The 57,671-nt window shown below is 34.0% G+C and carries 56 protein-coding genes (2 of these 56 cut by a window edge); 50 read left to right on the top strand and 6 right to left on the bottom strand.

Annotated features, from left to right (window positions below; genetic code table 11):
• A protein-coding gene (locus tag MKY70_RS19110) for a trimeric intracellular cation channel family protein (RefSeq protein ID WP_002014478.1) crosses the window boundary here: on the bottom strand, positions 1-51 show its start. The gene continues 573 nt to the left of window position 1, outside the view; the window shows 51 of its 624 coding nt (coding positions 1-51); the start codon lies at positions 49-51; its stop codon lies beyond the left edge, outside the window.
• Positions 52-143: 92 nt separating this feature from the next.
• Between MKY70_RS19110 and hflX the strand changes: the two genes are divergently transcribed.
• The 31 genes from hflX (at position 144) to MKY70_RS18955 (ending at position 34,848) form a co-directional block, all read left to right on the top strand.
• Positions 144-1,415: a GTPase HflX gene (hflX, locus tag MKY70_RS19105; RefSeq protein ID WP_140152409.1), complete on the top strand. Its 1,272-nt coding sequence runs from the start codon at positions 144-146 to the stop codon at positions 1,413-1,415.
• Positions 1,408-2,679: a methionine gamma-lyase family protein gene (locus MKY70_RS19100; protein ID WP_341025541.1), complete on the top strand. Its 1,272-nt coding sequence runs from the start codon at positions 1,408-1,410 to the stop codon at positions 2,677-2,679. The genes hflX and MKY70_RS19100 overlap by 8 nt, the downstream gene beginning before the upstream one ends.
• Before the next feature lie 173 nt (positions 2,680-2,852).
• Positions 2,853-3,242 carry a transcriptional repressor GlnR gene (glnR, locus tag MKY70_RS19095; RefSeq protein ID WP_002014475.1) on the top strand — a complete coding sequence of 130 codons (390 nt, stop codon included), beginning with the start codon at positions 2,853-2,855 and terminating at the stop codon, positions 3,240-3,242.
• A gap of 48 nt (positions 3,243-3,290) precedes the next feature.
• Positions 3,291-4,625 carry a type I glutamate--ammonia ligase gene (glnA, locus tag MKY70_RS19090; RefSeq protein WP_002014472.1) on the top strand — a complete coding sequence of 445 codons (1,335 nt, stop codon included), beginning with the start codon at positions 3,291-3,293 and terminating at the stop codon, positions 4,623-4,625.
• Between the two features lie 269 nt (positions 4,626-4,894).
• Positions 4,895-5,635, top strand: coding sequence for a YveK family protein (locus MKY70_RS19085; RefSeq protein ID WP_341025540.1), 741 nt, complete (start codon positions 4,895-4,897; stop codon positions 5,633-5,635).
• Positions 5,584-6,246, top strand: a complete 663-nt coding sequence (locus MKY70_RS19080; protein ID WP_061689933.1) for a CpsD/CapB family tyrosine-protein kinase — start codon at positions 5,584-5,586, stop codon at positions 6,244-6,246. Before MKY70_RS19085 ends, MKY70_RS19080 begins: the two co-directional genes overlap by 52 nt.
• A gap of 305 nt (positions 6,247-6,551) precedes the next feature.
• The gene (locus MKY70_RS19075; protein WP_341025538.1) at positions 6,552-8,378 is read left to right on the top strand and encodes a polysaccharide biosynthesis protein; all 1,827 of its coding nucleotides are present in this window, start codon (positions 6,552-6,554) and stop codon (positions 8,376-8,378) included.
• Between the two features lie 32 nt (positions 8,379-8,410).
• On the top strand, positions 8,411-9,568 hold the full coding sequence (locus MKY70_RS19070) for a glycosyltransferase family 4 protein (RefSeq protein ID WP_088031110.1): 1,158 nt from the start codon (positions 8,411-8,413) through the stop codon (positions 9,566-9,568).
• Positions 9,553-10,662 (top strand): glycosyltransferase family 1 protein, encoded by a 1,110-nt coding sequence (locus MKY70_RS19065; RefSeq protein WP_341025537.1) that lies wholly within the window; start codon positions 9,553-9,555, stop codon positions 10,660-10,662. The genes MKY70_RS19070 and MKY70_RS19065 overlap by 16 nt, the downstream gene beginning before the upstream one ends.
• A gap of 5 nt (positions 10,663-10,667) precedes the next feature.
• A complete protein-coding gene (locus tag MKY70_RS19060; protein WP_063225691.1) occupies positions 10,668-11,561 on the top strand; it encodes a glycosyltransferase family 2 protein in 894 nt (297 codons plus the stop codon).
• 35 nt (positions 11,562-11,596) lie between these two features.
• Entirely contained in the window at positions 11,597-12,658 is a 1,062-nt protein-coding gene (locus MKY70_RS19055; RefSeq protein WP_002014464.1) for an EpsG family protein, read from the top strand.
• A 35-nt stretch (positions 12,659-12,693) separates the two neighbouring features.
• Positions 12,694-13,866, top strand: a complete 1,173-nt coding sequence (locus MKY70_RS19050) for a glycosyltransferase family 1 protein (protein WP_002128602.1) — start codon at positions 12,694-12,696, stop codon at positions 13,864-13,866.
• Positions 13,867-13,985: 119 nt separating this feature from the next.
• Positions 13,986-15,194: a glycosyltransferase gene (locus MKY70_RS19045; protein WP_289404412.1), complete on the top strand. Its 1,209-nt coding sequence runs from the start codon at positions 13,986-13,988 to the stop codon at positions 15,192-15,194.
• A 63-nt stretch (positions 15,195-15,257) separates the two neighbouring features.
• The gene (locus tag MKY70_RS19040; protein WP_193658919.1) at positions 15,258-16,226 is read left to right on the top strand and encodes a polysaccharide pyruvyl transferase family protein; all 969 of its coding nucleotides are present in this window, start codon (positions 15,258-15,260) and stop codon (positions 16,224-16,226) included.
• 43 nt (positions 16,227-16,269) lie between these two features.
• Positions 16,270-17,538: a hypothetical protein gene (locus MKY70_RS19035; RefSeq protein ID WP_002128600.1), complete on the top strand. Its 1,269-nt coding sequence runs from the start codon at positions 16,270-16,272 to the stop codon at positions 17,536-17,538.
• Between the two features lie 18 nt (positions 17,539-17,556).
• On the top strand, positions 17,557-19,116 hold the full coding sequence (locus tag MKY70_RS19030) for a lipopolysaccharide biosynthesis protein (protein WP_341025535.1): 1,560 nt from the start codon (positions 17,557-17,559) through the stop codon (positions 19,114-19,116).
• Between the two features lie 334 nt (positions 19,117-19,450).
• Positions 19,451-21,685: a right-handed parallel beta-helix repeat-containing protein gene (locus MKY70_RS19025; RefSeq protein WP_341026406.1), complete on the top strand. Its 2,235-nt coding sequence runs from the start codon at positions 19,451-19,453 to the stop codon at positions 21,683-21,685.
• A 616-nt stretch (positions 21,686-22,301) separates the two neighbouring features.
• On the top strand, positions 22,302-22,907 hold the full coding sequence (locus MKY70_RS19020) for a sugar transferase (protein WP_085312159.1): 606 nt from the start codon (positions 22,302-22,304) through the stop codon (positions 22,905-22,907).
• On the top strand, positions 22,894-23,871 hold the full coding sequence (locus MKY70_RS19015; RefSeq protein WP_341025532.1) for an ATP-grasp domain-containing protein: 978 nt from the start codon (positions 22,894-22,896) through the stop codon (positions 23,869-23,871). Before MKY70_RS19020 ends, MKY70_RS19015 begins: the two co-directional genes overlap by 14 nt.
• 1 nt (position 23,872) lies before the next feature.
• Entirely contained in the window at positions 23,873-24,568 is a 696-nt protein-coding gene (locus tag MKY70_RS19010; protein ID WP_289405158.1) for an HAD family hydrolase, read from the top strand.
• 30 nt (positions 24,569-24,598) lie between these two features.
• Positions 24,599-25,762 (top strand): aminotransferase class I/II-fold pyridoxal phosphate-dependent enzyme, encoded by a 1,164-nt coding sequence (locus tag MKY70_RS19005; protein WP_289404408.1) that lies wholly within the window; start codon positions 24,599-24,601, stop codon positions 25,760-25,762.
• Positions 25,763-26,049: 287 nt separating this feature from the next.
• Positions 26,050-27,987 carry a lasso peptide isopeptide bond-forming cyclase gene (locus MKY70_RS19000; RefSeq protein WP_289404407.1) on the top strand — a complete coding sequence of 646 codons (1,938 nt, stop codon included), beginning with the start codon at positions 26,050-26,052 and terminating at the stop codon, positions 27,985-27,987.
• 15 nt (positions 27,988-28,002) lie between these two features.
• Entirely contained in the window at positions 28,003-28,128 is a 126-nt protein-coding gene (locus MKY70_RS18995) for a paeninodin family lasso peptide (RefSeq protein WP_000712621.1), read from the top strand.
• Positions 28,129-28,205: 77 nt separating this feature from the next.
• On the top strand, positions 28,206-29,177 hold the full coding sequence (locus tag MKY70_RS18990; protein ID WP_341025526.1) for an aldolase: 972 nt from the start codon (positions 28,206-28,208) through the stop codon (positions 29,175-29,177).
• The gene (locus MKY70_RS18985; protein ID WP_289404405.1) at positions 29,140-29,448 is read left to right on the top strand and encodes a lasso peptide biosynthesis PqqD family chaperone; all 309 of its coding nucleotides are present in this window, start codon (positions 29,140-29,142) and stop codon (positions 29,446-29,448) included. Before MKY70_RS18990 ends, MKY70_RS18985 begins: the two co-directional genes overlap by 38 nt.
• Before the next feature lie 36 nt (positions 29,449-29,484).
• Complete coding sequence (locus tag MKY70_RS18980; RefSeq protein ID WP_289404404.1) at positions 29,485-29,958, top strand: lasso peptide biosynthesis B2 protein; 474 nt, start codon at positions 29,485-29,487, stop codon at positions 29,956-29,958.
• Position 29,959: 1 nt separating this feature from the next.
• Entirely contained in the window at positions 29,960-31,147 is a 1,188-nt protein-coding gene (locus tag MKY70_RS18975; protein WP_341025525.1) for a nucleotidyltransferase domain-containing protein, read from the top strand.
• An 11-nt stretch (positions 31,148-31,158) separates the two neighbouring features.
• Entirely contained in the window at positions 31,159-32,958 is a 1,800-nt protein-coding gene (locus MKY70_RS18970; protein ID WP_341025523.1) for an ABC transporter ATP-binding protein, read from the top strand.
• A gap of 227 nt (positions 32,959-33,185) precedes the next feature.
• Positions 33,186-33,509 carry a PadR family transcriptional regulator gene (locus tag MKY70_RS18965; protein ID WP_002185126.1) on the top strand — a complete coding sequence of 108 codons (324 nt, stop codon included), beginning with the start codon at positions 33,186-33,188 and terminating at the stop codon, positions 33,507-33,509.
• On the top strand, positions 33,502-34,044 hold the full coding sequence (locus tag MKY70_RS18960; RefSeq protein WP_012261435.1) for a DUF1700 domain-containing protein: 543 nt from the start codon (positions 33,502-33,504) through the stop codon (positions 34,042-34,044). Before MKY70_RS18965 ends, MKY70_RS18960 begins: the two co-directional genes overlap by 8 nt.
• On the top strand, positions 34,045-34,848 hold the full coding sequence (locus MKY70_RS18955) for a DUF4097 family beta strand repeat-containing protein (protein ID WP_341025521.1): 804 nt from the start codon (positions 34,045-34,047) through the stop codon (positions 34,846-34,848). It begins immediately after the preceding gene.
• A 103-nt stretch (positions 34,849-34,951) separates the two neighbouring features.
• Here MKY70_RS18955 and lexA read toward each other — a convergent pair whose 3' ends face one another.
• Complete coding sequence (gene lexA / locus MKY70_RS18950) at positions 34,952-35,566, bottom strand: transcriptional repressor LexA (protein WP_002087894.1); 615 nt, start codon at positions 35,564-35,566, stop codon at positions 34,952-34,954.
• Positions 35,567-35,707: 141 nt separating this feature from the next.
• Between lexA and MKY70_RS18945 the strand changes: the two genes are divergently transcribed.
• Positions 35,708-36,364: a YneB family resolvase-like protein gene (locus tag MKY70_RS18945; protein WP_002014433.1), complete on the top strand. Its 657-nt coding sequence runs from the start codon at positions 35,708-35,710 to the stop codon at positions 36,362-36,364.
• A gap of 45 nt (positions 36,365-36,409) precedes the next feature.
• Positions 36,410-36,649, top strand: coding sequence for a DUF896 domain-containing protein (locus MKY70_RS18940; protein WP_002014431.1), 240 nt, complete (start codon positions 36,410-36,412; stop codon positions 36,647-36,649).
• Between the two features lie 40 nt (positions 36,650-36,689).
• Here the strand turns inward: MKY70_RS18940 and MKY70_RS18935 are convergent, their stop codons facing one another.
• A complete protein-coding gene (locus MKY70_RS18935; protein ID WP_088031093.1) occupies positions 36,690-38,273 on the bottom strand; it encodes a bifunctional metallophosphatase/5'-nucleotidase in 1,584 nt (527 codons plus the stop codon).
• A 185-nt stretch (positions 38,274-38,458) separates the two neighbouring features.
• Here MKY70_RS18935 and MKY70_RS18930 point away from each other — a divergent pair, with 185 nt between their 5' ends.
• The 15 genes from MKY70_RS18930 to MKY70_RS18860 all read left to right on the top strand — a co-directional run bounded on the left by MKY70_RS18930 (position 38,459) and on the right by MKY70_RS18860 (position 54,806).
• Positions 38,459-39,397, top strand: a complete 939-nt coding sequence (locus tag MKY70_RS18930; protein ID WP_002137777.1) for a phosphate/phosphite/phosphonate ABC transporter substrate-binding protein — start codon at positions 38,459-38,461, stop codon at positions 39,395-39,397.
• Between the two features lie 95 nt (positions 39,398-39,492).
• Positions 39,493-40,266 carry a phosphonate ABC transporter ATP-binding protein gene (phnC, locus tag MKY70_RS18925; protein WP_002033479.1) on the top strand — a complete coding sequence of 258 codons (774 nt, stop codon included), beginning with the start codon at positions 39,493-39,495 and terminating at the stop codon, positions 40,264-40,266.
• Positions 40,263-41,057 (top strand): phosphonate ABC transporter, permease protein PhnE, encoded by a 795-nt coding sequence (gene phnE / locus MKY70_RS18920; protein ID WP_088031092.1) that lies wholly within the window; start codon positions 40,263-40,265, stop codon positions 41,055-41,057. Before phnC ends, phnE (MKY70_RS18920) begins: the two co-directional genes overlap by 4 nt.
• Positions 41,057-41,860: a phosphonate ABC transporter, permease protein PhnE gene (phnE, locus tag MKY70_RS18915; RefSeq protein ID WP_088031091.1), complete on the top strand. Its 804-nt coding sequence runs from the start codon at positions 41,057-41,059 to the stop codon at positions 41,858-41,860. The genes phnE (MKY70_RS18920) and phnE (MKY70_RS18915) overlap by 1 nt, the downstream gene beginning before the upstream one ends.
• 301 nt (positions 41,861-42,161) lie before the next feature.
• Complete coding sequence (gene tkt / locus MKY70_RS18910) at positions 42,162-44,162, top strand: transketolase (RefSeq protein WP_033707075.1); 2,001 nt, start codon at positions 42,162-42,164, stop codon at positions 44,160-44,162.
• A 156-nt stretch (positions 44,163-44,318) separates the two neighbouring features.
• A complete protein-coding gene (sirA, locus tag MKY70_RS18905) occupies positions 44,319-44,759 on the top strand; it encodes a sporulation inhibitor of replication protein SirA (RefSeq protein WP_002014415.1) in 441 nt (146 codons plus the stop codon).
• 78 nt (positions 44,760-44,837) lie between these two features.
• Positions 44,838-45,059, top strand: a complete 222-nt coding sequence (locus tag MKY70_RS18900; RefSeq protein ID WP_001132292.1) for a YneF family protein — start codon at positions 44,838-44,840, stop codon at positions 45,057-45,059.
• Positions 45,060-45,183: 124 nt separating this feature from the next.
• Entirely contained in the window at positions 45,184-46,935 is a 1,752-nt protein-coding gene (locus tag MKY70_RS18895; protein WP_088031090.1) for an ABC transporter transmembrane domain-containing protein, read from the top strand.
• A complete protein-coding gene (locus tag MKY70_RS18890) occupies positions 46,935-48,698 on the top strand; it encodes an ABC transporter ATP-binding protein (protein WP_044443688.1) in 1,764 nt (587 codons plus the stop codon). Before MKY70_RS18895 ends, MKY70_RS18890 begins: the two co-directional genes overlap by 1 nt.
• Before the next feature lie 139 nt (positions 48,699-48,837).
• Positions 48,838-49,884, top strand: coding sequence for a GH25 family lysozyme (locus MKY70_RS18885; RefSeq protein WP_341025519.1), 1,047 nt, complete (start codon positions 48,838-48,840; stop codon positions 49,882-49,884).
• A gap of 139 nt (positions 49,885-50,023) precedes the next feature.
• Positions 50,024-51,058: an NERD domain-containing protein gene (locus MKY70_RS18880; protein WP_341025517.1), complete on the top strand. Its 1,035-nt coding sequence runs from the start codon at positions 50,024-50,026 to the stop codon at positions 51,056-51,058.
• Between the two features lie 53 nt (positions 51,059-51,111).
• A complete protein-coding gene (locus MKY70_RS18875; RefSeq protein WP_002128566.1) occupies positions 51,112-51,681 on the top strand; it encodes a hypothetical protein in 570 nt (189 codons plus the stop codon).
• Positions 51,682-51,901: 220 nt separating this feature from the next.
• Entirely contained in the window at positions 51,902-53,629 is a 1,728-nt protein-coding gene (locus MKY70_RS18870) for an S-layer homology domain-containing protein (protein ID WP_341025515.1), read from the top strand.
• Positions 53,630-53,795: 166 nt separating this feature from the next.
• Positions 53,796-53,942: a BC1881 family protein gene (locus MKY70_RS18865; RefSeq protein ID WP_002014405.1), complete on the top strand. Its 147-nt coding sequence runs from the start codon at positions 53,796-53,798 to the stop codon at positions 53,940-53,942.
• A 108-nt stretch (positions 53,943-54,050) separates the two neighbouring features.
• Entirely contained in the window at positions 54,051-54,806 is a 756-nt protein-coding gene (locus tag MKY70_RS18860; protein WP_002128564.1) for a sulfite exporter TauE/SafE family protein, read from the top strand.
• 320 nt (positions 54,807-55,126) lie between these two features.
• Here the strand turns inward: MKY70_RS18860 and MKY70_RS18855 are convergent, their stop codons facing one another.
• Positions 55,127-55,327, bottom strand: coding sequence for a DUF3903 domain-containing protein (locus MKY70_RS18855; RefSeq protein ID WP_002014403.1), 201 nt, complete (start codon positions 55,325-55,327; stop codon positions 55,127-55,129).
• 141 nt (positions 55,328-55,468) lie between these two features.
• Between MKY70_RS18855 and MKY70_RS18850 the strand changes: the two genes are divergently transcribed.
• Positions 55,469-55,882, top strand: a complete 414-nt coding sequence (locus tag MKY70_RS18850) for an NUDIX hydrolase (RefSeq protein WP_002142750.1) — start codon at positions 55,469-55,471, stop codon at positions 55,880-55,882.
• A gap of 12 nt (positions 55,883-55,894) precedes the next feature.
• Here MKY70_RS18850 and MKY70_RS18845 read toward each other — a convergent pair whose 3' ends face one another.
• Together MKY70_RS18845 and MKY70_RS18840 are read right to left on the bottom strand one after the other, a co-directional pair.
• Entirely contained in the window at positions 55,895-56,572 is a 678-nt protein-coding gene (locus MKY70_RS18845; protein ID WP_002087870.1) for an LrgB family protein, read from the bottom strand.
• The gene (locus MKY70_RS18840) at positions 56,569-56,934 is read right to left on the bottom strand and encodes a CidA/LrgA family holin-like protein (protein ID WP_000872360.1); all 366 of its coding nucleotides are present in this window, start codon (positions 56,932-56,934) and stop codon (positions 56,569-56,571) included. Before MKY70_RS18840 ends, MKY70_RS18845 begins: the two co-directional genes overlap by 4 nt.
• A 151-nt stretch (positions 56,935-57,085) precedes the next feature.
• Between MKY70_RS18840 and alsR the strand changes: the two genes are divergently transcribed.
• On the top strand, positions 57,086-57,671 hold the 5' portion of the coding sequence (alsR, locus tag MKY70_RS18835) for an acetoin biosynthesis transcriptional regulator AlsR (RefSeq protein WP_002128558.1). 323 nt of this gene lie beyond the right edge of the window; only the first 586 of its 909 coding nucleotides appear in the window; it begins with the start codon at positions 57,086-57,088; its stop codon lies beyond the right edge, outside the window.

Raw genomic sequence — 57,671 nt, 5'->3', positions numbered from 1 at the left:
GCTTAGTGCGAAAGCGATTGTGCCTATGATGCTAAAAATCTCCCATGCCATGAATTTTCTCCCCCGCTAACTAGATGAAATGTGCTTCCTCTGCTATTATATTAGAAGGTTTAAATTTCGAAAAGGATGAGTGAACATATTTGATGGAAGAAAAAGAAAAAATCATATTAGTTGGTTGTCAATTGCCACAAGATGATGATGAAAAATTTATGCATTCCATGAAAGAGCTTGCATCGCTAGCGAAAACTGCGCGAGCGGAAGTGTTAGTATCAACGACGCAAAAGCGCCCGAAGTTTCATCCGGCGACTTATATAGGAAAAGGTAAACTAGAAGAGCTTGCAGCGTTGACGGAAGAATTAGAATCAGCTGTTATTGTTTTTAATAATGAGTTAACACCAAGTCAAATTCGGAATTTATCTTCAGTATTAGATGCGAGAGTGATTGACCGAACGCAGTTAATACTAGATATTTTTGCGCAACGTGCGAAATCGAGAGAGGGTAAGCTTCAAGTAGAGTTAGCTCAATTGCAATATACAATGCCGCGCCTTATGGGACAAGGTCTTGCTTTATCACGTCTTGGTGGTGGAATTGGTACAAGGGGACCAGGAGAGACGAAGCTTGAGACGGATCGTCGTCATATTCGATCTCGTATTGATGAAATAAAGAGACAACTTGCGGTTGTTGTGGAGCATCGAAAGAGATATCGTGAGAGAAGAAAAGATAATAAAGTGTTTCAAGTTGCGTTAATTGGGTATACAAATGCAGGAAAATCTACGTTGTTTAATAGATTAACGGAAGCTGATACGTTTGAAGAAAACTTATTGTTTGCAACGCTAGATCCGACGACAAGAAAGATGCCGTTACCTTCTGGTTATACAGTGCTTTTGACTGATACGGTTGGTTTTATACAAGATTTACCTACGTCACTAATTGCTGCTTTTCGATCTACGTTAGAAGAAGCTGGGGAAGCGGATGTTATTTTACATGTTGTTGATTCTGCAGATCCTAATTATGTAGGGCATGAGCAGACAGTAAAACAATTATTGTCGGACCTTGAAATTAATCGTATTCCTATTATTACGTTATATAATAAAAAAGATAAATTGCATCAAAACTTCATTCCATTTCCGAAAAGTGATTTCTTAATGACTAGTGCTTTTGAAGAAAGTGATTTATTGCGTATAAAAGAAGCGCTAGAAACGAAGATGAAGGAAGAAATGGATGATTATCAAGTGGAAATCCCTCCGAGTGAAGGTAGGTTATTAACGCTTTTAAAGACAGAAACAATATTAACTAAAATGGAGTTTCTAGAAGATAAATTTGTATATGATTGTACAGGGTATATATTTGCTCATTCATCGCTTAAGGGGCAATTAAAGAGATTTTTAGTGGAAGAAGGAGAAAATAATGTTTGATCGTTTGAAAAATGGAGAAAAAATTGCTCCAATTGTAAAAGAAGTAGAAAGTCAAATTATAGAAGTACATAAACATGTGGATGAAGTGATTGAGAGTAACCAATTTCGTGTATTAGAAAGTTTTCGTAAACACAAAATTAGCGATTCGCATTTTATTCCGACGACAGGTTATGGTTATGATGATATTGGTCGTGACACGTTAGAAAAAGTATATGCTGATGTATTTGGGGCAGAAGCGGGTCTTGTTCGTCCACAAATTATTTCAGGCACTCACGCAATTTCGACAGCTCTATTCGGTATTTTACGTCCAGGAGATGAACTGCTATACATAACAGGAAAACCATATGATACGTTAGAAGAAATCGTTGGTGTACGCGGAAAAGGTGTAGGTTCATTTAAAGAATATAATATTGGCTATAACGCAGTTCCGTTAACTGAAGAGGGATTTGTAGACTTTGAAGCTGTTGCAGCTGCGATCCATAATAATACGAAGATGATTGGTATTCAGCGTTCAAAAGGATATGCTACTCGTCCGTCGTTTACTGTTTCACAAATTAAAGAGATGATTGCGTTTGTGAAAGAGATTAAACCTGATGTTGTTGTATTTGTAGATAACTGCTATGGCGAATTTATTGAAGAAGAAGAGCCATGTCATGTTGGTGCGGACTTAATGGCAGGCTCTCTTATTAAGAATCCTGGCGGTGGAATTGTTAAAACTGGTGGTTACATTGTTGGTAAAGAGCAGTATGTTGAAGCGTGTGCATATCGTCTAACATCTCCAGGAATCGGTGCGGAAGCAGGGGCATCTTTATACAGTTTGCAAGAAATGTATCAAGGTTTCTTCTTAGCGCCGCATGTAGCGGGACAAGCGCTAAAAGGTGCGATTTTTACAGCTGCATTTTTAGAAAAGTTAGGGATGAATACATCACCAGCTTGGAATGCACCAAGAACAGATTTAATTCAGTCTGTTCAATTTGAGGATAGAGATCGTATGATTGCGTTCTGTCAAGCGATTCAATATGCATCTCCAATTAATTCTCATTTCACTCCATATGCAAACTATATGCCGGGTTATGAAGATGATGTAATTATGGCTGCGGGGACGTTTATTCAAGGTGCAAGTATTGAGCTGTCGGCTGATGGTCCGATTCGTCCGCCTTATGTTGCTTACGTGCAAGGTGGGTTAACTTATTCGCATGTAAAGATTGCGATTTGTTCTGCGATTGATGCGTTAATTGAAAAAAAACTATTAACAATTTCTTAAAGGAAAGCTGTCGATTTCGGCAGCTTTTTTCGTGTGAAAGTAATGATTTGTGTCATTAGAAAAAAATGAAAAAATTCACAAAAAAATCATGTAAGAAAAGCTAACATCTATTGACACTAAATATAACATGGTATAAAATGAGAAACAGTTAAGGCGAAGGAGGAACTGAAACAATGAAAGAAGATAGACGTTCTGCTCCGCTGTTTCCAATTGGTATTGTAATGGATTTAACACAATTATCTGCACGTCAAATTCGCTACTATGAAGAGCATAATCTTATTTTTCCAACCCGTACAAAAGGGAATCGTAGATTATTTTCATTTAACGATGTAGATAAATTGTTGGAAATTAAAGATTTGTTAGATCAAGGCTTAAATATGGCCGGAATTAAACAAGTATTGCAAATGAAAGAAAATCAAACAGAAGCAGTGAAAGTAAAAGAAGAAACGAAAGAAATTTCAAAATCCGAGCTTCGCAAAATTCTTCGAGATGAACTACAACATACAGGTAGATTTAATCGGACCTCATTGCGACAAGGTGACATTTCAAGGTTTTTTCACTAAAGATAACTGATTCTGAAGGTGTTTAGAGGGACTAAGGAGGAATTTATAATGGCTAGGTACACAAAAGAAGATATTTTTCGTTTGGCGAAAGAAGAGAATGTAAAGTATATCCGTCTGCAATTTACGGACCTTTTAGGGGTAATTAAAAACGTAGAAATTCCAGTGAGCCAATTAACAAAAGCTCTTGATAACAAAATGATGTTTGATGGATCTTCTATTGAAGGCTTCGTACGTATTGAAGAATCTGATATGTACTTATATCCGGATTTAGATACTTGGGTAATTTTCCCTTGGACAGCTGAAAAAGGTAAAGTAGCTCGTTTAATCTGTGATATTTACAATGCTGATGGTACTCCATTTGATGGCGATCCACGTAACAACTTAAAGCGTGTGTTAAAAGAAATGGAAGCATTAGGATTCTCAGATTTCAATCTTGGACCAGAGCCAGAATTCTTCCTATTTAAAGTTGATGAAAAAGGAAATCCAACACTGGAATTGAACGATAACGGTGGATACTTCGACCTTGCGCCGATGGATCTAGGGGAAAACTGTCGTCGTGATATCGTTCTTGAACTTGAAGAAATGGGCTTTGAAATTGAAGCATCTCACCATGAGGTTGCGCCAGGTCAACATGAAATTGACTTTAAATATGCAAATGCAATTCGCTCATGTGATGACATTCAAACATTCAAGCTTGTTGTAAGAACGATTGCTCGTAAACATGGTTTACACGCAACATTTATGCCGAAACCATTATACGGTGTGAACGGTTCAGGTATGCACTGTAACTTATCACTATTTAAAAATGGTGAGAACGTATTCTTCGATCAAAACGGTGATTTACAATTAAGTGATGATGCTCGTCACTTCATCGCAGGTATTTTAAAACATGCGCCAGCATTTACAGCGGTAGCAAACCCAACTGTAAACTCTTACAAGCGTTTAGTACCTGGATATGAAGCTCCATGTTACGTAGCATGGTCTGCACAAAACCGTAGTCCATTAGTGCGTATTCCTGCATCTCGTGGTATTAGCACACGCGTAGAAGTACGTAGTGTTGACCCAGCTGCAAACCCGTATTTAGTAATGGCAACATTATTAGCAGCAGGTCTTGATGGAATTAAAAATAAATTAACTCCACCAGCTGCAGTAGACCGTAACATCTACGTAATGACAAAAGAAGAGCGTGAAGAAGCAGGTATCGTTGACTTACCAGCAACATTAGCGCAAGCGTTAGTTACTTTACAATCTAATGAAATCGTATGTGGCGCATTAGGTGATCATTTACTTGAGCACTTCATTGAAGCAAAAGAAATTGAGTGGGATATTTTTAGAACTCAAGTTCACCAATGGGAACGCGATCAATATATGTCTCTATACTAAGAGAGAAAAAAGCCCTAATACTACGGTATTAGGGCTTTTTCGTCATTTATCTACAGTGAAAAAACACGAATATTGTCGTTATTTTTTTAGTGTCAGCAGGAAGTAATTTAGTGAAAATAATTTGTATTGACTCGTTCTATATAAAGAACTAAAATGGCATTAACTAGAAATGTTTGTATATTTAAAAGAATAAAAATATTGTTTTTTTCTTAAGTTTTCGATGCCAATTTCAAGTTGAAGCTCATTGGTTTTAAATGAGGAGGGAAGTTATGGATAAGGAAATAAATTTGAAAAATCTATTTACTATTATACGAAAAAGAATTTGGATACTTCTATTATTTACAACTCTCACTACAGTAGCAGGAGCGATGTATACTATATATGTAAAAACACCATTATATGCCTCTTCAGCAAGGGTTATTGTTCAAGCTAATGCTGAAACGATGAATACATTGAAAGCGATGGTAAATGAACCTGTAATATTAGAAAAAGTGGCTGCTGAATTGAATATTAACAGATCTGCAGGTGCATTAAGTGGACAAATAAGTACAGAAAGTGTGCAAGGGTCCCAGATTATGAGAATAAATGTAGTGGATATAGATCCTGTGCTTGCTCATAAAATTGCAAATACTACAGCCGCTGTTTATAAGAAAGAAGTAGCGAATATACTGAATTTTAATAATGTGAGTATATTACCAGAAGACCCAGTTCAAAAAAATTCTATGCCTATAAATATAAATCACTTTAAGACGATACTAATTGCATTCTCTATAGGTATGGTGCTCAGTATTGGATTCATTTTTTTATTGGATTCACTTGATGAGAGAATCCAATCGGAACGGCGAATTGAACAATTGTTAGATGTCCCTGTTTTGGGCGGAATATCTAAAATGAATAGAAAAAATGTGAAAGACAAATTTAGTGAAAAAAACACAGTGGTACTGGGGGAGGGAACGGAGTGGCTTACAAAAATAGACGAAAAACAAATAAAGTTAAAGGAGAAAGTATAATTGTACATACCGCTCCAAGATCGAAAATTTCGGAGCAGTATCGTTCGCTTCGAACAAACCTTCAATTATCTTCATCTATTCATAAAAGCAGAACTATAGTTATTACTTCTCCGAGGTATGGTGAAGGAAAATCAACGATTACAGTTAATTTAGCAGTCTCAATAGCACAAAAAGGTGAAAAAGTATTGGTAATAGATGCAAATTTACGAACACCAACGATTCATGAAATGTTTGGATTAGAAAATACAATTGGATTAATTGATATATTGAACGGAAAAACAACTTTAGAGGGCGCCGTGAAAAAAACAGAGATGGAAAGTCTGGATGTATTAACTAGCGGACCGGTACCATTCAATCCATCCGAAGTACTTAGTTCGAGTGCAATGGATATGTTAGTTCAAAAGGCAATGGAACGATATGATATTATATTATTTGATTCTTCTCCTGTACTAGAAGTAACAGATACAAGTGTATTGGCTGATAAGTGTGAAGGTGTATTATTGGTGATACGTTATAATCGTACTGTGAATGAAGATGCGCTTGAAACGAAAAGGGCGTTAAGTTTTACGAAAAGTAGGATATTAGGTGCGATTTTGAATGGAAAAGTATAAATAACATAAATGTACTTTAGAAAAATAAATTTAATATCCTTATATCAAGATGTTCTTTATAAAGAATTTTTTAAAGGGATACGATGTGGTGATGTCTCCTTACCGCTATCAACGGAGGCACTCGATTATGCTGTGGGTTGTGAAAACAACCTTAGATGCGAGTCATCAAGAGTGTAATGTGAGGCCGGGTTAGATGCCCATGTTTTATTAAAGTTTCTAACTATGTGCTTTTAATAAAGAGAATATAGTTAGAAACTTTAAATTTGAAAGAGTTAAGTATGGAATTGATTAAAGGAGGAAGTTACATGACGTATCGGCGGAGGATATCGTTATTGCTTTTAATGGATTCAATGATTGTGTTAAGTGCTATTTTCTTTAGTTATTTCTTTGTAAATGCTAGCTTTAGTGTTATCACTTTATCATCAATTATTAGCTCTATCACTCTACTAGTCAGTCATCATTTATTTGCTTTAATATATAAGTTGTATAATAAAGCTTGGGAATATGCAAGTATAGGAGAATTACTCATTATATGCAAAGTTGTTACATTTTCTATAATTGCTACAGCAGTTGTGCAGCAACTAATCATGCAAAAAATGTATTTTCGGCTGTTAGTTGTAACTTGGATGATTCATATTTTATTAATTGGTGGTTCACGTTTTATATGGAGAATGTACAGAGATATTTATTATGTAAAAAAGGGTGATAAAAAAAGAACGTTAATTGTTGGTGCGGGATCTGCTGGGACAATGGTTGCAAGGCAGTTGTTAAAGAATAGTGCTGCCGAATTAATGCCAGTCGCATTTATTGATGATAATGTAAAAAAACATAACCTTGATATTTGGGGTATTCCAGTAATTGGTGGTAAGAATCAAATTGAGTATGTTGTTAAAAAACTGAATATTGAAATAATAATTTTAGCAATTCCTTCATTAAACAAAAGAGAGCAAAATGTTATTTTGAAAAGATGTTTAAAAACAGAAGTGAAAACTCAAATTCTTCCGATGTTAGAAGACTTAGTAACGGGTAAAGTATCGGTGAACGAATTCAGAGATGTTCAAGTAGAAGATTTATTAGGGCGCGATCTTGTAGAACTTGATGTGGATGTTATTTCAGATTATATAACTAACAAAGTTATTTTAGTTACTGGTGCAGGAGGTTCAATTGGTTCGGAAATTTGTAGACAAATTGCAAAATTTAGGCCGAAAAAGTTGATTTTACTAGGGCATGGGGAGAATAGTATTTATTCTATAGAAATAGAATTAAACAGAAAATATGGAGATATGAAAGGCACGTTTATTCCTGAAATCGCAGATATACAAGATGAAAAAAAGATGAATTTAATAATGAATAAACATCTTCCAAATGTTGTATATCATGCAGCTGCACATAAACATGTACCACTAATGGAGAATAATCCTGAAGAGGCTGTTAAAAATAATTTGATTGGAACTATGAATGTATCAGAGGCAGCGAGAGCACATGGAGTAGGAACGTTTGTTATGATTTCCTCTGATAAAGCTGTGAACCCGACGAGTGTTATGGGAGCAACAAAGAAATTAGCTGAGATGGTAATTCAACATAAAGATAAAATAAGTCATACAAAGTTTGTTACTGTACGCTTTGGGAATGTCTTAGGAAGTAGAGGGAGTGTTATACCTTTATTTAAGAAGCAAATTCAAAATGGTGGACCAGTTACAGTTACTCATCCTGATATGGTTCGGTATTTTATGACAATCCCGGAAGCATCAAGACTCGTAGTGCAAGCTGGTGCTTTAGCTAAAGGTGGAGAGATTTTTGTATTGGACATGGGAGAACCAGTGAAAATAGTCGACCTTGCCAAAAATCTTATTCGATTATCAGGAAATTCTGTGGATGAAATAGGAATAGAATTTACTGGTATACGCCCAGGGGAGAAACTTTTTGAAGAATTACTAAAAGAAGATGAAATGAATGAAAAGCAAATTCATCCGAGGATTTACGTAGGACAAGAAATGAATGTTCGTATAGAAGAAATTGAAGAGTTTATTTTAAGTTATACAGATTTAAACGAAGTAGAATTAAGAAAACGATTGTTAAAGTTAGTAAATCAGCGTAAAACTTTAAAACTGTTAATACCTGTATCAGGTTAATAGAAAAAATTTATATAAGACGGGTGCGTGGGATGGTGTCTAAAAAAGTTCTGTTTTGTGCAACTGTAGATTATCATTTTAAGGCTTTTCATTTACCGTATTTGAAATGGTTTTCAGAACAAGGATGGGAAGTACATGTTGTAGCGAGTGGGAATATACATCTTCCGTACGTAACTCGAAAATATAATATTCCTATTCAAAGGTCACCTCTTAGTATACAAAACCTCCACGCATATAAAAAACTAAAATCAATTATTGATCAAAATAAATATCATATCATTCATTGTCATACGCCTATGGGAGGAGTAATTGCTCGTTTAGCTGCTCAGAAAGCCAGGCAGCAAGGAACGAAAGTTGTATATACAGCACATGGATTTCACTTTTGTAAAGGATCACCGTATATGAATTGGTTGCTTTATTATCCAATTGAAAGAATTCTAGCTTCTCATACGGATTGTCTAATAACAATTAATCAAGAAGATTATGATTTAGCAGTTAAACATCGCTTTCCAGTGAGAGATATTAAGCTAGTTCACGGTGTAGGAATAGATGTACAACGGTTTACTCCTGTAACTGAAATTGAGAAACGGGAATTAAAGCTACAATGTGGCTATAAATCACAAGATTTTTTAATGTTTTATGCTGCTGAATTTAATAAGAATAAAAATCAAAACTTTTTAATCCATGTATTAGCACAATTGAAAAATGAAATGCCACATGCGAAGCTTTTGCTTGCTGGCGAAGGACCGTTAATGGAAGAGTGTAAAAAAATAGCTACTCAACTAGGAGTGACTAACATGGTTCATTTTCTCGGTTACAGAAATGATATAGCTTCCTTACTACAGATGTCTGATCTTGCAGTTGCATCTAGTTACAGGGAAGGTTTGCCAGTTAATATTATGGAAGCCATGGCTTGTGGGCTTCCGGTTGTAGCTACTGATAACCGGGGACATAGGGAATTGATTATTAATAATAAAAATGGTTGGATTGTAGATCGTGATGATATAAAAGCAATGGCTGACAGGATAAAGGGTATTTCTATAAATCCTAAAGTATTAGCTCAGATGGGGCAGTATGGATGTACTAGTATTAAAAATCAATATTCAGTAAATGAAGTGTTAAAGGAGAAACAAGAAATCTATACAACATTTATGGGTGAAATGGAGGATTTAAATTGGGCACTCCATTAAGAGTATTACATGTAGTCGTAAATATGAATAGAGGCGGAGCGGAAACTTTAATTATGAATTTATATCGCAATATAGATCGTTCCAAAGTTCAATTTGATTTTTTAACATGTAAAGAAGGAGTGTTTGATGAAGAAATAGTAAAGTTAGGCGGGGAAATTCATAGAATTCCATATGTTACGGATGTTGGTCATAGAGGCTATATAAAGGCATTAAATACCTTCTTTAGCTCTCATCCGCAATATAAAATCGTTCATTCACATATGGATAAAATGAGTGGATTGGTACTTCGTTCAGCTAAAAAAGCAAGGGTGCCAGTTAGGATTGCACATAGTCACAATACTAGTAGTGAAGGTGGTGCTACTGCAAAAATCTATAAATGGTATGCAGGAAAATCTATAGGTACATGTGCAACGCATTTGTTAGCATGCTCAAATGCAGCTGCGAGATGGTTATTTGCAGATAAAGCTGATACAGCTAGAATCTTAAAAAATGGAATTGATTGTGATAGATTTTTGTTCATTCCAGAAATGAGAAAACATGTAAGAGAAGAATTACAGCTTGAGCAAGACGCTCTTGTTATTGGCCATGTTGGAAGATTTGCTCATCAAAAAAATCATGCTTACCTTATAGAAGTATTTGCGCAGTTAACTCGATTTAGGCCGAATTCAATTCTTTTATTAGCTGGCGAAGGGCCACTTCGTATGGAAATTGAAAATCAAGTGAGGGAATTAAATTTGGAGAAGCATATAAGGTTTCTTGGGATACGAGCTGATATAGAAAGGATACTTCAAGCATTTGATGTATTTGTTTTTCCATCCATACATGAGGGATTGCCACTTACTCTCATAGAGGCGCAAGGAGTTGGTTTGCCTTGTATTATATCGGATGCTATTACGAAAGAAGTGGATTTGGGAATGAATCTAGTTGAACATGTTCCTCTAGCAGATAAAATGGTTTGGATAGAAAAAATGAAAAATATAGAAATTAGTAATTTTCCGAGGGAAATACCAGCTCAAGTATTTTTGGAGAAAGGCTACGATATAAAACATACGGCAGAATTAACTCAAGACTATTATTCCGTACTTTCGAGGTGAGTAATTTGGAGAATTTAACGATTTTCACCCCTACTTATAATAGAGCATATTGTCTTACAAATTGTTATGAGAGTTTAAAACGTCAAACATGTAAGAATTTTATTTGGTTAATAATAGATGATGGATCTAGTGATAACACAAAAGAATTGGTGGATAGCTGGATTGCTGAAAAATATATAAAAATTATGTATCATTGGCAACAAAATCAAGGGATGCATGGTGCTCATAATACAGCATACGAAATGATTGATACGGAGTTAAATATTTGTATTGATTCTGATGATTATATGCCAGACGATGCTGTAGAAAAAATCCTTTCTTTTTGGAGTAGATATGGGAATGATGAAGTTAGTGGGATAATTGGATTGGATTTGTATACAAATGGGCAAATAATTGGCTCAAAGTTACCAGAAAACCTTAAATATTCCACGTTGTTTAATCTTTACAACAAACATAGTGTCACAGGTGATAAAAAATTGGTCTATCGCACAGAATTGACTAAGAAATATCCATACCCAATTTTTAAAAATGAAAAATATGTTGGGTTAGCATATAAATATTATATGTTAGATCAGCAGTATGAGATGTTACTGATGAACGAACCTCTTTGCTATGTTGAATACATGCCTGACGGTTCATCAATGAATATGCTAAATCAATATCGTAAAAATCCAAGAGGTTTTGCTTTTTATCGTAAGGAACTTATGAAATTACCATTTACTAATCGAGTATTCAAGTATAGGCAAGCTGTACATTATGTATCTAGTAGTTTTATAGCGAAAAATAAAAGATTTATGCAAGAGTCGCCATGCAAAGGTCTTACGATTTGCGCATTGCCATTTGGAGTTATTCTTTATAGTTACATTACAATGAAAACAAGAATGGAAGTAAATATATAGGGATTTACTTAGTAAGTAAATGAGAGGACATAATAATGACTATACTTTGGATGAATCTTTTTATCGTATTCATACTCGCATTTTTTGCAAGGTATTTTGCTATACCTGTAACTAATAATTTTACATTGATAAAGCCAAATAGATTATTGGTTTTAATGGCGGCTCTATCACTTGTATTGGTAGCGGGACTTCGGAATAATATTGGGGATACTTATTTTTATATGCATGCATATAAAATAACGGAGTTTAATTGGGAGTATGTTCAAACTAACAAAGACATGGGCTTTAATATTTTTCAAATGGTTTTGAAAAAATATGCGGATGATCCTCAAGTAATGGTTTTTACTACAGCATTGATAACAAATGTACTCATTGTAGCAACACTATATAAATATTCAAGACTAATTGAATTGAGTTTATATGTTTATATTACGTCGGGTATGTATTTAACATCAATGAATGGGATTAGGCAATATTTAGCCGCTGCAATTATTTTTGCTGCCACAAAATATATTTTTGAAGGAAAATGGAAAAAATATATGGCAATTGTATTATGCGCATCAACATTTCATGCAAGTGCATTAGTTCTTATGCCAATCTACTTTTTTGTAAGAAAAAAAGCCTGGTCAGGAACGACATATTTGCTTCTTTTTTTAGCAGTATGTGTAGTTATAGGTTTTAATCAGTTTTCGGAAGTTTTATTTTCGGCAATTGGAAATACTCAATATGGTCAATATAAGGAATTTCATGAAGGTGGTGCCAATATACTTAGGGTTGCTGTGAGTATAGTGCCAATTATACTGGCTTACCTTGGGAAAGATAAAATGAGGGCGTTATTCCCTGAAAGTGATTATATTGTAAATATGTCTATATTAGGTCTTGTTTTTATGATTATTTCAACACAAAATTGGATATTTGCTAGATTCTCCATATATTTTGGATTGTATCAGTTAATATTAATTTCTTGGGTTGTGAAGTCATTTACAGATAAAGATCAAAAGTTGATTTATTATGCAGTTCTAGTGTGCTATTTTATTTATTTTGTATATGAACATGTAATTACTCTGGGAATTATCTATAAGAGCAACCTACTTTGATAATAAAGTGCAAGATGCTGGGAGAGGATTGTTAAATGGGGATAGATTCTAAGCTTAGACCTAAAAATAAAAAGAAGGTTTTACACATTGTCAGCGCTCTGAATCGCGGGGGAGCTGAAACGTTACTAATGAATATATATAGGAAAATAGATAAGAGGCAGCTTCAGTTTGATTTTGTATCTCATCGAAATGAGAAAAATGATTATGAAGATGAAATAATGGCGTTAGGTGGGAGAATATATAAGGTACCTAGTTTAGGACAAATAGGACCTTTTTCCTATGTTAAAGAACTTGTGAAAATTATGTCGGATAATCAATATGAAGTTGTACATGCACATACGGATTATCAAGGTGGTTTCGTTGCTGTAGCGGCAAAAATAGCTGGTATAAAAAAGAGGATTTGTCATTCGCATAGTAATAATTGGCCACAAGACTCTGGAATAAAAGCAAGAGTTATCCTAAAGGTTTTGCAATCTATTATTAAATATGCTGGAACTAATTATTGTGCGTGCAGCGTTGAAGCAGCACGTTTTTTATTTGGCGAAAGGATGCTTCATAGTGAGAGGATAGAACTAATTAAAAACGGTATAGATATTAATCAATTTACTGATATAGACGCTGGGAGTAGTGTCAGCGTAAGAAGGGAACTTAATATACCGAATGCAACAAAATTAATAGGACATATAGGAAGTTTTTCAGAGTCAAAGAATCATATTTTTATCCTAAAAGTTTTAAAGCAAATTTTAAAACGAGATTCAAATTTTGTTGCTATTTTAGTAGGAGATGGCCCGTTAAGGATTTCTATTGAATTAAAAGCAAAGCAATTAGGGATTTTTGAAAATATTAGATTTTTGGGGGTTAGGAAGGATATTCCACGACTCATGAAGAGTTTTGATGTTTTTATTTTTCCTTCTTTGTTTGAGGGGTTTGGTATTGTAACTTTAGAAGCGCAATCTGCAGGTGTACCATGTGTTGTAGCAGATACGCTACCTAATAATACTGATATGGGGTTAGGGATAATGTCATTTGTTGACTTAGATGAAGAAATTGAAATATGGTGTAAAGAAATTTATAAAGCCTTGTTAAAAGAAAGACCTGACAGGGAATTCATAATTAACAATATATCGAAATTAGGCTTTGATATTAACGATAACATTTACGAGTGGCTATCGTTATATGGAATTGTGCGCAAGGAAGAAATAGGATAATCTAATTTATTTTCATTTTATATGTCTGATGTATAAGGAGATTTGTTGAGCGTAACAGCAAAATACAAATATAAAATGAGGAAGAGAAATCAATAATAGATTTTGTGAGGTATCCTATAATGAAAAAGAAAAGAATATTAATTACATCTTTTGATATGGAAATTGGTGGAGTAGAAAGAAGTTTGATTGGTTTATTAAATACAATTGATTACAGTAAGTATGATATAGATTTAATGTTATTTAAACATGAAGGTGGATTTTTCTCTTTACTACCTAAAGAGCCGAATTTATTAGAGGAATTGCAACAATATACTACTTTTAGAAAATCAATTAAGCAGATATTACAAGAAGGACATTACTCAATTGGGATTACTAGGATAATAGGGAGAATTATGGGCGTTATGCATGGGCGATATGTAAATAGTAAAGAACCTGGATACTTCGTTATTCAATATGGATGGAGAATATCTCTTCCATTTCTTCCAAAGTTGAGAGAAGAGTACGATGTTGCGATAAGTTTTTTATGGCCGCATTATTTTATAGGGGATAAAGTTCGAGCGAAAAGAAAAATTGGGTGGATTCATACTGATTATTCGAACATACAACTTAACAAAGAAATGGAATGTAAAATGTGGAGGAAAATGGATGATATTGTGGCGGTTTCCGAAAGTTGTAGAGATACATTCCTGAATAGTCTGCCTTATATTAATAAAAAGGTGCAAGTGATAGAAAATATAATAGATTCTGAATTTGTTCGCGAACAATCTAATGAAGGAGATATTACTCAGGAAATACCAATAAATAGAGAGCGAATCAAGTTAGTTACTGTTGCTAGACTTTCTCATGCTAAGGGAATTGATGACGCTATATATGCGCTTAGAAAACTATTAGATCAAGGGTATGATATCGAGTGGTACATAGTTGGATATGGGCCTCAAGAAGCGGAACTTAAATTGTTGATAGATAAATTAGGACTTCAAGATGAATTTGTTTTACTAGGTAAGAAGATTAATCCGTACCCGTACATAAAAGCATGTGATATTTATGTACAACCTTCTAGATACGAAGGGAAGGCAGTAACTGTTCGGGAAGCGCAAATTCTTAAGAAACCAGTATTAATAACTAATTTTTCAACTGCCAAAAGTCAGCTGGAGAACGGGGTAGATGGATATATTTGTCCAATGGGTATAAAGGGAATTGTCGAAGGAATAAAAAAAATGATTGATGATGTTGAATTCAGAAGTGAAGTTGTTAATAATGTAAGCCAAAAAAATTATGGTAATGAAATAGAAGTGGAAAAGATATATAGGTTAATTGAATTAGAATAGATTAAGTTATAAAACTAAAAAATCTTTTACTATTTATAAAAGATACTTGGGGGAATTATTTTTATGGAGAATGTTTTAGTATTAGATACATCGGTAGGTTCTCTTAACAAGGGTGACGATATAATAATGAAGTGTGTAAAGCATCATCTTTCTGATATAACTAAAAATGCATATGTTTTAACATTACCTACTCATGTTTCACCTTTTCATTGGTACCAAGTAGCGAGAAAATCAAATAGGGTAAAGATTTATAGTGATGCGAAATATAAGTTTGTAGGTGGTTCGAATTTGCTAGCAATGGATATGTTTACGCACTTTCCGCAGTGGAATATTAATATATTTAATTATGGTCCTTTAAAGGGGAGTATTCTGGTTGGAGTTGGTGCAGGAAAAGGGAATAAAATAAATCCCTATACAAAAATGTTATATAGAAAAGTTTTATCACATGAATATATACATAGCGTTAGAGATGAAAGAACAAAAAAAATTTTAGAAGAAATGGGCTTTAAAGCTCTAAATACTGGTTGTGCAACTTTGTGGTCTTTTACGCATGATTTTTGTAGGGGAATTCCAAGTGAAAAATCGGAATCGGTTGTTTTTACACTAACCCATCATTCTAAAAATCGTGAAAAAGATCAATTATTGATAGATACACTTAACAAAAGTTATGAAAATGTCTATTTTTGGATACAAGACGCAGATGATTTTGAATATTTAAAAACTTTAGAGGGTATACAGGACATAAAAATTATACCTCCTACTATAGAGGCGTATGAAAAAATCCTAAATACAGCCGTCGATTATATTGGAACACGTTTACATGGCGGCATATTTGCTATGCGTCATAAAAAACGTGCAATAATTATCTCCATAGATGAAAGAGCTAAGGGGATGGGCGAAACGTATAATTTAAATCTGATTGATAGGGAAGATTTAAATAATCTTGAAAAAATGATAAATTCAGAGTTTATCACGGATGTTCAAGTGAATTTTGATGTAGTAAATCAATGGTTAAAACAGTTCTCTAATTAATAAATGTACTTTGATAAAAATGGCGATTTATTAGGAGGCTCAAATGAATAGTATAATTCTCGATAAAATTGTCGTAAGAAATAATAGAGTTGATTATTCTTTTAGTATTAAGGGGGATTTACAAAAGTATTTTAAGACAAGTAATCATATGTTTCTTGAATATAACTATGATGTATCTGATATCCCTTTAAGTATTTTGGCTATTCCGTTTGTTGCAAATGTAGTTCCTCTTGTATGGATTACTAATTCAACAATAGTAATAAATGAACTAGATAAATCTTTTTATATTTGTTTAAATAATATAAAAAATGCATATCAAAACATGTTTCCTGGTGTGAAATTTAAAGGATCCGTGGATGTAGGAGAAATTATTGATAATGTTTACATTCCGGAATTTGAAGCGGCATCTTTATTTAGTGGGGGATTAGATGCACTTACTACATTTATAAGAATAAAAGATAAAAACCCCTTGCTAGTTACTGAATATGGATGGCATGAAAATGAAATAGAGGGTAGTAAAGTATGGGAGGCAGATAAAGAAAATGCCATAAATTTTGTAAAGGATAATGGACTAGAAAATATTTTTATACAATCCAACTATGGGACCTTTATAATTGCAGGGAACATTGACCATGATTTTAGAGAAAAGTTAAACGATACATGGTGGCATGGATTGCATCATGGTCTAGCAATAATATCTGCAGCTATTCCAATAGCTTTTAAACTTAAGATAAAATGTATATACATTGCAAGCTCTAATTCTCCATTATATCAAGTTACTTGTGCATCTGATCCAACTGTGGATAATGAAATAAAATATGCATCTGGAACAGTATTTCATGATGGATACGAACTTACTAGGCAAGAAAAGATTAAAGTTGTTGTGGACCATTATTCAGCTAGTAAAGAACCTGTTAATATCAGGGTATGTTTTAAAAATGAAGAAAATTGTTGTAAATGTGAAAAATGTTTAAGAACAATTATGGGAATTATTGCTGAAGGGAGAGATCCTCGTGAATATGGTTTTAATATTCCAAGTAATCTTTATCAGTACGTTAAAACTTCTTTAAATAGTGAGGTGAAGTTTTTTACTAATACATTCATTGAAATGTATTGGAATTTAATCCAAGTGCGAATGAAACAAAATTGTGATTGTATTACAGATAAAAATTTACTAAATTGGTTTCTAGATTATGATTTCAAGGCGCAACGAAGAAAAGCGTTATTAAAATACAGGATAACAAAGTTTTTCCCTATTTTAAAGAGGAAGATTAGTGCCAAATTTAGTAGAGTGGGTACGCAAAACAACTAAAATATAGAAGGTATTACGATGAGAATACAAAATTCCTTAAAAAATATTTTATTCGGTTTGTCTGGACAAATAATTAGTATTGGCATGGGATTTGTTGTTCGAACTGTTTTTATTTATACACTCGGTATAGAATATTTAGGTGTGGATGGGCTTTTTACAAGTATACTATTGATGTTTTCCCTAGCTAATTTAGGCTTTGATACAGCTATAATTTATAGTTTATATAGGCCATTAGCTGAGAAGGATATCTATAAAATACAGGCATTAATGAATTTATATCAAAAAGCATACAGATTAATAGGAGTAGTAGTTTTATTATTAGGGTTATCTCTATTACCATTTCTTGATTATTTAGTGAATGCAGATACTATGATTAAAGACATTAACATTATCTATCTTTTATTTTTAATAAGTTCGGTGTCATCATATTATTTTGTATATAAGCAATCTATTATTATTGCTGATCAAAGTAACTATATCATTTCTAAAATACACACTTTGTTCATAATTATATCTAACGCATTACAAATTGTTTTATTAATAATTATTAGTGATTACATTGTAGTACTGATAGTTCAATTAACATTGAAAGTAATTGAGAATGTATATATTGCAAATAAGGCAAATAAATTATATCCATTTTTAAAAGAAAAAAATAATGCGAAATTATCTAAGGCAGACAGACGAGAGTTTTTTGAGAATTTGTATTCCTTGTTACTATATAAAATTAGTGGTGTAGTAATTAATGCAACAGATAATATAATTATATCGAAATTCATTGGAATTATTTGGGTTGGTGTGTATTCAAATTATTTGTTGATCTTAAATACATTAAATACCTTATTAGGCTATTTGTTTTATTCTATCACTGCTAGTGTTGGAAATGTGAATGTGAAAGAAAATGCAGAAAAAAAATATTTTATTTTTCGTGTAATTAACTTTTTTAATTTTTGGATATATGGATTTTGTACAGTTTGCCTTTGGAATTTGATAAATCCATTTATAACACTCTGGTTAGGTGAGGAATATGTGTTTAATAAGTATGTATTATTTTTCATATTACTTAATTTTTTCACTTCAGGAATGCAAAATACAACTACAATTTTTAGAGAAACCACAGGTTTATTTAAAAAAGGGAAGTATAGACCTATCATAGCGGCAATTATAAATATTGTAGTTTCTATAATTTTCGCGAAACAAATAGGAATAGCAGGAGTGCTTTTAGGGACTGTTATTAGTAGATTATGTACTTACTTTTGGTATGATCCTTATATTATATTTAAAATGATTTTTAAAAAATCTGTAAAAGTATATTTTATTAGATATATTTTGTTTGTAGTGCTTGTATTATTTTCTGTTATAGCAACGGATTTTATTGGTTATATTTTTCACATAAATATATTTATGGACATGGTAATACGTAGTATTTTGTGCCTGATTATTCCGAATTTGATCTTTTGGATGGTATTTAAAGAGGCGGAAGAGTATAGATATTTCCTTAATTTAACCCGAATATTAATAAAAAAAATAAAGTCGAAAATATTAACTCGGAAAGTTTCGAATGATAATTATCCATAAATTATTATTTTGTTTTTTCCATATCACAGTAAAGAATGCTTTATTTGCGGAAGAGATTTTAGGTTGTTCTGAAAATAATAGTAGGGGAGTTATGTATAAAGAGCATAGTGTCTTTTTAATAAAATTGTAAGTTTAAATAGTATAAATAAAAGGGTATTGAAATAAAAACAGCTAGTAAGAATAGATCTATTTAGGAAGGAGAAAGGAATTGTGAAAAGACTTTCTAAATAATGGATCTCTAAAAACAATAAAAAGTGATGTTACTTCTCTTATATCCAATCAATTTACCTTATGAAACATAAGATGTAGAAAAGCAAAAAAGAGGTGTGAATTGATGTGGAGAAGAAGGGATAATCTTGGGAATTTGAATGATTTAGATTTGGTGTCCAAGCCTCCTTTTCATAATGACATTTTAACTTATGATAGTACGCAATTAAAATGGATTCCAAAATCATTTGAAGCTACAAATTCTACAAGTATATATGTATTAGAATTAGATAGATGGGATGTTAAGAATGATGGGACTGATGCTATCAATACTTCCAAAGGTATTAATAATGCTTTAGTTTGGGCGGCTCAACAAGGTTATACGGAAGTTGTGTTACCTAGAGGAATATATTTGATTGATAAACAAACACCCATCGAACCACCAAGTCATTTAACTTTGAATCTAAACGGTTCAACATTAAAAATGGAAACAAATAATTTGACTGGATATGCAATTATAAGTTTTCGTAGAAATCAAGTATATTCTAGGATAACAAATGGTATTATCCAAGGAGATAGATATACACATGATTATTCTAGTGGGGGAACACATGAGGCAGGGTACGGCATTGAATTGGGGAGTTTTACTCCACCTGCTGATGGGGGGAACAATACACGGTTTGTATCTTTAGATAATCTAGATATTTTAGATTGTACAGGAGATGCCATTACACTGAACAGTACTTTTGGGCAGATTTCACCTTTTCCTACAGCATTAGCAAGTTCATTTGAACAGGGAGCAATTAATACAACAGATGGTTCATTAGTAAGTAGTACAACAAAGATACGTTCCAATTTGCAAATTGATATGACCCAAGTGGCTATTGTAAAGTATGGTTACTTTGGATTATATGGAAATGGATTTGGAGCATTGGGTTCTGAAATAAAATGCGATTATTATGATGTCATTTTTTACACTTCAAATAATATATTTTTATCTTCAAAAACCAATGTACAATTCTTTGATGAAGTAGAAGTCCCTAATGGAGCAAGTTATGCTAAAATTGTTTTGCATCAAGGGAATGTTCCTGCTCCTGCAAATTGTTTAATAAATGTTCGGGTGCCTTCTTTTTCACAATATACTTATATAGAAAAATGTAATTTACATGATTGCCGTAGACAAGGGATTAGTGTATGTGGGGCAAAGAATGTATATATTCGAGATAATGATATTCATCACATCGCAGGTACCAATCCACAAAGTGGACTAGATATTGAAGATGGATATGATTTAAATCAATATATATACATTGAAAGAAATAATTTTCATGATAATAAAAATTATAATATTATTGTTGTAAATGGGAAATTTATCTATATATCGAATAATTCTATTATGAATACCACTTCAAATGCTTATGTTGGGCTATCTATTAATGGTGGTGCAGATAGGGTAATCGTAACAGGGAATAATATCCGATTAACCAAGGTCTCTTTGTTAGGAGATGTTATTTTTTCCAATAATTATGTATACGGAGCGCAAGTAAATGTTCAAGGTGTATATGTAAATCGACCTATTAATATATTAGATAATATTTTTTCTAATAGTAAAATGATTATTGATACCCCCTTTCCATATGCGGTTAAAGTTGATTCCTGTCGCTTTATAAACGATGCAGATAAACTAAATTCCTTGTCATCATTGTATCAGTGGACATTAGAGATGAAAAATGAGCCGCAAACTATCTCAAATTGTATATTTGAAGGACAAGACGTTTTGTATTTAAATTATGTACCAGTAGGAACAGTTAAATCAGGATGGATATTTGAAAATATTATATTTAATAATGTTAAAAACCCAACCTTAGTTGCAGGGACATATACAAATTGCTTTTTTAAGGACGTAACCTTTTTGGGGATAACAAGTACAGGAAGCACTTTAGAATTAAAAGATTGCAAGTTCTTTAGTATAGATAGAAATAACACGTTATTTACAGTGAATAACCTCAAAGCATTCAAGATGATGGATTGTCATATAGAAAAACCAAATGGTACGGTCTTGAATATTCAAAATGTATCTGATGAAATAGTGTTAAGGGGAAATACTATAAAAATTACAAATGATACTCTTCAGAGAGCTATTATTGTTTTGGATGCAGCGTTTACTGGTAAGCAAGTGATAATTCAAAATAATATTATAAATTCCACAAATTTGATGCAAGTTGGGATAGATAATAGAACAACGAGTATTACACCCCTAGTAGTAATTCAAAACAACGTGTTGAATAATGCGAAAATTACAATTACAGGGAGGGAATTTCTGCAAGGGAATATAGTTAATGGTGTAATAGATCCAAATTAATGCATGGTGATAATTAAATTCTCATAATTCCAAAAAATTATGAGAAATGAAGTAGAGTGGCTCTTAATAAATATGTCCATAAAGTATTATATAATGGTACATGGAAGGATTTTGTCCAATGTAATTATTCGAAATAGTCTAATTCCTAATAGATAATAGGTTTATTGACTTTTAGTTACTACTATAGAATAGAGAAAAGCTATTATGTTTTTTATAAACATAATAGCTTTTTATTATTACGTTAACTGCATACTAAAAAATAGTGTGTAGGAGAATTTTTAAATAATAAATGGATTTTTTAATATACTACTAAGCGTTGTTTATAAAACTGTGTTTGTGAATATATTTTTTGAGATTTTTACAGTGTGTAATAGTCTCTTGGATAAGCATTTGGAAAAATATATTTTGCACCTATGTGTATTGCTTTCTTCTACTTATTAAGTTTTAAAGCTGTGTACTATAGAAAATGTTTGCAGGTGATAAGTAAAGAGAAATTGAATACAATTCTTTAATTACAACTTAAGAATACTTGATTTCAATCCGTAATGAATACTTTGTAGATTATTTAACTTTGGAAAAGCATTTGTAATAATTTAAGATGGGGGAATGATTGGTAATGAAGAGACTGTTTGATATCTTTATTTCTTTATTATTATTAATTTGCTTTTTTTTCGTTATTCTTTTAGTAGCAATTATAGTTAAAACTCAGATAGGATCACCCATTTTATTTAGACAACAACGTCCAGGGTTACATGGAAAACCTTTTTATCTTTATAAATTTCGTACGATGACCAATGAGCGAGATAGTAATGGGGAGCTGTTACAAGATCACGCTAGATTAACTAAAGTTGGAAAATTTCTTAGAAAATATAGTTTAGACGAATTACCACAATTAATAAATGTGCTAAAAGGTCAATTAAGTTTGGTGGGCCCCCGCCCATTATTAATAGAATATATGCCTTTATATTCGAAAGAGCAAGCTAAAAGGCATAATGTAAGACCCGGAATCACTGGATGGGCTCAAGTTAATGGAAGAAATAGTATCTCATGGGATGAGAAATTTAAATTAGATGTATGGTATGTTGAGAATCAAAGTTTTCTTTTAGATTTGAAAATTTTATATCTAACTTTTAGTAAGGTTTTAAAGTCGGAAGGGATAACAAATAATAAGCATGTGACTATGCCAGTTTTTAAGGGGGGAATCGAGCATGGGGGGGAATAAAATGAATATTTTGTTTACTAGCTCTGGTAGGAGGGTCACCTTAATTAAAAAATTTAAGGAAGTACTTAAAAAAGAAGGAATCAAAGGAAAAATCTTTACTGCAGACTTAAAAGAAACTGCTCCCACCATTTACTTTAGCGATAAGCATTTTATTGTTCCGCGTGTAAATGAAGAGGGATATATAAATGAATTATTAAAAATATGTAAATCCGAAATGATAAATCTAATAATTCCGTTAATTGATACAGAATTAACCCTTATGGCTAATAATTCGAAGGTTTTCGAAGGTATTGGTGTAAAAGTATTAGTTTCCAGTATGGAATTAAATAAGATTGCTAATAACAAAAAATACACATATAACTTTTTTGCATCTAATAATATACCAACACCTAGAGTATATAGTGATGAAGAGATTGGAAGAAAAGAATATCAATTTCCACTATTAATTAAACCTTATGATGGCAGTTCTAGTAAAGGTGTAACAAAAATAATGAATGAAAAGGAATTGGAATTTTTTAAGGATTATATACCTAACGCTATGATACAAGAGTACGTTTCAGGAGAAGAATACACTATAGATGTCATGGTAGATTTCTGTGGGAATATAAAAACAATCGTTCCTAGATTGCGTATAGAGACACGAGCAGGTGAGGTAAGTAAAGGTATGACCAAGAAGGATTTTGATATCATCCAAGCAGCAGAAACTGTAATAAAAGCTCTTCCTAATCCTATTGGGTGTATTACTTTACAATGTTTTAAAAAGGAGGATGGACAAATTACGTTTATTGAAATAAACCCTCGTTTTGGAGGAGGAATACCACTATCAATAGAAGCAGGAGCGAATTTTCCACTTTGGACAATTAAAATGTGTCAGGGGGAAGTCTTTATAGATAAGGACTTTAATTGGAGAGAAAATTTAACAATGCTTAGATATGATGAAGCGGTTTTTATGGAGAGTATTTAAGATGATGATTAAAGCAATTGTTTTTGATATGGATGATACTTTATATAAAGAGAAAGATTATGTTGTAAGTGGTTTTAAAGCAGTGGATGATTGGATTAAAGAGAAGTATAAGAAAACCGGATTTTATAATATTGCAATTCAATTATTCGATTCGGGGGAAAGAAGGTTCGTGTTTAATGAAACACTAGAAAAGTTAAACATTCCTTACGATGAAAAATTGATTAGTAATTTGATAGAACAGTATAGGTTTCATAAACCAGATATTCAATTGTTGGATGAAGCGGATTGGGTACTAAATAATTTAGTTAATACCGTTAAAATAGGACTTATTTCAGACGGATATTTAGTTGCCCAAGAAAAGAAAATTAATGCATTAAAGTTAAAAGAGAGATTTCATTCGATAATTCTCACTGATGAGCTGGGAAAAGAATATTGGAAGCCGAGCCAAATTCCTTATGAAAAAATAAGTAAGGAACTACAGGTGCCTCATCAGCAATGTGTCTATATAGGAGATAATTTAAGTAAGGATTTTATAACAGCCAAGAAATTGAAATGGTTAACGATCCATATTAATAGAGAAGGTGGAATTCACCATAATCTTATAGTTGAGCAAGATTATAAAGCACATTATACAATTGATAATTTAAGGAGATTATCTGATATATCTGTATTAAAGCATATGTTTTTAGATACATAGTATTTAAATATGTATAAAGGATGTGTTTACATGCACACAGTTCAGCATAAAAAGCGAATTTACCTTTCCTCTCCGCACATGAGTAGGAATGAACAAAAATATATTCAAAATGCATTTGATACAAACTGGATTGCCCCTCTTGGCCCAAATGTTGATGGATTTGAAAGAGAACTTGCATCTTTTGTAGGAGTGAAAGGTGGGGCTGCAGTTAGTTCAGGTACGGCTGCTATTCATTTAGCTTTGCGATTATTAGATGTCCAAAAGGGAGATACAGTGTTTTGTTCAAGTTTTACTTTTGTAGCGAGTGCGAATCCGATTGTTTATTTGGGAGCTGAACCGGTGTTTATTGACTCGGAACCAGAAACATGGAATATGTCACCGCAAGCGCTAGCGCTTGCATTATATGATGCTAATAAAGCAGGGAAATTACCGAAAGCTGTCATTCTTGTTCATTTATATGGTCAGAGTGCTAAGTTAGATGAAATTCTTTCGCTCTGTAATCAATATGATGTTCCTATAATCGAGGATGCAGCAGAATCTCTAGGTTCTACATATAAAGGAAAAGCAAGCGGTACATTTGGTAGGTTTGGTGTTTATTCATTTAATGGAAATAAAATTATTACAACTTCAGGTGGTGGAATGCTAGTTTCTAATGATGTAGAAGCATTAGAGAGAGCGAAGTTTTTAGCGACACAAGCAAAGGATCCAGCGCCACATTATGAACATAGTGAGATAGGATATAATTATCGAATGAGTAATATTTTAGCTGGTATTGGTAGAGGACAATTAGAAGTGTTAGAAGATAGGGTGAAAGCTAGAAGGTCTATATATAAACGGTATTACGCAGCGCTATCTCACATGCCAGGATTTTATTTTATGCCTGAATTAGAAAATACACGCTCAAATCGTTGGCTTACTACACTGACAATTGATGAAAAGGAATCTGGGATCTCTATTGGGAAATTATTGAGAACTTTAGCAGAAGAGAACATTGAAGCGCGTCTTATGTGGAAGCCACTTCATATGCAGCCGCTCTTTAAAGAGAAGAAGTATTATCCGCATAGCAAAAATGAAGATGTGTCGCAGTACCTATTTCAAAGTGGGATTTGTTTGCCTTCAGGATCTAATATGTTAGCTGAAGATCAACAAAGGGTAATTCAAGGCATTTTAAAAGCTGTAGAATGGAAGAATTAAAAGTAAGTAAAAGTGGAATTAGATTTGCATACGTACCACCATTTGTTCTTTATAATGAATTTTTAAGGGGGCTGTTTGGGGGCATTCAGTTTCAATTGACATAAAAAAGGGATAATTATAGGCTTTTAATATCTATATCTTAGTCTGAAAGTAAATTTAAGCATGTAATTGAGAAAGTAATAAAACAAATAATTTCGTTCGTTAAAAAGAATGATAAAGAGGTATGTTTAACGAATTTAATATGTAAATAGTATTTGTAGTAACTTTTCATATATTAGGAGGAAGAAATGAGCGCTATAGCTGGCATTATTCACTTTACTAATGAGCCTGTATCAATTGAGCACGGAAGAGAAGTAATGAGTCGTTTATACAAATATCCTGCCGATGATATTCAAATATGGCACAAAGAAAATGCTTTTCTAGGATGTCATGCACAATGGATTACACCAGAGTCAGTTGGTGAACAATTACCCTTTTATAATTATGAAAAGCAACTGGCAATTACAGCAGATGCTATTATTGATAATCGTGATGAGTTATTTGAAAAATTACAAGTGGATTATTCGGATAGAAAAAACATGACAGATAGCGAGTTAATTTTACTCTCTTATCAGAAATGGGGGGAAGCGGCTCCAAAATATTTGGTAGGCGATTTTGCCTTTATGATTTGGGATGAGAAAAAACAAATTCTTTTTGGTGCCAGAGATTTTTCAGGAAGTCGGACACTTTATTTTTATCGTGGTGAGGAAAAATTTGCTTTTTGTACTATTATAAATCCGTTATTTTCTCTACCATATGTTGAGAAGAAATTGAATAAGCAGTGGATTGCTGAATTTCTAGCTATACCTGTAAATTTCGAATCGGTAGATCCACAGTTAACAGTTTACAAATATATAGAACAAGTGCCTCCATCACACACTATTTTGGTAAAGGAAGGCGAAGTGAAGTTTTCGCGATACTATACACCAACTGTTGGGGAAATGCTTAATTTAAAATCAAATGAAGAGTATGAAGAGGCGTTTCGAGAGGTGTATCAAAGTGCAGTGAAGGCACGTTTACGAACACATCACCAAGTAGGAGCTCATTTGAGCGGAGGGCTAGACTCAGGTTCTGTCGTTAGTTTTGCTGCAAGTGATTTACGGGCTGAAAATAAAAAATTACATACGTACAGTTATGTTCCAGTAGAAGGATTTGAAGATTGGACACACAAAGGTAGAATAGCTGACGAAAGACCATTTATTCAATCGACTGTCGAGCATGTAGGGAATATACAGGATTATTATTTAGAATTGCCGGAGAGAAGCCCACTATCGGAAATTGATGATTGGCTGGAAACAATGGAGATGCCATATAAATTTTTTGAGAATACTTTTTGGTTGAGTGGAGTTTATGAAAAAGCATCTCAGAATGGAATAGGAGTACTTCTTAGTGGTCAAAGAGGTAATTGGACAGTATCGTGGGGACCTATTTTAGATTACCAGGCAATGTTATTGAAAAAGCTACATTGGATTCGTTTTTATCGTGAACTACATTTATATAGTAGAAATATAGGAGTGAAAAAATCACGTGTTTTTGAAGTGGTAAGACGAAAGGCATTTCCATTTTTGCATCAGTTACTTTTTTCAGGGAAACAAGATGCAAATTCCGCAATAATTAATCCGGAATTTGCAAGGGAAATGAATGTTTTTGACAGACTCAGAGAACAAGACATCGATATAACAGGCACCTCTATCTCTAATGCATATGACATGAAAAGAGAACAGTTTGAAAAACCATATTATTGGAGCATAAATGGAACGTATGAAACGAAATTATCATTACGTTATGCTTTATGGGATCGTGATCCCACAAATGACTTACGATTGATTCAATTTTGTTTGTCAGTTCCAGAAGAACAGTATGTTCAAAATGGTTTGGATCGAGCCCTGATCCGGAGAGCCACAAAGAATTTCCTTCCTGATAAAGTAAGATTGAATCAACGGGTTCGAGGTATTCAAGGTGCAGATGGTGTTTACCGTATGGCTCCTTTTTGGAATGAATTTATTGAGGAAGTTGAAGAACTTAGTGTAGATCCAGTAATTTCTGAATTTCTAAATGTCGAGGTAATTAAGAAAGCTATCTCAAAAATTTGTAAAGAACCTCGACCAGAATATGCATTTGATTTAGATTTTAGAATTTTAATGCGTAGCTTAATCTTCTATCGATTTATAAAAAAAGCAATGTGAAAGGAGGTGATACGTATGAAAAAGGAATGGAAACAACCTGTATTAGAAGTACTTAATATTAATATGACTATGGCGGGGCCTGGGCATAAATATCCAGATGCTGTTCAACCTGACCCAGATGATCCAGTGAAGTACAGTTAAGTCATTGGAAAAATAAAGCTCTTATATAGCTTTATTATATAAGAGCTTTCAAAAAATTGACAATGTGGGGGGATAGGATGTTTGATTCTATGGGGAATGTGTTATATCAAGCCTTCGGGTTAAAAATAGTAAGTGAAATCCCATTACCTGAATTGTCTCAGCTGAATGAAAAAAAAGAGATGGCGGATGTTCAAGTTGAAATAACTGATTTGTCAGAACAGTGGGGTGAATATAACGCAGAAAAGCAAAAAACAATAGTAGTGGAGGATGATATAGTTATGTTTCATGTTCCTCAAACTGCAATATTCGCTATACAATCAGGTGAGAAAATCACCTTTTCACCTATGGCAAATGCAGAAGAAGATAAAATTCGACTATATATTTTGGGAACTTGTATGGGGGCGCTTTTAATACAACGTAAAATACTCCCATTGCATGGGAGTGTAATTGCCATAGATGGGAAAGCATATGCATTAATTGGTGATTCGGGAGCTGGAAAATCAACGTTAGCCTCGGCTTTTTTGAATAAAGGATATAAGCTTTTAAGTGATGATGTAGTTGCTGTGTCTCTTTTGAATAAAAATACTACAATAGTTCATCCTTCTTACGCACAACAAAAATTATGGCAAGAGAGCATAAATGAGTTAGGAATGGAAGTAGCGCAATTTAGCCCTTTATTTGAAAGGGAAACGAAGTATGCTGTTCCTGTGAATTCTCAATTCTTTCCTGATCCATTACCTCTTGCTGGTGTTATTGAATTAGTAAAAACGCAGGGAGAAGATATCGAGATGACCCGTATAGAAGGGCTCGCACGCTTGTATAAATTATACCGCCATACTTTTAGGAATTCTTTGATTTCTAAATTAGGATTGATGGAATGGCATTTTGAAACTTCATCTAATATTGCAAGTGGAATGGAAATGTTTCAAGTAAGCCGCCCGGCTTCAAGATTTACAGCTCATGAGCTTGTGGAAGTTATTTTAAATACTATACAGAAAGGGAGTATGGTTGATGGTTGTCCACTCGAGAAAAATATCATTAGAACATAACGTTGTCCAAAGTAAGGGTAATATAGTAAGCGATATGGATGGAGAAAAAGTTATGTTAAATGTCCAGAAAGGAAATTACTATAACTTAGGTGAAATAGGCGGAGAAATATGGGAGCTTATTGAAAAGCCAATAATAATTAATCAGCTTGTTACTATGCTAGTATCTAACTATGATATTGAACGAAAAGATTGTGAAGAGCAAGTTCTTTCCTTTTTAGAGCGTTTATTTCAAGAAGGTTTAATTCAAATAAAAGATCAATCTAATAGATAGATTCGCAATTTCAAGAGAACTGTTAGGAAGGGATTAATGAATATTGTGAAAGGGTTAAGGGTATTTTTATCACTGAACATGGAAACAAAGCTTTTATTTTTAGAGGCTTTTATTTTTTTAGGATGGGCGCGTGTACTGAAAAGTATTACCTTTTCCAAAGTTGCACCTTCTTTAGGGGATTACATGAACGAAACATCAGTTGCTCAAATTCAGCCACACGGGGATACACTAAAGAAGGTGTCTGAAGCTATTTCTATTATGAGTCGTTATACTTTTTGGGAAAGTCAATGCCTTGTTAAAGCTATAGCTGGGATGAAAATGCTCGAAAAACGTCACATTGAGAGTACTCTTTATTTAGGAACTGCTAAGGATAGTCATGGTGAATTAATTGCGCATGCATGGTTACGGAGCGGTTCTTTTTATGTTACTGGATCAGAAGGAATGGAGAAATTTACTGTCGTTGGATCATTTGCAAAGAGGTTAAGTGAGGACACTATTAAAGGAGAATAAAATGGAGAAAGATTTTGATCTTAATGTAGAGTTCATGTCTAAGGAATTGAAACTTCTTTTTACAATTTTGAAGTTACAAGATGCCGAAACACTGCAAACTTATAGTAGTGAATGGTTCACAGATATTGATTGGGAGGTTTTTCTTGAGCAAGCCATGCATCATCGTGTTTATCCGGTGATTTATCAAAAACTTAAACAGGTAGATGAGGAATTAATTCCTTCACATGTTGTACAAACTTTAAATAGAAAATATAGAAATAATACATTTCAAATGCTTTATTTAAGTGCTGAAATGGAACGAATAAATAAATTTTTTAATGAAAATGAGATTCGTACGATGTTTCTAAAAGGACCTGTACTATCTCAGGACTTATATGGAGATATTTCTTTACGAACATCTTGTGATTTGGACGTTCTCATTCCTGTTCAAAAATTAGAAAAAGTAGAAAAACTACTTTTAGAGCAAGGATATGTGAAAGATGATTATATTCAAACGATATTAAGTGATTGGAAATGGAGGCATCACCATATAACATTTTTCCATCCAACAAGGCGGATCAAACTTGAAATTCATTGGAGGTTAAATCCCGGACCGGGTAAGGAACCTGGGTTTGAAGAGCTTTGGAAGCGAAAGAGAAAAAGTACACTTACGAGTAATTCGGTATATATGTTAGGGAAGGAAGACTTATTTTTATTTCTTGTATCTCATGGTGCCAGACATGGTTGGTCCAGGCTACGTTGGTTAGTAGACATAAAAAAAATTGTCGATCAAGATCTTAATTGGAGTGAGATTCATAAATTAATGAGAAAATATCAAATGCTTCATTTAGGAGGACAAGCGTTAATTTTGGCATCTCAATTGCTAGGTGTACGACTAGATGAAAGAATGATGGAATTAGTAACTAAAAAACGTTCAAAGCAGTTAGCTCAAGAAGCGCTGTTTTATTTCAAGCAAATGATAAACTTGCATACCGATCCTGTTCCTGAAGAAGTACTTGCTTATCATAGTAGGCATTTATTTTCACTGATGTCTAATCAGCAAAAAATTTTATTTATTATGAGCCAACTCTATCCTTATCCGATTGATGCAAAAACATTGCCGTTACCTAAATTCCTTCATTTTTTATATTTTCCTTTACGTCCGTTTCTATGTCTTTGGAGGAAAACAAAGAAGCTTGCTTTGTTATAGGGGGAACATCGATGAATCATATTATATATTTTATGAAGAAATTATATTCTTCTGCAGGAAAAATTCTGTATGTGAATTTGTTTGGTATGGTTTTAATAAGTTTACTTGAAGGGATAGGTATTATTTTATTAATTCCTATGATAAGTATGGCTGGAATAATTAATATAGGTGAGGAGACTGCTTTTATTGCACCTGTCTATAGATTTTTGCAGGATTTCCCTAAAACAACAAGTCTAATTTCTATTTTAGGTATATATATACTAATAGTGTTAGGTCAAAATCTATTACAACGAAACATAACGCTAAGGGATGCGAGAACGCAACAAGCTTTTGTACGAGAATTAAGAATAGAAACATATAGTATGATTCTAAAAGCGAAGTGGAGTTTTTTTTTAGAGAATAGGAAAACAAATCTAATAAATATATTAACTACAGAATTAGCTCGCGTAAGTTATGGGGTTAATTTAATTTTACAATTGTTAGCTGTTATTCTGTTTACATTCATACAGGTGGGGCTTGCGTTTTTATTATCTCCCCAAATAACTATATTTGTTTTGGTCTTTGGCTTATTATTCTTAGTAGCTTCTCGTGCTTTTATAAAAAAAGCACGAATACTAGGCGGTAAGACCTCGAAATTAGCACAAGACTATCTTTCTGGTATAACAGATCATTTTAATGGAATTAAAGATATAAAGAGTAATACTTTGGAAGCATCACGTTTAGATTGGTTACAATCTATAACAGAAAAGATGAGTAATGAACAAATGGAGTATATGAGAATAAGGTCGAACTCTCAATTGTTTTATAAAGTTTCAATGGCTATTTTAATTGCATTTTTTATATTATTATCAGTAAGTATATTTAAAGCTCAACCCACCCAATTACTATTAATCATACTCATCTTTTCGAGACTATGGCCACGATTTATGACAATTCAGTCTAATTTAGAACAGCTTGCAGCAAGTATTCCTGCTTTTAAATCTTTATGGGAATTACAAGAAGAGTGTAATGAAGCAATTGAAATGCAGGATATATATCAGCAAAAACATATAAAGCCGATTTGTATAGAGCGGGGTATTGAATGTAAGGATATTTATTTTCGGTATAATAAGAAGGAGCATTTGTATGCACTTCAAAATATTAATGTGAAAATACCAATCAATAGTATGACGGCTATTGTCGGACATTCGGGAGCTGGGAAGAGTACATTAATCGATGTTTTAATGGGATTGATTCAGCCAGAGAAAGGTCAAGTATTAATAGATGGAACTCCTCTTACAAGTGAAAATTTATTGTCATTGAGACGGGCTATTAGTTATGTGCCACAAGATCCTTTTTTATTTAATGCAAGCATAAGAGAAAATTTATTGATGATTGAGCCGAATGCGAGTGAAGAACAAATTTGGACTGCATTAGATTTTGCGGCGGCAGCTGAATTTGTACGAATGCTTCCAAAAGGGCTTGATACTCTCATTGGAGATCGTGGAGTGAGACTTTCAGGTGGTGAACGTCAACGACTTGTACTAGCTCGAGCTATTTTAAGACAACCATCCATTTTAGTATTAGATGAAGCTACGAGTGCGTTAGATACTGAAAATGAAGTGAAGATCCAATCAGCGATAGAAAGATTGAAAGGAACAATGACTATTGTTGTTATTGCGCATCGGTTATCTACGATTCGGAATGCAGATCAAGTTATTGTTTTAGGAAAAGGTGAAATTGTTCAAAAAGGTGAATTTAATCAATTGGCTAAAGAGAGAAAAGGTATATTTCGAAATTTATTAGGGTCGCAAATGGAAGTGGGTTCATAGAGGAGAAAGATTGAATGAAATCTTGTATTATTGTAATTCTAGTTGAATGATAGCCCGGATAATGGTCAGTTACAAAAGGTCATACTCGGGCTTTTATATTTGCGTTTTCTAAATTTAGGGAATAAATATAATTCAGTACCTTGCAATAAACAATACTAAGTGGTATATTATGGATAAAACAGGTATCGTGTACTGAACAGTACTAAAATGAGAAAGGGGGATTGTCCTTGAACGTTCAGTTTAAAAAAGGTGTGTTAGAACTATGTGTTTTGGCACTAGTGAAACGTAAAGATAGTTACGGTTATGAACTTGTTCAGCAAATCTCTAATAAATTTTTAATATCGGAAGGTTCTGTATATCCGTTATTACGTCGTTTAACGAAAGAGGGATATTTTCAAACGTATTTAAAAGAATCTACGGAAGGACCGCCCCGTAAATATTATCAACTAACAGAGCAAGGGGAGATGCAACTTACGTTATTAGTAACAGAGTGGCGTGATTTTGCTAAAGGTGTTCAAGAAATTATTGAAGGGGTGGAATGGGATGAGTAAAGAGCAGTTTCTTAAAGAATTATCAAGTCATCTTAGAAAGTTACCAGAAGAAGAGAGACAAGATATTTTATTCGATTATGAAGAGCACTTTCAGTTTGGGGTAGAAGAAGGGAAAACTGAATCAGAAATAATAAAGGGTCTTGGCTCTCCGAAAGTAATTGCGAAAGACTTACTTGCGATGTATCGATTTGATGAAATGAAAAAAGATCCGTCGACTTCAAATGTGACAAGAGCTGTCATGGCAGCGGTTGGACTTAGTTTGTTTAATTTTATTATCGTGTTAGGCCCGTTAGTTGCAATTATAGCTTTTATATTTTCCTTTTGGGTCGGTGGTATTGCTAGTGTAGTGACACCATTTTTCGTTATTGTAAAAGTATTTATGGGCACTTTTATATGGTTGGATCTTTTCGTTAGTATAACGTTTGTCGGAGTAGGTTTGTTGTTATGTATTGTAGCTTATTATAGTACGAAGTGGTTTAAAAGATTATGTGTACGCTATGTAGTCTGGAACTTCAAAATGATAAAAGGGGAGTAGATGATGAAAAAGATATTATTAGTAGCTATCGCTTGTATCATTATTGGAGTAATAGGGATTTCACAAACATATGAAAAAGCAGTACAAACTGCAGAAAAAGGAGATAAAGAGGACGTAATTAAAAACGAAACGCTAAAAAATGTAGAAGTTAAGTTAGATGCTGGAGATATTGTTGTGCAAAAATCTCCTGATTCCTCTTTTTATGTAAAGCAAAAAGGAGACGTAAGTAAACAGGAGATTCGTATTGCTGAAGATGGTGATACATTAAAAATCATAGGGGAAATAGAAAAAGGTGTTTTATTTGATTTTTCATTTTACAATTTCGGATTTCAAACGCCTACATTGACTATATTAGTACCTGAACGTTCTTATCAAGAGATAAAAGTAAATTCATCCGCTGGACAAATAGAAATAAGTAATGTGAAAAGTGACCGCGTAAGTGTTGAAACACTCGCCGGAGAAGTGGATTTGAAACATGTAACAGCAAAGAGTGTGGAGGGGTCTACAAAAGCTGGTGAGGTGAATTTTAAAAAAGTAATAGGGAAAGTAACAGCAAAAACGGCTAGTGGGGATATAGATATTATTGATCATGATTCTAAATATGATTTAGAGGTAAGTTCAACTGCTGGAGATGTAGATATTACTTTATTGGAAAAACCACAAGATGCAGTTATAACTGGGCAAACTGCTGCTGGAGACGTGACAATTTTTAATGAAGACAATAAAAATATAACGATTGGTAATGGTAGTAAAAAGATTAGCGGTAAAACCGCTGCTGGAGATGTTACTATTGAAACGCGTTAATAATTAATGAAACGCATTCTTTTGAATGAACGGAAATCTATCAAAATATAAAAAGAAGATAATTACCTATATAAATAAGGGAATTATCTTCTTTTTATTATTTTTAATGTAAATCACGATATACGCCAATTACTTTTCCAATAACTGACACTTGTTTTAAAATAATAGGTTCTAGTGAAGAGTTTTCCGGTTGTAGACGGAAATGATCTTTTTCTTTATAGAAACGTTTAACAGTTGCTTCGTTATCTTCTGTTAAAGCAACTACAATTTCACCGTTGTATGCAGACTGTTGTTGGCGAACAACAACTAAATCACCATCAAAGATACCGGCTTCAATCATGCTATCTCCAGAAATGCGTAACATAAACACTTGATCTGCTCCAGCAACGATACTAGCTGGAAGTGGGAAGTGATCTTCTACACTTTCGACTGCTGTAATCGGTAAACCGGCAGTAACTTTTCCGATGATTGGAACTTGAATAACAGATTGTGTTTCCGTTCGGTTGTCACCTAAAATTTCAATTGCGCGTGGTTTTGTTGGATCGCGTCGAATATATCCCTTTTCTTCTAGTCGTGATAAATGTCCGTGCACTGTAGAACTAGAAGCAAGGCCGACTGCTTGACCGATTTCACGTACGGAAGGTGGATATCCTTTTTCTTGTACTTTTAGCTTAATAAAGTCGAGAATGTCTTGCTGGCGTTTCGTTAACTTTTCCATGTTTTCTAACACCTCGTTTTCTTTCATTTTTCTTATTATTAAGTATAACATGCGAAAAAACATTCTACAAACATAAGTTCGAACGAAAGGCAAATTTATGATACACTATAAGGAAAATATAGTGAGAAAGAAGGGTTCAAAATGAATGCAATTATTTATGCACGTGTGAGCACAACAAAAGAAGAACAGGAAACATCATTATTGCGTCAAAAAGATGAATTATTGCATTTAGCTGAGCGCTATCAAATGGATGTTACAAAGGTAATTGAGGAGCAGGCTAGCGGTTATACAATTGAACGTGATGGCATATTAGAAGTGCTAGATACAATTCGAGATGAACAAGTTGATGTACTACTTATACAAGATGAAACGCGTCTTGGTAGAGGAAATGCAAAGATTGCATTAATGCATTGTTTACATAAAGAGGGGATAAAAGTTTATACGCACACGCATAGTGGTGAATTACAGCTTTCAGATTCTGATTCGATGGTGCTAAATATAATTGGGATCGTTGAAGAGTATCAAAGAAAGATCCACAATTTAAAAATTAAACGTGGCATGCAAAGAGCAGTGGAGAAAGGATTTCGTCCAGAAAATAATTTGAAAAATCGTCATTTAAGCGTAGGACGTGAGAAAAAAGAAGTGCCAATTGAGGAAATTGTACGTTTGCGCCGGAATGAATTAACTTTTGAAGAAATTGCAGCAACACTTCGTGGTTTTGGTCATGATGTTTCAAAAGCAACTGTACATCGAAGGTATGTAGAATATACAAAGCAATTGCTTGATAAAGAGGAATAACTATTGTATGATAATAATCAGTTTTGAGTAGAAGGGGGATTCGAGATGCCAAGTCAAGAACTCATTGAACGCATTAACTTCTTAGCGAAAAAAGCAAAAGCTGAAGGCTTAACTGAAGAAGAACAACGTGAGCGCCAATCGCTTCGTGAACAATATTTAAAAGGATTTCGTCAAAATATGTTAAACGAATTAAAAGGAATTAAAGTCGTTAACGAAGAAGGCACGGACGTTACACCGGCGAAATTAAAAGCTTTAAAAAAGCAGGATAATGCAAAATTAAATTAAAAGATGGGCATAGCCCATCTTTTTTTATTTGTTAAAATTGTTATTTAATAACTTTCCAGTTTTCATTTTTCGTTGCTTCTATCCTTTTATGCTTCAATATATAGTTAGCGATAAGTTCAGACATATCTGTTGGTATGTCTTTTACTACTGGTTTATTTTGAAACATAAAGAAGTTCCCGCCACCGCTTGCACGATAATTATTCATAACAACGTCATATTCTTCATTCATATTAAGGGGAGTGCCTTTATACTGCAAAGACTCTACTCTCTCTCCAATTGGTTTTGAAATGTTTAATACATACGAAATCCCTTCCCACATATCGTAATTATAGTGTTGTGGTTTTGGTTCTATATAGGTAGGGTTTACGATGATGGTTCTATCTGCTTTTAATGTGAAATAAGAAGCAGAGAGTTCGAGAGCATCTTTTATATCCGCTCCAGTTATTCTAATTACTTTTAATGTATTTGGATAAATATAATTAGAAACGATGTCACGCATTGTTACATGTTTCGGGAAACCTGGAGATGTATTATGAAACAAACTTGTACAAGAAATTGAAACATTAGCTATATCCATCTGTATTTTATTTATGAATTCAATAAAAGGATGGTCTTGCAAACGTGTTTGCATAGCATCGGAAATTTGCATATCCCCATAAATTATTCCAATAGGTTTATCAAGCCAATTTTGTGTTTTCTCTTCATAATTGGCAACCAAGGAAAGAATATCTTGGTCTGCCGCAATTCCTTGTACGGGCAATAACTCTGAATAACTTTCTTTTTTCACCCATTTTTGTTCTGCTTTTTCGAATGTTACTGTTACTTTTCCAACTGAGTGTCCATTGCATCCGGTCTGTAAAATTGTTACACCATTAATCACGGTGTGAGCGATTTCTCGGTGTTGGTGGCCTGTTAGTAAAATATCTATGCCTTCAATTTCATGGCACATTGCATATCCTTGGTTTTCACCTGTTAAAACTTCAGTCGGTACTCCGGTTTGTAAATCACGTTCAAATCCCCCGTGATAGGCTACGACTAGTAAATCTGGTTTTTCATGTTTACGGATGTAAGAAACCCATTTTTTTGTTGTTTCAAATGCATCTTCAAATTGTAAATCTTTAATATGATGTGCTTGTTCCCAATGGGGGATGTAATGCGTTGTCACCCCTAAAATAGCAATTTTTATATTTGATTCAATATGTTTTATTATATATGGTTTCCCGAAATAAGGTTCTTTTCTGTTTTTATCTAAAATGTTTGCTGATAGATAAGGGGAATTTGCAGTAGCCACAGCATTATTTAATATATCCATTCCGTAATTAAATTCATGATTTCCGATAATTGCAATGTCATACTCTAAGTAGTTGGCTAATAAGGACATTGGGTTTTCCATATCTTTTTCGTATGTAGCGTAATGATAAGTAAATGGTGTTCCTTGAATGAAGTCCCCGTTATCAATCAGAAGAACGTTTGCATTTTGAGAACGTTCTTTTTTTATGAGAGTAGAAATTTTAGCTAAACCAATTTCTGCTTTGGAGTTATCTTGGTAGTGAATTGGATACACAGTACCATGTACATCGCTTGTTAATAAAATATTTAAAGTTACAATTTGATTTTGATTCAACGCCATTCACCTTTTCTATAGTTATCTTTCAATTAATCATATCAAATATATGAAAAGAATTTTAATGTGAATGTATAGAATGTGTAAAGATTCTGTAAATAAGCAATTATTTGTAAAAATATGTGATATATTTCTTCATGTTTATGGAAGGTTATTTTATAACAACGAAAAATGGAGGCATTAACATGTTGAAAAAAGTTTTTGCAATGAGCACAACAGTTGTACTAGCAGCGGGATTATTAAGTGGATGTGGAACGAAGGAATCAAGTGCAAGTAAAAATGAAGATACGAAAAAAGGTTATGTACCGAAGACACTAAATGTTCAATTTGTTCCTTCTCAAAATGCAGATACGTTAGAGGCGAAGGCAAAACCATTGGAAAAGCTATTAAGTGATAAATTAAACATTCCGGTAAAAGTTAGTATTTCAACGAATTACAATACAATTGTAGAAGCGATGGCATCTAAGCAAGTAGATGTAGGCTTTTTACCTCCAACAGCGTATGTGTTAGCGCATGAGAAAAAGGCTGCAAACGTAATTTTACAGGCGCAACGTTTTGGGGTAGATGATGAAACTGGAGCTCCGACAAAGGATTTAGTAGATGTTTATAAATCAGAGTTTGTTGTTAAGAAAGATTCTAATATTAATAGTGTAAAAGATTTAAAAGGTAAAAAAATTGGCTATCAAGATGTAACATCATCAGCGGGTTATGTATGGCCTGCGGCTGTATTGTTAAAAGAGGGAATCGATCCGCTAAAGGATGTGAAACCTGTTACATTAAAAGGTCATGATCAGTCACTTATTGCTCTTTTAAATGGTGATGTAGATGCAGCTGTTGTATTCCAAGATGCTCGCAATATTGTAAAAAAAGATTATCCGAATATATTCGATCAAACGAAAATAGTAAAATTTACGGAGAAAATTCCAAACGATACGATTTCTGTACGTTCTGATTTAGATGCAGAGTGGAGCAAGAAATTACAGGATGCTTTCATTGAAATAGGAAAGAATGAGGAAGGGCACAAAATCATTAAAGAAGTGTACTCACATGAAGGATACGTTAAATCTGATGATAGTAAATTTGATATCGTTCGTGAATATGGAAAGAAAGTGAAAACGCAATAATACATATGGAAATGGCGACTAACTGGAAAGTGTGTGATTTCAGTTAGTTTGCCGTTTTTCAGTTATTGATAATACATAGAAGGTAGGTAAGATATGTGATAGAGTTTCGAAATGTTTCCAAAGTGTATCCGAATGGTACAAAAGGATTGAATAATATAAACTTGAAAATTCAAAAAGGTGAGTTTGTTGTAATGGTCGGGCTATCCGGTGCTGGAAAATCAACACTTCTCAGATCGGTAAATCGCCTTCATGAAATTACAGAAGGAGAAATCATTATTGAAGGGGAGTCTATTACTGCTGCAAAAGGAAAAGGATTACGACGCATGCGCCGAGATATTGGTATGATTTTTCAAAGCTTTAACCTTGTGAAGCGATCAACGGTACTGAAGAATGTATTAGCTGGGCGGGTTGGATATCATTCTACATTGCGTACAACGTTAGGTCTGTTTCCGAAAGAGGACGTGGAGCTTGCATTCCAGGCGCTGAATAGAGTGAATATCTCAGAAAAAGCATATGCACGAGCTGATGAATTATCAGGGGGACAACAGCAACGTGTATCAATTGCTAGAGCATTGGCACAAGAAGCGAAAATCATATTGGCAGATGAGCCTGTTGCTTCGTTAGATCCTCTGACAACAAAGCAAGTAATGGATGATTTGAAGAAAATTAATGAAGATTTTGGAATTACGACAATTGTAAACTTACATTCTATTGATTTAGCGAGGCAATATGCTACTCGTATTATTGGATTACATGCTGGTGAAATTGTTTTTGATGGATTAGTAGAAGAGGCAACGGATGAAAAATTCGCTGAAATTTATGGGGACGTAGCTCAGAAAAGCGCATTATTAGAGGTGGCAGCTAAATGAATGAAGTGACGATATATTCGAAATCGATACCGAAGCCGCCGAGTAAATTGAAACATATGTTAACGGTTATTTTAGTTGTTTTACTGTTGTGGGGTAGTAGTGTACAGGTCGACGCATCATTTTCAAAACTAGTAGTTGGTTTTCCAAATATGATGGATTTATTGAAGGAAATGGTGCCACCAGATTGGAGTTATTTTCAAATTATTACAACAGCAATGTTAGATACAATACGTATGGCGATTATTGGAACGACTTTAGGGGCGATTTTAGCCATTCCACTTGCACTATTTGCGGCAAGTAATGTATTTACTAGTGTATTTTTGTACAGTCCAGCTCGATTGATTTTAAATTTTATACGAACAATACCAGATTTATTATTAGCGGCTATTTTTGTAGCGATTTTTGGAATAGGACCACTTCCAGGTATTTTGGCTCTTACTTGTTTCTCCGTTGGACTCGTAGCGAAATTATTGTATGAGTCAATTGAATCAATTGATCCAGGTCCATTAGAAGCGATGACAGCTGTAGGAGCGAATAAGGTACAATGGATAGTTTATGGGGTCATTCCGCAAGTGAAAGCGCACTTCGTCTCCTATGTACTTTATACATTTGAGGTGAATGTACGTGCAGCAGCTGTTCTAGGTTTAGTAGGAGCAGGTGGGATTGGATTATATTATGATCGCACACTTGGATTTTTACAATATCAACAAACTGCTTCTATTATTATTTATACCCTTGTTGTTGTATTGCTAATTGATTATATAAGTACAGTGTTGCGGGGGAAATTATAATGAGTAAAACGACAATAATCGTACCAAAACCGAAGAAACCGAGTATATATCGCTGGATTATTTTTATAGCACTTACAGTTATATATGTATGGGCCTTTTCAGGAGTCCCGCTAGAGGGAATAAAGAATACGGCGGGAGAAATTACAAAAGCAATTATGACAGGCGTATTGAACCCAGATTGGTCGTATGTATCTTTGCCAGATGGTGAAGATTTATTACACGGTTTAATTGATACGTTGGCAATTGCGATATTAGGTACATTTATTTCTACTTTTTTATCTGTTCCATTTGCTTTTTGGGCGGCAACGAATATGAGTAGTGGAAAATTAACTTCAGGAACTGGGAAATTTGTACTTAGTTTTGTTCGTACATTTCCTGAATTAGTTATGGCTCTTTTATTTATAAAAGCTGTTGGTCCAGGCTCTTTTGCCGGAGTTCTAGCTTTAGGGTTACACTCTATCGGAATGTTAGGGAAACTATATTCGGAAGGAATTGAAAATATAGATAAGGGACCGACGGAAGCGTTAATAGCAACGGGTGCAAATCGGTTTCAAATACTTTGGTATGCCGTATTACCACAAGTGTTACCGGATTTTCTATCGTATACGTTATACAGGTTTGAAATTAATGTACGATCCGCTGCGATTTTAGGTGTTATTGGAGCAGGTGGTATTGGTACGCCATTAATTTTTGCACTTAGTTCACGTAATTGGTCTCGTGTGGGAATTATTTTATTAGGTATCATTTTAATGGTAATTATAATTGATTTTATTTCAAGTTCTATTCGTAAGCGGATTATTTAATTTGTTTTAAAAGCATCTAATTCAGATGCTTTTTTGTATTTTTAAAGGTTATCAAAAAGGAGATATATCAGAAATTAGTATATTTGTATAAATATACAGATAATTATATTTATTTTTAAAATAAAAACAATTAAAAAGTATGTCATATTGAATGCCCATACATTCCCTGAATCACTGCGTTTTTTATGAAAAATCAAAAAAACATCAACATATTTGTCGATACATGTTGTATAATCTTGCGTGGGAAGCTATCATATAAATGTATAAAACGTTTACTAACATACGCGAAGGGAAGAATAGCATGTCACATTCAATCGAACAACTTTCTATCAACACGATTCGCACATTATCCATTGATGCGATTGAAAAAGCAAACTCTGGTCACCCAGGAATGCCAATGGGTGCAGCACCAATGGCTTATACATTATGGACTCAATTTATGAAACACAATCCAAATAACCCAACGTGGTTTAACCGCGATCGTTTCGTATTATCTGCAGGTCATGGCTCAATGTTACTATACAGTCTACTTCATCTATCTGGTTATGACTTAACAATGGATGATTTAAAGAACTTCCGTCAATGGGGAAGCAAAACTCCAGGACATCCTGAGTATGGTCACACAGCAGGTGTAGACTCAACAACTGGTCCACTTGGACAAGGTATTGCAACTGCTGTAGGTATGGCAATGGCTGAAAGACATTTAGCGGCTAAATACAACCGTGATGCGTATAATGTAGTAGATCATCATACATACGCTATTTGTGGTGATGGAGATTTAATGGAAGGCGTTTCTGCTGAAGCATCTTCATTAGCTGCTCATTTACAATTAGGTCGTCTTGTTGTACTTTACGATTCAAACGATATTTCATTAGATGGCGATTTAAATCGTTCATTCTCTGAAAGTGTAGAAGATCGTTACAAAGCATACGGATGGCAAGTAATCCGTGTTGAGGATGGAAATGATATTGAAGCAATCGCAAAAGCAATTGAAGAAGCGAAAGCTGACGAAAAACGCCCAACGCTAATTGAAGTAAGAACGACAATTGGTTTCGGTTCTCCAAACAAATCAGGAAAATCAGCTTCACATGGTTCTCCACTTGGTGTAGACGAAACAAAATTAACGAAAGAAGCATACGCTTGGACTGCTGAACAAGACTTCCATGTAGCAGAAGAAGTATATGACAACTTCCGTAAAACAGTACAAGATGTTGGTGAAACGACGCAAGCTGCGTGGAACACGATGCTCGGTGAATATGCACAAGCATATCCAGAATTAGCAAACGAACTGCAAGCAGCAATGAACGGTCTTCTTCCAGAAGGTTGGGAACAAAGCTTACCAACTTATGAATTAGGATCAAAAGCAGCAACACGTAATTCTTCAGGTGCTGTAATTAATGCAATTGCAGAGTCTGTACCATCATTCTTTGGTGGATCAGCTGACCTTGCTGGTTCTAACAAAACATATATGAATAACGAAAAAGACTTCACAAGAGCTGATTACAGCGGTAAAAACATTTGGTACGGTGTTCGTGAGTTTGCGATGGGTGCAGCAATGAACGGTATTGCACTACATGGCGGTTTAAAAACTTACGGTGGTACGTTCTTCGTATTCTCTGACTACTTACGTCCAGCAATTCGCCTTGCAGCATTAATGCAATTGCCTGTAACGTATGTATTCACACATGATAGTATCGCTGTTGGTGAAGATGGTCCAACACATGAGCCGGTTGAACAATTAGCAGCACTTCGTGCAATGCCAAACGTTTCTGTTATTCGTCCAGCAGACGGTAACGAATCAGTTGCAGCTTGGAGACTAGCTCTAGAATCAACAAAAACACCAACTGCATTAGTGTTAACTCGTCAAGATCTTCCAACATTAGAAGGTGCAAAAGACGATACTTATGAAAAAGTAGCAAAAGGTGCATATGTAGTTTCTGCAAGCAAGAAAGAAACTGCTGATGTAATCTTAATTGCAACTGGATCTGAAGTAAGCTTAGCAATCGAAGCGCAAAAAGCTCTAGCAGCAGACGGCGTTGATGCAGCTGTTGTTAGCATGCCATCTATGGATCGCTTTGAAGCTCAAACTGCTGAGTACAAAGAATCTGTACTACCAAAAGCAGTAACGAAACGTTTCGCAATTGAAATGGGTGCTACAATGGGATGGCACCGTTATGTAGGTCTTGATGGAGATGTACTAGGTATTGACACATTCGGCGCTTCTGCTCCTGGTGAGAAGATTATGGAAGAGTATGGATTTACTGTAGAGAACGTTGTTCGTAAAGTAAAAGAAATGCTTTAATGATTTTAGAAAAATCTCTCCAGCATGGGGAGATTTTTCTATGTAATTGAGTTTTTTCGACAGGAAAAGTTTTTTCTCTCTCCGTAGTCAGACAATCATTGCAAATCTTCTCTTATATAATGTAGGGAAAAGGTTGTCCAGATCGGGAGGGGAAAAATGAAAACGTATGAATTGTATTTAATTCAAGAGGATATTGCGAAAGCTTACTTTGGTCGTGAATATTTGTTTTTTGATTTATTTGCTCGATTTTCAGAATCTGGGTTCCTTTCGGAGAAGAAAGTATTATATAAACAAATGACGTATATTACGATGCCGTTACAAGTAATGAAAATTCATCATAAATTAGAACAAGCTTTGCGTGTTCTTGGTAAATATGAAAGAACAAATCATACTCATACGCTTTATACAGGAGCCGAATACGGAGAAATAATGGTGAAACCACAATATATTCGAATAAATACTTCTGGAAATGTATCCATGGAAACAACTTTCTTTGAGGTGCTTAGAAAGTGTGAGTTAACATTTTTAGCGATGGATTATGAAAATAAAAAGTACGGTTGGTTAAATCCTCTCAAACAAGTACGAACATATGTGTAAAAAATGTCGAATAGTATCTTGTCTTATTGAAAAGGTTTTAGTACACTGTAAGGTAGACAACATGAAGGAGGAAAAGATATGCCAATGTGGTTAGGTATTCTAGTGGGCGTAGTAGCACTAGTAGCAGGCGTGGCGTTAGGATTTTTCATTGCCCGCAAATACATGATGAATTACTTACAAAAAAATCCACCAATTAACGAACAAATGTTAAAAATGATGATGATGCAAATGGGACAAAAACCTTCCCAAAAGAAAATCAATCAAATGATGAGCGCGATGAACAAGCAACAAACGAAATAAGCGCCAAAGGGCACTCTTACCGAGTGTCCTTTTCTTTTGGTTATAAAACATATTTAAAACTTTCAAATATTCTGTATTTTTGTTACACTGAAAACATCGCTCATTTTAAGGGAGGAGGATAAATATGAAAGTGTTTTTTAATTTAGCTTGGTTTTTTAGGCAAGAAAAACGAGCGTACATAATCGGAATTATTATGTTATTTGGTGTCGCACTTCTTGAACTTGTAGCGCCAAGAGTACTAGGGATTGTAGTAGATGAAATTAATAGTGGAACATTAACGTCTGAAAAATTGTTGAACTGGGTTATTCTATTAGTAGTTGTAGGAATTATGATGTATATATTACGTTACTTATGGCGTATTATGATTTTTGGATCTTCTTTAAAACTAGCTCGTCAACTGCGAAAGAATCTATATGAACATTTTACTAAGATGAGCCCATCTTTTTATCAATCACGTCGCACAGGCGATTTGATGGCACATGCGACAAATGATATTCAGGCGATTCAGCAAACTGCGGGGGCAGGTGTTTTAACACTCGTTGATTCATTAGCTGTTGGAGGATGTGTACTCGTAGCGATGGGATTTACAATTAGTTGGAAGTTAACGTTATTAAGTTTAATTCCGATGCCAATTGTAGCTATTTCTACAAATTATTATGGAACTTTATTGCATAGAAGATTTCATAAGGCACAGCAATCGTTTTCTGAAATCAATGATAAAGTGCAAGAAAGTATGAGTGGGATGAAGGTAATTCGCTCACTTGGACAAGAGAAAGAAGATTTACAAGCGTTTCGGAAAAAATCTGAAGATGTCGTACATAAAAATATGCTAGTTGCACGTATTGACTCGTTATTCGATCCAACGATTTCCCTAATTGTCGGATTTTCATTTTTGATCGCAATTTGTTACGGATCATTATTAGTCGTACGAGGTGAATTAACTGTAGGGGAATTAGTAACATTTACAACGTACTTAGGGACACTTGTATGGCCAATGTTAGCTTTTGGATGGCTATTTAATATTATGGAGCGTGGACGTGCTTCGTATGATCGTGTGGAGAAAATATTTTCACAAACTTCAGATGTAGTGAATAAGGAAAATGCTATACATGCTATAGCAAGTGGTGATGTTTCGTTTGCTGTTGATTCGTTTTCTTATAAAAAGAATGAACTATTAAACTTAAAAGATATTTACTTTAACTTAAGAAAAGGTGAAACGTTAGGAGTTGTAGGGCGTACCGGTGCAGGGAAGACGACGTTATTAAAATGTTTAATTCGAGAGTATGATCATTTTAATGGTGAATTAAAAGTTGGGGAGCGGGATATTCGAGATTTAACACTTCACGGTGTGCGTTCTGCAATTTCATATGTACCGCAAGATCACTTTTTATTTTCAGCGAGTATTGGGGAGAACATTGCTTTTGGAAAGGCCGATGCTACATATAAAGAAATTAGCCGAGCTGCTGATATTGCTTGTATTCATAATGATATATTTCAATTTCCAGAAGGGTATGACACTGTAGTAGGTGAAAGGGGCGTTTCACTATCAGGAGGTCAAAAACAGAGAATCTCTATTGCGCGTGCATTATTAACAAATGCTGAAATTTTAATATTAGATGATTGTTTATCAGCCGTAGATGCAAAAACAGAAGAAACTATTTTAACTGCATTGAAACGAGAAAGGGCAGAGAAAACGACGATTATTACTGCCCATCGTTTAAGTGCTATTCAGCATGCAAATCTTATTCTTGTTATTGATGAAGGTAGGGTTATGCAGCGAGGGACACATGAGCAATTAATGAAAGAAAATGGTTGGTATAAAGAAATGTACGAAAGCCAGCAGTTAGAGGCATTAGTAGAGAAAGGAGGCGTATGATGGCTGAGAAAAAACGGAGTGATTTAAGAAGGTTGCTTTCTTATATGAGGCCCTATAAAGGGTTATTGGCGTTAGCATTTTTATTTCTAGTTGGTGCAACTGTAACTGAAATGATGGGTCCTTTTTTAATTAAACAATTTCTTGATGAACACTTAGTGCCAGGTAACTTTGAACAATCAGCACTTGTAACCCTATTTGTAGTGTATATTATTGCTCATTTATTAAAAGTATTATTTACTTATTTAGACTTATTGTACTTTCAAAATATCGCTTTTAAGATTGTCCAAGATATGCGAGTTGAAGTGTATGAACATGTTCAAAAATTGTCATTAAGCTTCTTTGATCGTACGCCGATTGGTACGCTCGTATCTCGCATAACGAATGATACAGAAGCGATTAAGGATTTTTATGTTAGTGTACTATCAACATTCGTGAAAAATGTAGTCTTTTTAGTAGGGATTTTAGTAGCGATGTTTTTATTAGATGTAAAATTAGCGCTATTTTCGCTCATATTAATTCCGGTAATGTTTGCAATTATGGTGTTGTATCAACGGAAAAGTGCAGCTTTTTATTTAGAGGTACGTAATCAGCTGAGTATATTAAATGCAAAGTTAAATGAGTCCATTCAAGGTATGAATATTGTTCAGGTGTTCCGGCAAGAAAAGCGGATGAGAAAAGAATTTGAAGAAGTGAACAATAAACATTTTAGTGCTGGACGTCGTACATTGAAATTAGATGCATTACTTTTACGTCCAGCAACAGATCTTGTTCATATTGTAGCAATTGCGTTAGTACTTGGTTTATTCGGAATCGATGCTTTAAAGAGTCCTGTTGAAGTAGGGGTTTTATATGCTTTCGTTAACTATATTCATCGTTTCTTCCAGCCGGTAAATGAGATGATGATGAAACTATCTTTCTTCCAGCAAGCGCTTGTTTCATCATCGCGTGTATTTCATTTAATGGATGATAAAGATTTAGCTCCTGTTCAAATGGGGAGTGAACAGCCACGAGTAGCTAACGGGGAAATTCAGTTTAAAGATGTTACTTTTTCATATGATGGAAAGCGTGATGTTTTAAAAAATGTATCTTTTCACGTAAAGCCAGGGCAAACGGTTGCTTTCGTAGGGCATACTGGTAGCGGAAAGAGTACGATTATGAATTTATTAATGAGATTTTACAATATTAAATCAGGAAATATTGTAATAGACGGAGTAGATTTAGAGCAGTTTGAAGAACAAGAAATTCGAAAGAAAATTGGTCTTGTGCTGCAAGATGCATTTTTATTTGCTGGAAATGTAAAGCAAAATATTCGTATGTATAATGAAGAGATTACGGATGAAGAGATAGAGGAAGCGGCAAAGTTTGTGCAAGCGAATACGTTTATTGAAAAATTACCAGAGCAGTATGATACAGAAGTTGTCGAAAGAGGAGCTGCATTTTCTAGTGGTCAAAGGCAATTAATTGCTTTTGCTAGAACGATAGCAACCAATCCGAAAGTATTAGTGTTAGATGAAGCGACGGCAAATATTGATACAGAAACAGAGGAGGCTATCCAAACGGCATTGCAGCAAATGCGAAAAGGTAGAACAACGATAGCGATTGCGCACAGATTGTCTACAATCCAAGATGCGGATCAAATATTTGTTATGCATGAAGGAGAAATTGTAGAAAGCGGAACACATCAAGAGTTACTTAGTAAACAGGGACTTTACTACAATATGTACTTGCTACAAAATAAAGGGAGTTTGCAACAGGCCTTGTAGAATTACAAGGTCTTTTTTCTATTCTCTCAGATATTAAAATGTAATAAAATTTTCGAAATATGTGAGAGGTTTGTCGTGTCCTTTAACTAGAGTTGTACATATTGTATATAGAATAACAAAATTGGATAGGAGCTTTTATATGCAAAATAGATCCAGTTCAAATATTACGTTTATTGATGTGTCTCATTGGGAAGGAAACATTAATTGGAATGCTGTGAAGTCATCTGGCATTCCAGCGGCGTACGCAAAAGCGACGGAAGGTGTGAACTATATTGACCCCACTTTCGTTCAAAATGTACAAGCTGCGAGAAATGCGAATGTATTAATTGGTGCATATCATTTTGCTCATCCAGAACAAAATGATGCAATTTCAGAAGCGAAATATTTTGTGAGTATATTACAGAGTAATCAGACGGACTTAATTCCTGTTTTAGATTTAGAATCGCCAACGGATACTAGCAATAGTAGTTTAACGGGTGCGACTATATCGAATTGGGCAAGAAGTTTCGTGAATTATGTGAAACAAGCTACTGGGAAAGATGTAATGTTATATACAGGAATTTGGTATATTAATGAATTTGGAATTAGCGGGTTAAGTGACATTCCACTTTGGATTTCCAGATATTCTAGTATACCGCCTGCTGATGCTGGTGGATGGACAGAGTGGACAGCATGGCAGTACACAGATTCTGGGCAAATTTCAGGTGTAGGAAATTGTGACGTATCAGCAGCTGTTTCATTAGAAGCTTTACAAGGAAATGGAGCAAGTAGTGGAGGGAATGTTTCCAAGCCTAATAATGCGACTCCAGTATACGGAGTTGCTGTAATTAATGGAGATAATGTGAATTTACGAAGTGGACCATCTTTACAGTCTAGTGTAATTCGCCAATTGAATCGTGGTGAATCATATGAAGTTTGGGGAGAACAAAATGGATGGCTCTGCTTAGGGACAAATCAGTGGGTATATAATGATTCAAGTTATATTCAGTATAAACATTATGTAGCAACTATTACTGGCGATAATGTGAATCTGCGAGATGCTCCATCATTAAACGGGAATGTTATAAGACAGTTACATCATGGTGAATCATATCGAGTATGGAGTAAGCAAGATGGATGGCTTTGCTTAGGGACAAATCAATGGGTATACTATGATTCAAGTTATATTCAGTATGGTGTACAATAAAGTGAATCTAAAAGGTATCTCGACTGAGGTGCCTTTTATGAAAAATATATAATTTTTACAAAGTATATATTGATAACATAGTATAATGTAATTGATATATGTTTAAAAATAATCGGAAATGAAATAAAGGAGTAATAATATGGAGTATGTGCTAATAGGTGGGATTTTAATATTATTAGCTGTAGTGTTTGTACTGTTTTATAAAAATAAACAGTTAGAATCAGAGAGTCAGCAAGTAGAGTTTGAAAAGAAACAAGCGATTGAAACGTATGAAAATGAGATTGCAGCTACGATTACAGGGCATAAAGAACAACAGGATACTTTAAAGAATATGGAACAGAAAAAATATAATGATTTACAAGTGAATACAGCTAGAGAACTTGAAAATATGCGTATGATGAAAAATCAATTGGCTGTTCAACATAGTAAAGAACGTAGTGAAATGCAAGATAAGCATAGTAGTGAAATACATATGTTTCAAAATTTAATTGCGGATTTACGAGAATATACCAAAAATGGTGCTGAAGTGAATGCGCATGAAATATTACATTATATGAAGCGAGGTTTCGTTGAGCAAGGAATAATATTAGAAGAAGAGTTTCATATTATACCGAACGTTTTTATGATACGCAATAAATATAGAGATAAGCGTGACATAAATGATAATCGAATTCATCACCTTATCTTATGTAAAACTGGTATTTATCTACTTGAGACGAAAGAATGTACAGGGAAATTAATCCATGGCTTAACGAAAGAAAATGCGGGTATATATTCATTTATGATTGAGGAAATTGGTAAGTATCAACATGAAATTGAAAAAGAAGAGACATTTGAATTTATTACGGATGGAACTTCATTAACTTTGCAAGTAAGAAATGAAGGGAATCCAGCGTATAAAGCGAAAATTCTATCTCAAACTTTATATAATTGTTTGGAAGAAATGCAAGTAGATATTGTAAAGGAAAAAGTAAAACCAATTGTATATTTTGAAAATGAGAGTGGAAAAGAAGTTATTGATCTTTCTAATGAAGAATTGCCGAGATTTAAAGATAGAGAGCAAATTGTAACGTTTTTCAGAAATGAAGTTTTAACAAGTAAAGTAATATATACAGCACAAGAACTAAGAAAGATTAGAGATATGATTGGTCAGATGAATTATGTTTCGAAATGAAACTTTAATTAGCAGAGCAAGGCTTGAAGTGTGTAAATAGCGAGGTGCGTTAGGTGGAGAAAGGTAAAAGCTCTATATTGTGGGGAATATTGTACATTTATTTTTGTTTGTATATATTAATGTATCTTGTGTTTATCTTTGTTATAGATATGGTTCATGTGCCATTGAGTGTAATGAGTATTTTGGTGGTAGTAATGCCTTTTATTTTATTAGTTATTATTCAAAAGTCTATCTTACATGTTTCGGCAAGACGTGATAAAGGTAAGAAACAACTGTTCACTATAATGATGGTGGGTTTCATTCCATTGCTAGTATGCACCGTACAATTAAGTATAAATAAATACACTTCAAATTTTAATCAGGATCGGTGGTTAAATTATGAAGAAAAACGAGTACATATGGTAGATGACCTATTACAGGAGCATAAATTGATAGGGAAATCAAACGAGGAAATTACAAAATTGTTAGGGACCCCTATGAAAACGAGAAGTTGGGCAGAGGGAATTACTACTTTGTACTATCTTGGGAATGAACGTGGTTTCATTCCTATAGATAGTGAATGTCTTGTTTTGCAATTTGATAAAGATGGTAGAGTTATAGAGTATAAGGTACAACGAGATTGAAATAGTGAGAGGAGAAGCTATATCTTTTATAGCTTCTTTTCTATATTCCAATATAGAAAAAGTAGGCAAATAGTAGTCATTCCTATCTATACGAATGAGATAGAGTTTGTTATATTGTAAAGGGTTATTTAGTTTAGAAGTCTGCTAGATAGCCTTAAATATTTTAGATTAGGGAGGGAAGTTAACACGAATTAAGATATAAACGTGTTAAATAATTAGTATGAAAAAAGAATTTTATAATGTTTTAGCTGCATCAATTGTATTTAGTATGGTAACGATTCCAAGTTTTTCCTATGCAGACACAGTAGAAAAGACCGTAACAATTTCAACAGACGAGCAAGCATTAAAAAGTATTGAAAGCCATATGAAAGATGAAGATGGACGTGGAGAGAGCAAAGGAATAACAAATGAAGTACAAGGAGATTTTTTTGTACATATAATAGGTTCAGCATCTTTATTTGATTCTGCTGAGTTACAAAAAGCGACAGGTGTTCAGCTTTCTAATCAAGTAGTGAAAGCCGAAAAACAAAAAGGAAACGCTTACTATATACAAACAGAATCTGGAGCTGGGTGGATACAAAGTAGTGAAGGAAATGTAGAGGTTAAGGAAGTTTATCACTTGGCAAACGAAAAATTAGTAATTAATGAAGAGACAGCTACATATTCCGCACCATTTAATTCATATAAAGACGAGAAAGTGTTACAACCGCAAACAATTATTGCAATTGGACAAGTTGGAGAGTGGTTCCAAGTCCAAATAGATAATGAGGTGAAATGGATTTATTCACCTTCAGCAAAATTTGAGGGTACAAAAGCATCTCTTATTCAAAGCACAACTCCAACTCGTACGAAACGTGCAGCGGTTATGTATACTGCACCAATAGAAGAGAAAACAACGGATATTTACGGTGTACCATTAAAGGAAATGATTGTACCAACAGGTAATGAAAATATTCGTCCAGGTTATGCGATGAAACCAAAATACATTACAATTCATGAGACAGATAATTATAGTGTTGGAGCAAATGCTAGAAACCATGCACAATATTTATACAGCCAAGCAACAGGAACGACTGATCGTTCAGCATCTTGGCATTTTACAGTAGATGATAAAGAAATTTATCAACATCTACCATTAAATGAAAATGGTTGGCATGCTGGAGATGGATCAGAAGGAACCGGTAACAGAGAATCAATTGCAATTGAAATTGCTGTCAATCAAGATGGTGATTATAATAAAGCTGTGGAAAATGCTCGCAAACTAGCAGCCTATTTAATGGGGGAATTAAATATTCCTTTAGAAAATGTGAAAAAACATCAATTTTGGAGCGGAAAGAATTGTCCGGCCATTATGATAAGGAATAATGCGTGGGAGCCATTTTTACAGGGAACGAAAGCTTATTATGATGCGAATCATAAAGATGATATAACTGGCGGTTGGTATGAAGCAGATATTCGTGAATTAGATAAAAGAGGTATTATGGTTGGAGACGGGAAGGGTTCTTACTGGCCAGAACGTCTTGTAACACGTGGTGAATTTGCGAATTTAGTTTCAAGATCATTGCAATTACCAGAGGGGAAATCGAATTTCAAAGATTTAAGCACAGCCCATCCATCGTTAGTAGATGGTATTAATCGTGCAGCTAGTGCTGGGATTATAAGTGGACGAGGAAATGATATATTTGCTCCGAATGATACGATTAAACGTGATGAAGCTGTTATTATGATTGATCGTGCATTGCAATACAAAAATATAAAAGGTAATTTAGTTTCATTACCATTTACGGATCAAAATTTAGCGTATGATAAACAGGCGGTTCAACGTGTTTATGGGTTAGGTATTGTAAAAGGGAATGAGAATAATGAGTTTATGCCAAAAGGTTCTGCAACACGTGGGGAATCGGCAGCATTTATTAATAGAATGTTAAAAGTAATAGAGAGTAAATAATGGAAAGGCATTCGCTTTGGCGAGTGCTTTTTTATTTTTCAATATGTTATAGAAAGGGGATGTGAATTTTGACTGGAATAAGGAATGAAAGCGGAGGTGATGCATATATTTAGATGCATTGGGTAGTTTTTTGTAATTTTGTATAAAATGAAAAGGAGGTAGGACGGTGAAATCAATACCGACTGAAGTCCTGAGTAAGGAATTGATGGAAAGAGAAGGGGTTATATCTATTACAGTGATGGAATTTGAAAAGATAGAAGTGGCCGGAGTAGTTGTTTCTGGTCCAGCTGTTATTTTAATTAATCAAGATTAAGTACATATTATCAATAAAGAAAGGTAGTCAGAGCATCCGCTTAGGGTGCTTTTTGTTTGTATAGAAGTGTGTATATGATAGATAATTGGGATATTGGAGGGGAATTATGTGGCAATTATTATAACAATGTTATTAATGGGAGTTTTATTAGGATTTGTCGGAGCAGGGGGAGCAGGATTTATCATCGCGATACTCACTCTAGTATTCCATATCCCTATTCATGTTGCTCTTGCAACATCTTTAACTGCGATGGCATTTACGACATTATCTGGAGTAGTAAGTCATTACCGAGAAGGGAATGTTGTGCTTGTAATAGGCGGAGTTGTTGGGGGATTTGGCGCGTTTGGATCCTATATTGGTTCAAAGTTTGGTTCGTTAATACCAGCACATCTGTTGCATTGGTTTACAGCTGGTATGTTATTTTTATCGGCAATTTTTATGTTTATTCGGTTGATTATGTTTCAAAAAAGATCACAGTCGTCTTTAAAAGGGCATAAAGAACTTTCGAAAGATAACGTGATTAAATGTATATTCCTCGGATTGGTGACTGGAATTTTAGCAGGTGCATTTGGTATTGGCTCAGCACCTTTTATCCAACTCGGATTAATGGTTCTATTAGGTTTAACAATCCGTCAATCTGTAGGGACGACAATGCTCGTTATATTACCAATCGCAATTGGAGGTGGGTTTGGATATAGTTCGGAAGGGTATTTAGATTATGTATTATTAGTACAAGTTTTAATCGGGACAATGTTAGGAGCATATATAGGAGCTAAGTTTACAAATTATGCACCTCGCATGCTTCTAAGGTTTTCGATGATTATGACACCAATATTAGCTGGATGTATGTTGTTAGTAGATTAAAGAGAATATATAGAAATCTATTAATATATTTTACGAATGAATTATGTAAGTAATTCATATTTCTCATATAAAAGGATTTGCTTTAATATAATGAGTATAAAGTTCGAGTATTCGAAGTATTACTTGAATTATATCCCTATCCCTTTTCTAAAAATGCGAACAAGTTTTGCCCTATTCTATTCAATAGTTTATTGTATAGAAATATATTGTTCGATGACCATTATGGAACGCACATAATGGGTAAATCCCGATCCTTAAAGAGGATGCCCCTAATCTTCATGTGAAAATATGATCGGATAAGAAAGCTGGCCAATTTATGGTCAGCTTTCTTTTTGTTCAATGAGTAAGCCTTCTTTAATTTCTGTTTGCAATAATAAAGTTTTTCCGAAGCGACGTTTACATTCAGCTCGTACTTTTTGAATGGCTAGTAGCTGAGAAGTAGCAGGCACTGTGACAATGGCTTGCCGAGGTTTTCGGTTTTCTTCACAAAAAACACATTCCACAACATATTTAGAAATCATAATTTCATCCTTCCGGTTTGAATTTCTAAGAAGGGACTGCTCATGAAGTTGATGTAAACTTTCGGCATCTTTTTACTTATTTCCTCTTTTTTCAAAGGGGAAATAAAAAAGAAGACGAATTTTAGTAGGGGAGGGATGTATATGGAGAGATGGATAGGTACGGCAGCTATTTGTATGAATGAAAGAAATGAAATTTTAATGGTATTGCAAGGAAAAGAAGGGGAAGAAAAAAGATGGTCTGTCCCAAGTGGAGGACTTGAAAAGGGAGAAACACTAGAAGAATGTTGTATCAGGGAAGTTTGGGAAGAAACAGGTTACAATGTGGAGGTTGTAAATAAAATATACGAAAAAGAAGGTATTACATATGGGATTCCGGTGTATGTTCATTATTACTTTGTTAAAAAAATAGGCGGTAATATGAAAATCCAAGATCCGGATGAGTTAATACATGAGATTGATTGGAAAGGGATACATGAAGTTGGAAAATTATCGTTAGCTTTTCCGGAGGATTACGAGCTAATATACCGATATATAAATAAAAAAGCAAGTGTGTAGATACTTGCTTTTTTAGTGTATCCACGATAAGAAAAGTGGAACGATAACTAAACTAGCTCCAGCTGTTAAAAGCATTGATAAACTTGCAATTGTACCTTCTACAGGGCCGATTTCAAATGCTTTTGATGTTCCGGTTCCATTCGCGCTAGTACCTAGCATTATACCTTTTGCGAGCGCTGTTTTAATACGGCATATGCGTATGAGTGTAGGACCGAGTAATGCTCCAGTTAAGGCAGTTAATACAACGAAAACTGCTGTTAATTGTGACATGCCGCCAATCATTTCTGAAATAGCCATTGCAATAGGTGTTGTTACAATGTGCGGTGCTAAACTTTGTTCTATTGTAGAGTCAATTTGAAAAAAATTAGCTAGTAGTGCGGAAGTAATAACAGATAGAAAAGAACCGACAATGACATTAATTAAAATAGCAGTGCCGTGTTTTTTTAATAGATCAAAATGTTTATAGATTGGCCACGCGAAAGCAACTGTTGCAGGTTTTAATAATTCTGTTAGCCAATGACTACCAGATTCGTAGGTTTCGTATGGTGTATCTAATCCAAGTAATAAAGCGATTAAAATGATTGGGCATACAAGAAGGGGAGAAAGCAAACTCCAATTCCAGCGTTGATACATTTTTTTAGATACCCAATATGTGAATAGTGTTAATAGTAAACAAAGAAAGCCGATCATTGTGTTGATCCTTTCCGCTTTAATAGCAATTCTGTTAAAAGTCCTGTTACGAGAGTGACACAAAGTGTACTAATCACGATAATTAAAATGAGATCGATTCCATACTGTGATAATGTATCTTTGTAACGAATGACAGCGACTGCAGAAGGGATGAAAAATAAAATAAGTTCTTTTAATAAAAAGTCTGCACCGTCTTGTATCCATTCTTTTTTCACTATATTAAATTTTAATGAGATTAACAATAAAAAAATACCGATTATACTTCCTGGAACTGGGAGGTGTGCCTGTTTTGCAATCCATTCACCTGTCCAAGCGAAACAAAATAATAATAAAATTTGTCCGCTTAACTTCCACCATTTCATACAGTAACCACCTCTTTGTTTTTTACATAAAAATTGTAAAAAAGAATTAACAATTTCTACTATACGTTCATTCGAAATATTTGTCTAATATATAAATTATATGTTATTAATATATTAGATGTATTAATCGAAAGTGAAAAGGGTGTCCAAAATGGAATTACGGCATTTGCAATATTTTGTTGTAGTGGCAGAGGAATTACACTTTGGACGAGCAGCTGCTCGTTTACAAATGACACAACCACCGCTTAGTCAACAAATTCAGCAATTAGAAAAAGAAATGGGAGTTATGTTATTTTCAAGAACGAAGAGAAAGGTTGAATTAACAGAAGCAGGAGAAATGTTTTTAAAAGAAGTAAAAAAAGCGTTTGAACAAATTGAAAAAGCAGTAGAAGTCGCACAAAGTGCTCAAAGGGGAGAAGTTGGATCACTTTCAATTGGTTTTGTAGGTGCGGCGATATATGATATTTTACCGTCAATCGTCAGAGAGTATAGAAAGAAATTTCCGAGAGTTTCTGTAGCATTACATGAATTGTCCACACCGGATCAGGTGCATGCACTTCATGATAATCGAATTGATATTGGATTTTTACGTCCGCCAATTCCAACGCAATTACTTGAGTTAGAACCAATTCAAAAACTTTCATGTACGTTATGTTTACCGAAGGCACATCCTCTTGCTGAAAAGGACGAAATACATATCGAAGATTTAAGGGATGAACCGTTCGTATTTATTACGA

This window comes from Bacillus sp. FSL R9-9492, from assembly GCF_038007365.1.
GTDB classification, from domain to species: Bacteria; Bacillota; Bacilli; order Bacillales; family Bacillaceae_G; genus Bacillus_A; species Bacillus_A mycoides.
The sequence above is the reverse complement of the archived record's forward strand: the minus strand, read 5'-3'. Positions and strand labels throughout refer to the sequence as shown.

Excerpts from the sequence above, each read along its gene's own strand:
- MKY70_RS18890 (WP_044443688.1), top strand. The coding sequence starts at position 46,935 with ATGGCTGAGAAAAAACGGAGTGATTTAAGAAGGTTGCTTTCTTATATG.
- MKY70_RS18840 (WP_000872360.1), bottom strand. The coding sequence starts at position 56,934 with ATGAAATGGTGGAAGTTAAGCGGACAAATTTTATTATTATTTTGTTTC.
- MKY70_RS18945 (WP_002014433.1), top strand. The coding sequence starts at position 35,708 with ATGAATGCAATTATTTATGCACGTGTGAGCACAACAAAAGAAGAACAG.
- MKY70_RS19035 (WP_002128600.1), top strand. The coding sequence starts at position 16,270 with ATGAATAGTATAATTCTCGATAAAATTGTCGTAAGAAATAATAGAGTT.
- MKY70_RS18870 (WP_341025515.1), top strand. The coding sequence starts at position 51,902 with ATGAAAAAAGAATTTTATAATGTTTTAGCTGCATCAATTGTATTTAGT.
- MKY70_RS19040 (WP_193658919.1), top strand. The coding sequence starts at position 15,258 with ATGGAGAATGTTTTAGTATTAGATACATCGGTAGGTTCTCTTAACAAG.
- MKY70_RS19010 (WP_289405158.1), top strand. The coding sequence starts at position 23,873 with ATGATGATTAAAGCAATTGTTTTTGATATGGATGATACTTTATATAAA.
- sirA (WP_002014415.1), top strand. The coding sequence starts at position 44,319 with ATGAAAACGTATGAATTGTATTTAATTCAAGAGGATATTGCGAAAGCT.
- MKY70_RS18975 (WP_341025525.1), top strand. The coding sequence starts at position 29,960 with ATGGAGAAAGATTTTGATCTTAATGTAGAGTTCATGTCTAAGGAATTG.
- MKY70_RS18900 (WP_001132292.1), top strand. The coding sequence starts at position 44,838 with ATGCCAATGTGGTTAGGTATTCTAGTGGGCGTAGTAGCACTAGTAGCA.
- MKY70_RS19075 (WP_341025538.1), top strand. The coding sequence starts at position 6,552 with ATGACGTATCGGCGGAGGATATCGTTATTGCTTTTAATGGATTCAATG.
- MKY70_RS18940 (WP_002014431.1), top strand. The coding sequence starts at position 36,410 with ATGCCAAGTCAAGAACTCATTGAACGCATTAACTTCTTAGCGAAAAAA.
- MKY70_RS18985 (WP_289404405.1), top strand. The coding sequence starts at position 29,140 with ATGGTTGTCCACTCGAGAAAAATATCATTAGAACATAACGTTGTCCAA.
- MKY70_RS19020 (WP_085312159.1), top strand. The coding sequence starts at position 22,302 with ATGAAGAGACTGTTTGATATCTTTATTTCTTTATTATTATTAATTTGC.
- MKY70_RS19000 (WP_289404407.1), top strand. The coding sequence starts at position 26,050 with ATGAGCGCTATAGCTGGCATTATTCACTTTACTAATGAGCCTGTATCA.
- MKY70_RS19070 (WP_088031110.1), top strand. The coding sequence starts at position 8,411 with ATGGTGTCTAAAAAAGTTCTGTTTTGTGCAACTGTAGATTATCATTTT.
- MKY70_RS19050 (WP_002128602.1), top strand. The coding sequence starts at position 12,694 with ATGGGGATAGATTCTAAGCTTAGACCTAAAAATAAAAAGAAGGTTTTA.
- MKY70_RS19085 (WP_341025540.1), top strand. The coding sequence starts at position 4,895 with ATGGATAAGGAAATAAATTTGAAAAATCTATTTACTATTATACGAAAA.
- MKY70_RS18930 (WP_002137777.1), top strand. The coding sequence starts at position 38,459 with ATGTTGAAAAAAGTTTTTGCAATGAGCACAACAGTTGTACTAGCAGCG.
- phnE (WP_088031091.1), top strand. The coding sequence starts at position 41,057 with ATGAGTAAAACGACAATAATCGTACCAAAACCGAAGAAACCGAGTATA.
- MKY70_RS19030 (WP_341025535.1), top strand. The coding sequence starts at position 17,557 with ATGAGAATACAAAATTCCTTAAAAAATATTTTATTCGGTTTGTCTGGA.
- MKY70_RS19005 (WP_289404408.1), top strand. The coding sequence starts at position 24,599 with ATGCACACAGTTCAGCATAAAAAGCGAATTTACCTTTCCTCTCCGCAC.
- MKY70_RS18960 (WP_012261435.1), top strand. The coding sequence starts at position 33,502 with ATGAGTAAAGAGCAGTTTCTTAAAGAATTATCAAGTCATCTTAGAAAG.
- MKY70_RS19045 (WP_289404412.1), top strand. The coding sequence starts at position 13,986 with ATGAAAAAGAAAAGAATATTAATTACATCTTTTGATATGGAAATTGGT.
- phnE (WP_088031092.1), top strand. The coding sequence starts at position 40,263 with ATGAATGAAGTGACGATATATTCGAAATCGATACCGAAGCCGCCGAGT.
- tkt (WP_033707075.1), top strand. The coding sequence starts at position 42,162 with ATGTCACATTCAATCGAACAACTTTCTATCAACACGATTCGCACATTA.
- glnR (WP_002014475.1), top strand. The coding sequence starts at position 2,853 with ATGAAAGAAGATAGACGTTCTGCTCCGCTGTTTCCAATTGGTATTGTA.
- MKY70_RS18885 (WP_341025519.1), top strand. The coding sequence starts at position 48,838 with ATGCAAAATAGATCCAGTTCAAATATTACGTTTATTGATGTGTCTCAT.
- hflX (WP_140152409.1), top strand. The coding sequence starts at position 144 with ATGGAAGAAAAAGAAAAAATCATATTAGTTGGTTGTCAATTGCCACAA.
- MKY70_RS18855 (WP_002014403.1), bottom strand. The coding sequence starts at position 55,327 with ATGATTTCTAAATATGTTGTGGAATGTGTTTTTTGTGAAGAAAACCGA.
- MKY70_RS19015 (WP_341025532.1), top strand. The coding sequence starts at position 22,894 with ATGGGGGGGAATAAAATGAATATTTTGTTTACTAGCTCTGGTAGGAGG.
- lexA (WP_002087894.1), bottom strand. The coding sequence starts at position 35,566 with ATGGAAAAGTTAACGAAACGCCAGCAAGACATTCTCGACTTTATTAAG.
- MKY70_RS19055 (WP_002014464.1), top strand. The coding sequence starts at position 11,597 with ATGACTATACTTTGGATGAATCTTTTTATCGTATTCATACTCGCATTT.
- MKY70_RS18895 (WP_088031090.1), top strand. The coding sequence starts at position 45,184 with ATGAAAGTGTTTTTTAATTTAGCTTGGTTTTTTAGGCAAGAAAAACGA.
- MKY70_RS18990 (WP_341025526.1), top strand. The coding sequence starts at position 28,206 with ATGTTTGATTCTATGGGGAATGTGTTATATCAAGCCTTCGGGTTAAAA.
- glnA (WP_002014472.1), top strand. The coding sequence starts at position 3,291 with ATGGCTAGGTACACAAAAGAAGATATTTTTCGTTTGGCGAAAGAAGAG.
- MKY70_RS18995 (WP_000712621.1), top strand. The coding sequence starts at position 28,003 with ATGAAAAAGGAATGGAAACAACCTGTATTAGAAGTACTTAATATTAAT.
- MKY70_RS18850 (WP_002142750.1), top strand. The coding sequence starts at position 55,469 with ATGGAGAGATGGATAGGTACGGCAGCTATTTGTATGAATGAAAGAAAT.
- MKY70_RS19100 (WP_341025541.1), top strand. The coding sequence starts at position 1,408 with ATGTTTGATCGTTTGAAAAATGGAGAAAAAATTGCTCCAATTGTAAAA.
- MKY70_RS18880 (WP_341025517.1), top strand. The coding sequence starts at position 50,024 with ATGGAGTATGTGCTAATAGGTGGGATTTTAATATTATTAGCTGTAGTG.
- MKY70_RS19025 (WP_341026406.1), top strand. The coding sequence starts at position 19,451 with ATGTGGAGAAGAAGGGATAATCTTGGGAATTTGAATGATTTAGATTTG.
- MKY70_RS18845 (WP_002087870.1), bottom strand. The coding sequence starts at position 56,572 with ATGATCGGCTTTCTTTGTTTACTATTAACACTATTCACATATTGGGTA.
- MKY70_RS18955 (WP_341025521.1), top strand. The coding sequence starts at position 34,045 with ATGATGAAAAAGATATTATTAGTAGCTATCGCTTGTATCATTATTGGA.
- MKY70_RS18980 (WP_289404404.1), top strand. The coding sequence starts at position 29,485 with ATGAATATTGTGAAAGGGTTAAGGGTATTTTTATCACTGAACATGGAA.
- MKY70_RS18970 (WP_341025523.1), top strand. The coding sequence starts at position 31,159 with ATGAATCATATTATATATTTTATGAAGAAATTATATTCTTCTGCAGGA.